The 55,037-nt window shown below is 62.4% G+C and carries 51 protein-coding genes, 1 tRNA gene and 3 pseudogenes (2 of these 55 only partly in view); 24 read left to right on the forward strand and 31 right to left on the reverse strand.

The annotated features are described in order from the left end of the window. On the reverse strand, window positions 1-1,112 hold the 5' portion of the coding sequence (locus AC1DLT_RS10370; protein ID WP_477486682.1) for an ATP-dependent helicase. 958 nt of this gene lie to the left of the window's left edge; only the first 1,112 of its 2,070 coding nucleotides appear in the window; it begins with the start codon at window positions 1,110-1,112; its stop codon lies off the left edge, out of view. A 321-nt stretch (window positions 1,113-1,433) separates the two neighbouring features. Here AC1DLT_RS10370 and AC1DLT_RS10375 point away from each other — a divergent pair, with 321 nt between their 5' ends. From AC1DLT_RS10375 to AC1DLT_RS10385, 3 genes are all read left to right on the forward strand, one after another. After that, window positions 1,434-2,447 (forward strand): iron ABC transporter substrate-binding protein, encoded by a 1,014-nt coding sequence (locus AC1DLT_RS10375; RefSeq protein ID WP_255759258.1) that lies wholly within the window; start codon window positions 1,434-1,436, stop codon window positions 2,445-2,447. A gap of 71 nt (window positions 2,448-2,518) precedes the next feature. Next, window positions 2,519-4,087 carry an ABC transporter permease gene (locus AC1DLT_RS10380; RefSeq protein ID WP_477486683.1) on the forward strand — a complete coding sequence of 523 codons (1,569 nt, stop codon included), beginning with the start codon at window positions 2,519-2,521 and terminating at the stop codon, window positions 4,085-4,087. Next, entirely contained in the window at window positions 4,084-5,133 is a 1,050-nt protein-coding gene (locus tag AC1DLT_RS10385; protein ID WP_477486684.1) for an ABC transporter ATP-binding protein, read from the forward strand. Before AC1DLT_RS10380 ends, AC1DLT_RS10385 begins: the two co-directional genes overlap by 4 nt. Window positions 5,134-5,199: 66 nt before the next feature. On the opposite strand, the gene AC1DLT_RS10390 is transcribed toward AC1DLT_RS10385, so the two are convergent. After that, window positions 5,200-6,003: an inositol monophosphatase family protein gene (locus AC1DLT_RS10390; protein WP_477486685.1), complete on the reverse strand. Its 804-nt coding sequence runs from the start codon at window positions 6,001-6,003 to the stop codon at window positions 5,200-5,202. A gap of 157 nt (window positions 6,004-6,160) precedes the next feature. On the opposite strand from AC1DLT_RS10390, the gene AC1DLT_RS10395 reads away from it, so the two are divergent. After that, window positions 6,161-6,334 (forward strand): DUF1328 domain-containing protein, encoded by a 174-nt coding sequence (locus AC1DLT_RS10395; RefSeq protein ID WP_038545141.1) that lies wholly within the window; start codon window positions 6,161-6,163, stop codon window positions 6,332-6,334. Window positions 6,335-6,566: 232 nt separating this feature from the next. Here AC1DLT_RS10395 and AC1DLT_RS10400 read toward each other — a convergent pair whose 3' ends face one another. From AC1DLT_RS10400 to cpdR1, 3 genes are all read right to left on the reverse strand, one after another. Next, the gene (locus AC1DLT_RS10400) at window positions 6,567-6,806 is read right to left on the reverse strand and encodes a hypothetical protein (protein ID WP_038545138.1); all 240 of its coding nucleotides are present in this window, start codon (window positions 6,804-6,806) and stop codon (window positions 6,567-6,569) included. A gap of 172 nt (window positions 6,807-6,978) precedes the next feature. Then, window positions 6,979-7,053 (reverse strand) — tRNA-Val (locus AC1DLT_RS10405). Window positions 7,054-7,170: 117 nt separating this feature from the next. Beyond that, on the reverse strand, window positions 7,171-7,533 hold the full coding sequence (gene cpdR1 / locus AC1DLT_RS10410; RefSeq protein ID WP_037077221.1) for a response regulator CpdR1: 363 nt from the start codon (window positions 7,531-7,533) through the stop codon (window positions 7,171-7,173). A gap of 184 nt (window positions 7,534-7,717) precedes the next feature. Here cpdR1 and AC1DLT_RS10415 point away from each other — a divergent pair, with 184 nt between their 5' ends. Next, a complete protein-coding gene (locus AC1DLT_RS10415) occupies window positions 7,718-8,605 on the forward strand; it encodes an N-formylglutamate amidohydrolase (RefSeq protein ID WP_247038363.1) in 888 nt (295 codons plus the stop codon). A gap of 352 nt (window positions 8,606-8,957) precedes the next feature. Beyond that, window positions 8,958-9,734 (forward strand): histidinol-phosphatase, encoded by a 777-nt coding sequence (gene hisN / locus AC1DLT_RS10420; protein WP_477486686.1) that lies wholly within the window; start codon window positions 8,958-8,960, stop codon window positions 9,732-9,734. Window positions 9,735-9,759: 25 nt separating this feature from the next. Here hisN and AC1DLT_RS10425 read toward each other — a convergent pair whose 3' ends face one another. After that, on the reverse strand, window positions 9,760-10,728 hold the full coding sequence (locus tag AC1DLT_RS10425) for an alpha/beta fold hydrolase (protein ID WP_477486917.1): 969 nt from the start codon (window positions 10,726-10,728) through the stop codon (window positions 9,760-9,762). 250 nt (window positions 10,729-10,978) lie between these two features. Here AC1DLT_RS10425 and AC1DLT_RS10430 point away from each other — a divergent pair, with 250 nt between their 5' ends. From AC1DLT_RS10430 to mazF, 4 genes are all read left to right on the forward strand, one after another. Beyond that, window positions 10,979-11,362 carry a YciI family protein gene (locus AC1DLT_RS10430; protein ID WP_247038366.1) on the forward strand — a complete coding sequence of 128 codons (384 nt, stop codon included), beginning with the start codon at window positions 10,979-10,981 and terminating at the stop codon, window positions 11,360-11,362. 352 nt (window positions 11,363-11,714) lie between these two features. Beyond that, the gene (locus tag AC1DLT_RS10435; protein ID WP_038545126.1) at window positions 11,715-12,197 is read left to right on the forward strand and encodes an Hsp20 family protein; all 483 of its coding nucleotides are present in this window, start codon (window positions 11,715-11,717) and stop codon (window positions 12,195-12,197) included. Between the two features lie 155 nt (window positions 12,198-12,352). Next, window positions 12,353-12,595: an AbrB/MazE/SpoVT family DNA-binding domain-containing protein gene (locus tag AC1DLT_RS10440; protein WP_151044059.1), complete on the forward strand. Its 243-nt coding sequence runs from the start codon at window positions 12,353-12,355 to the stop codon at window positions 12,593-12,595. Further along, complete coding sequence (gene mazF / locus AC1DLT_RS10445; protein ID WP_477486687.1) at window positions 12,592-12,930, forward strand: endoribonuclease MazF; 339 nt, start codon at window positions 12,592-12,594, stop codon at window positions 12,928-12,930. The genes AC1DLT_RS10440 and mazF overlap by 4 nt, the downstream gene beginning before the upstream one ends. A gap of 17 nt (window positions 12,931-12,947) precedes the next feature. Here the strand turns inward: mazF and AC1DLT_RS10450 are convergent, their stop codons facing one another. Then, window positions 12,948-13,949 carry a bile acid:sodium symporter family protein gene (locus AC1DLT_RS10450; protein WP_477486688.1) on the reverse strand — a complete coding sequence of 334 codons (1,002 nt, stop codon included), beginning with the start codon at window positions 13,947-13,949 and terminating at the stop codon, window positions 12,948-12,950. An 89-nt stretch (window positions 13,950-14,038) separates the two neighbouring features. Between AC1DLT_RS10450 and AC1DLT_RS10455 the strand changes: the two genes are divergently transcribed. Continuing rightward, complete coding sequence (locus AC1DLT_RS10455) at window positions 14,039-14,896, forward strand: LysR family transcriptional regulator (protein ID WP_477483065.1); 858 nt, start codon at window positions 14,039-14,041, stop codon at window positions 14,894-14,896. Window positions 14,897-14,905: 9 nt separating this feature from the next. On the opposite strand, the gene AC1DLT_RS10460 is transcribed toward AC1DLT_RS10455, so the two are convergent. After that, entirely contained in the window at window positions 14,906-15,958 is a 1,053-nt protein-coding gene (locus AC1DLT_RS10460; protein WP_477486689.1) for a threonine aldolase family protein, read from the reverse strand. 519 nt (window positions 15,959-16,477) lie between these two features. On the opposite strand from AC1DLT_RS10460, the gene gltB reads away from it, so the two are divergent. The 4 genes from gltB to AC1DLT_RS10480 are packed head-to-tail and all read left to right on the forward strand — an operon-like array spanning window position 16,478 to window position 23,360. Then, window positions 16,478-21,157 (forward strand): glutamate synthase large subunit, encoded by a 4,680-nt coding sequence (gene gltB, locus AC1DLT_RS10465; RefSeq protein WP_477486918.1) that lies wholly within the window; start codon window positions 16,478-16,480, stop codon window positions 21,155-21,157. Window positions 21,158-21,217: 60 nt separating this feature from the next. Beyond that, complete coding sequence (locus AC1DLT_RS10470; protein WP_247039558.1) at window positions 21,218-21,490, forward strand: antitoxin; 273 nt, start codon at window positions 21,218-21,220, stop codon at window positions 21,488-21,490. Continuing rightward, window positions 21,490-21,885, forward strand: a complete 396-nt coding sequence (locus AC1DLT_RS10475) for a PIN domain-containing protein (protein ID WP_477483068.1) — start codon at window positions 21,490-21,492, stop codon at window positions 21,883-21,885. Before AC1DLT_RS10470 ends, AC1DLT_RS10475 begins: the two co-directional genes overlap by 1 nt. A gap of 20 nt (window positions 21,886-21,905) precedes the next feature. Further along, window positions 21,906-23,360, forward strand: coding sequence for a glutamate synthase subunit beta (locus AC1DLT_RS10480; protein ID WP_477486690.1), 1,455 nt, complete (start codon window positions 21,906-21,908; stop codon window positions 23,358-23,360). 63 nt (window positions 23,361-23,423) lie between these two features. On the opposite strand, the gene AC1DLT_RS10485 is transcribed toward AC1DLT_RS10480, so the two are convergent. Next, window positions 23,424-24,602, reverse strand: a complete 1,179-nt coding sequence (locus AC1DLT_RS10485) for an SGNH/GDSL hydrolase family protein (protein ID WP_477486691.1) — start codon at window positions 24,600-24,602, stop codon at window positions 23,424-23,426. Between the two features lie 156 nt (window positions 24,603-24,758). After that, on the reverse strand, window positions 24,759-25,979 hold the full coding sequence (locus AC1DLT_RS10490; protein WP_477486692.1) for a lytic murein transglycosylase: 1,221 nt from the start codon (window positions 25,977-25,979) through the stop codon (window positions 24,759-24,761). A 201-nt stretch (window positions 25,980-26,180) separates the two neighbouring features. Here AC1DLT_RS10490 and galU point away from each other — a divergent pair, with 201 nt between their 5' ends. Both galU and AC1DLT_RS10500 read left to right on the forward strand, forming a co-directional pair. Then, window positions 26,181-27,068, forward strand: a complete 888-nt coding sequence (galU, locus tag AC1DLT_RS10495; RefSeq protein ID WP_038545092.1) for a UTP--glucose-1-phosphate uridylyltransferase GalU — start codon at window positions 26,181-26,183, stop codon at window positions 27,066-27,068. A gap of 93 nt (window positions 27,069-27,161) precedes the next feature. Beyond that, window positions 27,162-28,046: a Rossmann-fold NAD(P)-binding domain-containing protein gene (locus AC1DLT_RS10500; RefSeq protein WP_477486693.1), complete on the forward strand. Its 885-nt coding sequence runs from the start codon at window positions 27,162-27,164 to the stop codon at window positions 28,044-28,046. Here the strand turns inward: AC1DLT_RS10500 and AC1DLT_RS10505 are convergent. Continuing rightward, window positions 28,043-29,569 (reverse strand): outer membrane beta-barrel protein, encoded by a 1,527-nt coding sequence (locus AC1DLT_RS10505; protein ID WP_477486694.1) that lies wholly within the window; start codon window positions 29,567-29,569, stop codon window positions 28,043-28,045. The genes AC1DLT_RS10500 and AC1DLT_RS10505 overlap by 4 nt on opposite strands. 144 nt (window positions 29,570-29,713) lie before the next feature. Between AC1DLT_RS10505 and AC1DLT_RS10510 the strand changes: the two genes are divergently transcribed. Next, window positions 29,714-30,709 (forward strand): KpsF/GutQ family sugar-phosphate isomerase, encoded by a 996-nt coding sequence (locus tag AC1DLT_RS10510; protein WP_247039703.1) that lies wholly within the window; start codon window positions 29,714-29,716, stop codon window positions 30,707-30,709. A 38-nt stretch (window positions 30,710-30,747) separates the two neighbouring features. On the opposite strand, the gene AC1DLT_RS10515 is transcribed toward AC1DLT_RS10510, so the two are convergent. Both AC1DLT_RS10515 and AC1DLT_RS10520 read right to left on the reverse strand, forming a co-directional pair. Beyond that, window positions 30,748-31,206 (reverse strand): NfeD family protein, encoded by a 459-nt coding sequence (locus AC1DLT_RS10515; RefSeq protein WP_477486695.1) that lies wholly within the window; start codon window positions 31,204-31,206, stop codon window positions 30,748-30,750. A 3-nt stretch (window positions 31,207-31,209) separates the two neighbouring features. Beyond that, complete coding sequence (locus AC1DLT_RS10520) at window positions 31,210-32,247, reverse strand: SPFH domain-containing protein (RefSeq protein WP_477486696.1); 1,038 nt, start codon at window positions 32,245-32,247, stop codon at window positions 31,210-31,212. Window positions 32,248-32,440: 193 nt separating this feature from the next. Between AC1DLT_RS10520 and queC the strand changes: the two genes are divergently transcribed. Continuing rightward, window positions 32,441-33,151 (forward strand): 7-cyano-7-deazaguanine synthase QueC, encoded by a 711-nt coding sequence (gene queC, locus AC1DLT_RS10525; protein WP_477486697.1) that lies wholly within the window; start codon window positions 32,441-32,443, stop codon window positions 33,149-33,151. Between the two features lie 6 nt (window positions 33,152-33,157). Here queC and hemH read toward each other — a convergent pair whose 3' ends face one another. The 8 genes from hemH to AC1DLT_RS10565 form a co-directional block, all read right to left on the reverse strand. Next, window positions 33,158-34,192, reverse strand: coding sequence for a ferrochelatase (hemH, locus tag AC1DLT_RS10530; RefSeq protein WP_477486698.1), 1,035 nt, complete (start codon window positions 34,190-34,192; stop codon window positions 33,158-33,160). 174 nt (window positions 34,193-34,366) lie between these two features. Further along, window positions 34,367-36,385: a 5'-nucleotidase C-terminal domain-containing protein gene (locus tag AC1DLT_RS10535; protein WP_477486699.1), complete on the reverse strand. Its 2,019-nt coding sequence runs from the start codon at window positions 36,383-36,385 to the stop codon at window positions 34,367-34,369. Between the two features lie 213 nt (window positions 36,386-36,598). Next, a complete protein-coding gene (gene omp10, locus AC1DLT_RS10540) occupies window positions 36,599-36,958 on the reverse strand; it encodes an outer membrane lipoprotein Omp10 (RefSeq protein ID WP_037077168.1) in 360 nt (119 codons plus the stop codon). Between the two features lie 217 nt (window positions 36,959-37,175). Next, window positions 37,176-38,627 carry a homospermidine synthase gene (locus AC1DLT_RS10545; protein ID WP_477486700.1) on the reverse strand — a complete coding sequence of 484 codons (1,452 nt, stop codon included), beginning with the start codon at window positions 38,625-38,627 and terminating at the stop codon, window positions 37,176-37,178. Window positions 38,628-38,869: 242 nt separating this feature from the next. Next, the gene (locus AC1DLT_RS10550) at window positions 38,870-39,247 is read right to left on the reverse strand and encodes a nuclear transport factor 2 family protein (protein WP_477486701.1); all 378 of its coding nucleotides are present in this window, start codon (window positions 39,245-39,247) and stop codon (window positions 38,870-38,872) included. Beyond that, window positions 39,247-39,951: an aminotransferase class IV family protein gene (locus AC1DLT_RS10555; RefSeq protein ID WP_477486702.1), complete on the reverse strand. Its 705-nt coding sequence runs from the start codon at window positions 39,949-39,951 to the stop codon at window positions 39,247-39,249. Before AC1DLT_RS10555 ends, AC1DLT_RS10550 begins: the two co-directional genes overlap by 1 nt. Further along, complete coding sequence (locus AC1DLT_RS10560) at window positions 39,936-41,111, reverse strand: aminodeoxychorismate synthase component I (protein WP_477486703.1); 1,176 nt, start codon at window positions 41,109-41,111, stop codon at window positions 39,936-39,938. The genes AC1DLT_RS10555 and AC1DLT_RS10560 overlap by 16 nt, the downstream gene beginning before the upstream one ends. A 41-nt stretch (window positions 41,112-41,152) precedes the next feature. Continuing rightward, entirely contained in the window at window positions 41,153-43,009 is a 1,857-nt protein-coding gene (locus tag AC1DLT_RS10565) for a M3 family oligoendopeptidase (protein ID WP_477486704.1), read from the reverse strand. 151 nt (window positions 43,010-43,160) lie between these two features. On the opposite strand from AC1DLT_RS10565, the pseudogene AC1DLT_RS10570 reads away from it, so the two are divergent. From AC1DLT_RS10570 to AC1DLT_RS10580, 3 genes and pseudogenes are all read left to right on the forward strand, one after another. Beyond that, window positions 43,161-44,349, forward strand: a pseudogene (locus AC1DLT_RS10570) (sigma-54-dependent transcriptional regulator); the annotation flags it as partial. 197 nt (window positions 44,350-44,546) lie between these two features. Next, a pseudogene (locus AC1DLT_RS10575) lies at window positions 44,547-44,723 on the forward strand (helix-turn-helix domain-containing protein); the annotation flags it as partial. Window positions 44,724-44,911: 188 nt separating this feature from the next. Then, entirely contained in the window at window positions 44,912-46,828 is a 1,917-nt protein-coding gene (locus AC1DLT_RS10580; protein ID WP_477486705.1) for a peptidoglycan L,D-endopeptidase MepK, read from the forward strand. 88 nt (window positions 46,829-46,916) lie between these two features. Here AC1DLT_RS10580 and AC1DLT_RS10585 read toward each other — a convergent pair whose 3' ends face one another. The 3 genes from AC1DLT_RS10585 to AC1DLT_RS10595 all read right to left on the reverse strand — a co-directional run bounded on the left by AC1DLT_RS10585 (window position 46,917) and on the right by AC1DLT_RS10595 (window position 48,415). Then, a complete protein-coding gene (locus AC1DLT_RS10585; RefSeq protein ID WP_007752220.1) occupies window positions 46,917-47,189 on the reverse strand; it encodes a DUF2312 domain-containing protein in 273 nt (90 codons plus the stop codon). A gap of 86 nt (window positions 47,190-47,275) precedes the next feature. After that, window positions 47,276-47,599, reverse strand: a complete 324-nt coding sequence (locus AC1DLT_RS10590; RefSeq protein WP_477486706.1) for a DUF1244 domain-containing protein — start codon at window positions 47,597-47,599, stop codon at window positions 47,276-47,278. A 24-nt stretch (window positions 47,600-47,623) separates the two neighbouring features. Further along, entirely contained in the window at window positions 47,624-48,415 is a 792-nt protein-coding gene (locus tag AC1DLT_RS10595; protein WP_477486707.1) for an N-formylglutamate amidohydrolase, read from the reverse strand. Window positions 48,416-48,705: 290 nt separating this feature from the next. On the opposite strand from AC1DLT_RS10595, the pseudogene AC1DLT_RS10600 reads away from it, so the two are divergent. Both AC1DLT_RS10600 and pyk read left to right on the forward strand, forming a co-directional pair. Next, a pseudogene (locus AC1DLT_RS10600) lies at window positions 48,706-49,098 on the forward strand (DUF1036 domain-containing protein); the annotation flags it as partial. Then, a complete protein-coding gene (gene pyk / locus AC1DLT_RS10605; RefSeq protein WP_038545015.1) occupies window positions 49,098-50,537 on the forward strand; it encodes a pyruvate kinase in 1,440 nt (479 codons plus the stop codon). The pseudogene AC1DLT_RS10600 and the gene pyk, both read left to right, overlap by 1 nt. Before the next feature lie 71 nt (window positions 50,538-50,608). Here pyk and AC1DLT_RS10610 read toward each other — a convergent pair whose 3' ends face one another. From AC1DLT_RS10610 to AC1DLT_RS10640, 7 genes are all read right to left on the reverse strand, one after another. After that, window positions 50,609-51,343 carry a hypothetical protein gene (locus AC1DLT_RS10610; RefSeq protein ID WP_477486708.1) on the reverse strand — a complete coding sequence of 245 codons (735 nt, stop codon included), beginning with the start codon at window positions 51,341-51,343 and terminating at the stop codon, window positions 50,609-50,611. A 74-nt stretch (window positions 51,344-51,417) separates the two neighbouring features. Next, window positions 51,418-52,458 (reverse strand): alpha/beta fold hydrolase, encoded by a 1,041-nt coding sequence (locus AC1DLT_RS10615; protein WP_477486709.1) that lies wholly within the window; start codon window positions 52,456-52,458, stop codon window positions 51,418-51,420. A 19-nt stretch (window positions 52,459-52,477) separates the two neighbouring features. Further along, a complete protein-coding gene (locus AC1DLT_RS10620) occupies window positions 52,478-53,098 on the reverse strand; it encodes a tetratricopeptide repeat protein (RefSeq protein ID WP_038545008.1) in 621 nt (206 codons plus the stop codon). Window positions 53,099-53,198: 100 nt separating this feature from the next. After that, entirely contained in the window at window positions 53,199-53,324 is a 126-nt protein-coding gene (ykgO, locus tag AC1DLT_RS10625) for a type B 50S ribosomal protein L36 (protein WP_007607121.1), read from the reverse strand. Between the two features lie 123 nt (window positions 53,325-53,447). Then, window positions 53,448-54,527, reverse strand: a complete 1,080-nt coding sequence (locus tag AC1DLT_RS10630; RefSeq protein WP_477486710.1) for a 5-(carboxyamino)imidazole ribonucleotide synthase — start codon at window positions 54,525-54,527, stop codon at window positions 53,448-53,450. Then, on the reverse strand, window positions 54,524-55,021 hold the full coding sequence (purE, locus tag AC1DLT_RS10635) for a 5-(carboxyamino)imidazole ribonucleotide mutase (RefSeq protein WP_007757842.1): 498 nt from the start codon (window positions 55,019-55,021) through the stop codon (window positions 54,524-54,526). The genes AC1DLT_RS10630 and purE overlap by 4 nt, the downstream gene beginning before the upstream one ends. A 10-nt stretch (window positions 55,022-55,031) precedes the next feature. After that, window positions 55,032-55,037 carry the end of a YdcH family protein gene (locus AC1DLT_RS10640; RefSeq protein WP_037077103.1) on the reverse strand. Its footprint extends 198 nt past the window's final position, so only the last 6 of its 204 coding nucleotides appear in the window; its start codon lies off the right edge, out of view — the gene reads right to left on this strand; its stop codon occupies window positions 55,032-55,034.

Raw genomic sequence — 55,037 nt, forward strand, 5'->3', positions numbered from 1 at the left:
CTTTTCAGCGTCATGCCGGTCTCGCGGTTTTCGAGGATCTTTTCGACGATGTAATTGGCCTGTTCGGCCTCGTCCTTGACGGCAACGAGGCGGGGGCGCTCTTCCGACTGGCGCTCGGTCCAGAGGTTCTTGGTAAAGCGCTCGCGGGCGAGATCGATGACGCCGTTGGCGGCGGCCAGAATCGTATTGGTCGAGCGGTAATTGCGGTCGAGCGTGACGATGTTGGCCGGCGGATCGAACGTGTTCGGGAAATCGAGGATGTTGCGGATCGTGGCGGCGCGGAAGGAATAGATCGACTGCGCATCGTCGCCGACGACGGTGAGGCCGATACCGCCGGGTTTCATCGCCATCAGGATCGACGATTGCAGCCGGTTGGTGTCCTGGTATTCGTCGACGAGGACGTGGTCGAAACGGCCGCCGACATCCTCAGCAATCGCCGGCTCGCTCATCATCTGCGCCCAGTAGAGCAGGAGGTCATCGTAATCCAGCACGTTCTGGGCCTGCTTGGCCTCGACATAGGAGGCGAACAGTTCGCGCAGCTGCTTTTCCCAGGCGGAGCACCAGGGGAAATAGAGTTTCAGCACGTCGTCGAGCGGCGTTTCCGAATTCACCGCGCGGGAATAGATCTGCAGGCAGGTGCCCTTGGTCGGAAACCGGTTCTCTGTTTTCGAGAAGCCGAGTTCGTGACGCACGAGGTTCATCAGGTCGGCGGAATCTTCCCGGTCGTGGATGGTGAAGTCGTGGTCGAGGCCGATCTGGTCGGCGTGAAGGCGCAGCAGGCGGGCGCCGATGCCGTGGAAGGTGCCGGCCCAGGAGAGCGCGTCGGTCATGATGCCGGCATTGGCGCCCAGAACCTGCGCGCAGATGCGCTCGACGCGGCGGCCCATTTCCGAGGCCGCGCGGCGGGAAAAGGTCATCAACAGGATGCGGCGTGGATCGGCGCCCGAGACGATCAGATGCGCGACACGATGGGCGAGCGTGTTGGTCTTGCCAGAACCGGCGCCGGCGATGACCAGCAAAGGCCCGGCCGGGCCGCCTTTGGGCACGTCCGAGCCGTGCTCCACCGCGCGCCGCTGCGCGTCATTCAGCTTTTCCAGATAAGCAACAGCCATGCCCGTTCCCGATGTGTTCGAATTAGCCATAGCTGATTCGTGCGCCTGCGCGGAAATCCGCATCGCCGTGCATGCGGCAAGTCACCAACTTGCATGCGTGCCGGGACATTGCGATCATGTCGGCGGCGGTATTTCCGCCCAGATGCAATTGCGTTCCAAGGGCTGGTGCCGCGACCAATTCGCTTCCGGCCCTGTATCTGTTTGTATTTCAAACGTAAATCACGCTTTTGTTATGCGGCCTCTCGAAATAAACTTGACCACAAATCTCTGCTTTGGTTATGACGGCCTCGTCAAATTCCTGACTCTCTTGCGGAGGCGATCTTGAAAACTTCGTTCACCTTGGCTGCGGGCGTTGCCCTGGCTGTTTCTGTTCTCGCTCTTTCCTCGCCGGCTTCGGCGCAGGTCAAGGATAGCCTGACCATCTACAATGCCCAGCACGAGGGGCTGACCAAGGAATGGGCGCAGGCCTTCACGGAAGAGACCGGCATCGTCGTTACCATCCGCCAGGGCGGCGACCTCGAAATCGCCAACCAGATCGTTCAGGAAGGCGCCAATTCGCCGGCCGACGTGTTCCTCACCGAAAACTCGCCGGCCATGGCGCTGGTGGACGGCAAGGGCCTGTTCGCACCGATCGACAAGGCGACGCTCGACCAGGTTCTGCCGGGCTTCCATCCGGCCAACGGCAACTGGGTCGGCATCGCTGCCCGCTCGACGGTTTTTGCCTATGACAAGACCAAGCTGACGGAAGACAAGCTGCCGAAGTCGATGCTCGACCTTGCCAAGCCGGAATGGAAGGGCCGCTGGACGGCTTCTCCGTCGGGCGCCGACTTCCAGGCGATCGTCGGCGCGCTGCTGCAGCTCAAGGGCGAGGAAGCGACCGCCGCCTGGCTGAAGGGCATGAAGGAAAACGCGACCCCCATCCGCGGCAATTCGACCGCGATGAAGGCGGTCAATGCTGGCCAGTTCGAAGGCGCGCTGATCTATCACTACTACTATTTCGGCGACGTGGCGAAGACCGGCGAAAACACCAAGAACGTCGGCATGCATTATTTCAAAAACCAGGATCCGGGTGCTTTCGTGTCGATCTCAGGTGGCGGCATCCTCGCCTCCTCGAAACACAAGGAACAGGCCCAGGCCTTCCTGAAGTGGGTCACCGGCAAGGGCGGCCAAAAGGTCCTGCGCGACGGCACCTCCTTTGAATACGCCGTCGGCAAGGGCGAGGCTTCCAACAAGATGCTGACCCCGATCGCCGACCTGCAGGCCCCGAAGGTCGAGCCCTCGACCCTCAACAACGCCAAGGTCACCGACATGATGACCGCCGCCGGCCTGCTCTAAAAGCGGTCGATAACAGTTGCATGGAGACATCGCAGGGCGTACCTGCGATGTCTCGTATTTTCGGACCGTCAATGACTTCCACCACAGATACCCGGATCTCCATCGCGCCGCGACACCGCCTGCCGGCGGCATCGTTCTGGACGTTGACGATCGCGGTCGTGGTGGCTTTGCTGGCGCTCCTGCCGCTCGGCTTCGTGTTGTGGGCGGCGGCGGTGACCGGCTGGGAGATGGCCTCGCAGCTGATCTTCCGCTCGCGGGTCGGCGAGCTGCTGGCCAATACCGTCCTGCTCGTCGTCTTCACCATTCCGATCTGCGCCGTGCTTGGCGTTTCGCTCGCCTGGCTGACGGAACGCAGCGACCTGCCGGGCGCGCGTTTCTGGTCCTGGCTTTGCGTCACGCCGCTGGCCGTGCCGGCCTTCGTGCATTCCTATGCCTGGATCGGGCAGTGGCCCGGTTTCAACGGCCTTCCCGCCGGCGTGGCGATCTCGGTCGTCGCCTATTTTCCGTTTCTCTATCTTCCGCTTTCGGCCGCCTTCCGGCTGCTCGACCCGGCGCTTGAGGACCAGGCGGCGTCGCTGGGGCTTGCTCCTTTCGCCGTTTTCCGGCGTGTTGTGCTGCCGCAGCTGCGGCTTGCCCTTTGCGGCGGGGCGCTGCTGGTCGGCCTGCATCTGCTGGCCGAATACGGGTTGTTTGCGATGATCCGCTTCGACACGTTCACGACCGCGATCATCGACCAGTTCCAGTCCACCTATAACGGCGTTGCCGCCTACATGCTGGCGCTGGTGCTGGTGCTCTGCTGTTTCGTGCTGCTCGGCCTCGAAGCCTCGTTGCGCGGCCGCAGCCGGTATGCGCGGCTCGGGTCGGGCGTCGCTCGGCGGCCGAAGGTCGCAAGGCTCGGCAAGTGGAAATACGCGGCCTTGCTCGTGCCTGCGGTCACCGCCGCGTTTGCGCTCGGCATCCCGGTGCTGACCCTTGGTCGCTGGCTGATTGCCGGCGGTGCAGGTGTGTGGCGGATCGACGAGGTTGGGCTGGCGCTGTGGCAGACGCTGGTCATCTGCCTGATCGGCGGGATCGCCACGACCGCCGCCGCCGTGCCGATTGCCTGGCTTTCCGTGCGCCGGCCGACCCGTGCCAGCCGGTTCCTCGAAGGCTGCTATTATCTCGCGAGCTCGATGCCGGGCGTCGTCGTGGCGCTGGCGCTGGTGACGATCACCGTGCGGGCCATGCTGCCGCTCTACCAGAGCGTTGCCACCATCGTGCTTGCCTATGTGGTGATGTTTTTGCCGCGCGCGCTGGTGAGCTTGCGCGCCAGTATTGCGCAGGTGCCGGTCGAGATCGAACAGGCTGCGGCAAGCTTGGGGCGTTCGCCGGGCAATGCGCTGCTCGCGACGACGATCCGGCTTGCGGCACCGGGCGCTGCGGCGGGCGTCGCACTCTCCTCGCTGGGCATCATGAACGAGCTCACCGCCACCCAGATGCTGGCGCCGAACGGCACCCGCACGCTCGCCATGGCCTTCTGGGCGCTGACCGGCGAGATCGACTATGCCGGCGCTGCGCCCTATGCGGTGCTGATGGTCGCCTTTTCGCTGCCGCTCACCTTTCTTCTCCATCACCAATCGAAAAAGATCGCCGGGCGATGACGCTGCTTACCCTGACCTCCCTGCGCAAACAGTACGGCTCCGTGGCCGCCCTCGACGGCGTCGACCTGTCGGTGACAGCCGGCAGCCGCACGGCGATTGTCGGCCCGTCCGGCTGCGGCAAGACTACGCTGCTGCGCCTGGTTGCCGGCTTCGACGCTCCGGATGAGGGCCGCATTGTGTTCGATGGGCGGACGCTTGCCGACGGCTCGTCCCAGGTGCCGGCGCACAAGCGCGGCATCGGCATCGTGGCGCAGGACGGCTGCCTGTTCCCGCATCTGACGATCCGCCAGAATATCGGTTTCGGGCTCGATGCGGAGGCCTCGATCAAGAATGCGCGCATCGCGGAGTTGATGGACATGGTCGGGCTCGACCAGGCCATGCTCTCCCGCAAGCCGGACCAGCTCTCAGGCGGCCAGCAGCAGCGCGTGGCGCTTGCGAGGGCCTTGGCCCGCAAGCCGCGGCTGATGCTGCTCGACGAGCCCTTCTCGGCCCTGGATACGGGTCTGAGGGCGGCGACCCGCAAAGCGGTGACCGATGTGCTGACCGCGGCCGGCATCACCACGCTTCTGGTCACCCACGACCAAGGTGAGGCGCTCGCCTTTGCCGACCAGGTGGCCGTGATGCGTGCCGGCCGGTTCGCACAGGTGGGGAGCCCGCGCGAGGTCTATTCGCGGCCGGTCGATGCGGCGACAGCGGCGTTTCTCGGCGAGGCGATCGTTCTGCCGGCCGACATCGCCGGCGGACAGGCAAAAAGCCCGCTGGGCGTGCTGCCGGTCGACGACGTCGCCTATCGCGGCAAAGGCGAGATCATGCTGCGGCCCGAACAGGTTACCGTCATGCAGGATAGCAGCCCGGACGGCAGCAAGGGCGCCTCGGGGACGATCACCGACATCAATTTCTGTGGTCCGACCTCGGACGTGCGAATCAGGCTTGGCAGCGATCCGCAAGGTTTCTCCTTCCGGCTCGACATTCCGAGCCGCGAGGCGCTTGCCGCCGGGGATCGGGTGACGATCGGTGTGGCGGGAGCCGCCCACCTCTTCCGGTAAGCCGGCGTGCCACAACTACAGGCCGCCTGAAAAAGGATCTGTGACTTTCAGGATTCTACGGGGCCTTCATCGCCGAAGGTGTGCCGCGATCTCGTCGTGAATGGCAGGCGAGGAGAACAGGACCGCGTTTCCGGATAGATCAGGCGGAATGTTTTCAGAAACGCCTGCAAGGTGGCTGCGGGTTACACCAGCCTCCGTCGCGATAAGCCCCGCGGCGGCGACGTCCCACGGGAACAGCGTTTCCGTATGGGCATCCAGCCGTCCGGCTGCGACATAGGCGATATCCAGAACCGGCGCCGCGCCGCGCCGGATGTCCTGGCACATCGACAGAATTATCCGCACCCGTTCCAGCAGCGGACCGGGATCGCTTTTTTCATGCGGGAAACCGGTGCTGACGATCGAACGCGCCAGGCTATCCGGCGAGGACGCCCGGATCGGGCGGCCGTTCAGAAAGGCGCCCTGGCCCTTCGCCGCGGTGAATGTTTCGCCCAAAGCAGGCGCATGGACGCAACCCGCCAGAACGTCACCATCCATGGCGAAAGCGACCGAAATGCCGAAATAGGGATGTCCCCTTGCGTAATTCGCGGTTCCGTCGATCGGGTCGATAATCCACAAGGGACCTGAGTAATCGAAGCGGTGGCTGTCGGCGTCTTCTTCCGAGAGGATGCGGTGGAGGGGAAACTCGGCCTTGATCGCCGCCTGGATAATCTCGTCCGAGAGCAGGTCGGCGCCGGTCACCAGATCGCTTGGTCCCTTGAAGCGGACCTGGCTGCGGGATGCTTCCCACTGTTCGATCACTGCATTCCCAGCCGCGACGGCGGCTTTACTGGCAAGAGACAGCATCCGGTCGTATTCGGTGCTCAATATCATGTGTCGCAATCCAATTCACGTTTCGCGGATATCGCGCAGCGGGCAGGGGCATATTGGAGATACGCCGCTTCGCAGTCGAGGCTTACGAGTGGCACGTTTATGGAACCCTGGAACATTTCTTCGCGTTATCGGACCATCAACGTGAAGGAACAATTCCATGCTGAAATGGGCTCTCATCTTCCTCGTCATCTCGCTGATTTCCGGCTTCCTCGGCTTTTCCGGCATTTCCGCCGCGACGGCAGGGATCGCGAAAATCCTGTTCTTCATCTTCCTTGTCGTTTTCCTGATCTTCGTCGTGCTCGCCTTTGCGGCCGGCAATGCGATTCTCTGAATCTCCTGGCGTCCCGCGGGTGAAGCGCAAGGAATCGGGCCGCTGAAACAAAAAAGCCCCGCCGAAGGTCGGGCGGGGCAAATTGGGGAAAATCCGCATCAGTGACGCGGTGGGTCGCATTTGGCATATTCCATGTCGTGCTACGAGGCGGGTTGAGGCCGATTCGGTACGCTCGAGCGAAAAAAACAGACCGGTCTCGATGCGGCGAGACTGCTCTGCGCAGATGCGGAGGTCAGGGGCGCGACGGATGTTTCTGGGCGAACACGAGCAGCTTCCAGACTACCGGGCCAAGGACGGTATGCTCGTGATGGATTTGCGGGATGGCGGCGGCCTTGTGGACGACGATCTCGTCGCCGCAGGTCCGGCACCGGTAGATCCCGGCATTCGGCACTTTCTGTCCGGGCATCCAGTCCTTGTCGAAGGCCGGCGCGCCGGTCTGGACGAGATGCTCCAAATTCTTGAACTGCGCCATGCTATACTCCCCTTGATTTTGTAACACCATAACAGGCGCAAATGACCAAATCGCCAGCAAGGCTGGTGAAGAGTTTGGGGCGAAGATGTGCCGTTTTGGAACGAATTCGTTAAGGGAGGGGTCAGAAACGAAGAAATCCGCCGAAGCGGATTTCTCAACGTTTTGAACTGGATGGTGGGCGTGACAGGGATTGAACCTGTGACCCCTACGATGTCAACGTAGTGCTCTCCCGCTGAGCTACACGCCCATCCGTGGCGGCGCATAGACCATAGACTGGTCGGGCCGTCAACAGGTTTTTGCCAGGAAATGCGAAGGTTTTTTGAAGGCCTTGCAGATCAGGGCTTTTGCGGCCGGATTTCCGGTTTCAGGCCGCCAGAAGCTTGTTCACTTCGTCCACCAGATCGCGCAGGTGGAAGGGCTTCGACAGCACCTTGGCATCCTTCGGGGCCTTGGAATCGGAGTTCAGCGCGACGGCGGCAAAACCGGTGATGAACATCACCTTCAGGTCAGGATCGAGTTCGGTCGCCCGGCGGGCGAGTTCGATCCCGTCCATTTCCGGCATGACGATGTCGGTCAGGAGCAGCGAGAAGGGTTCTTCGCGCAGGCGATCGTAAGCGCTCGCGCCGTTGTCGAAGGACGCGACCTTGTAGCCCGCCTTTTCAAGCGCCTTCACCAGGAAACGACGCATGTCGTTATCGTCTTCGGCGAGAAGGATTTTCTGAATCATCTCCAGGACCGTTATCCAATGCAAATTTTTAGAGTTGTCGGTATCTCTTACACTGCCTACGCGCGGTAAACATCCGTTTAATGAGGGTGTAAGAGGATTTGGTAGGGTATAGATAGTATGGACTTCGCCTCGGGCAACTGGCAACATGAGTTCCTGAACAAGTTCGTGACATGGTAAAGGCAGGATGGATTGCAACGTAGGTGATTTTGGACATTTCGAAGTGAGGGAGCCCGCCACGCAGACTATCCCCTTCGTCTTCAATTCGCCTCATAGCGGCAGCTTCTACCCGCCTGAATTTCTCGCCGAGAGCGGCCTCGATTCGCTCGCCATCCGTCGCTCCGCAGACCATTATGTCGACGAGCTTTTCGCAGACGCGCCGGAACTCGGTGCGCCGCTGCTTCTTGCTCATTTCCCGCGCGCTTATCTCGACGTCAACCGCGAGCCCTACGAGCTCGATCCGCGGATGTTCGACGGGCCTTTGCCGCCTTTCGTCAATATCGGCTCTATGCGGGTCGCAGGCGGGCTGGGCACGATTCCGCGGATCGTCGCCGAAAACATGGAAATCTACCGCCGCCGGCTGCCGGTCGACGAGGCGATGTCCCGCATCGAAACGATCTACAAGCCTTACCACGCCTGCCTTCGCAAACTGATCGCCCGCACCCATGCCCGCTTCGGGCTTGCCATCCTGATCGACTGCCACTCGATGCCGGGCAATATCCGGCTTTCCGGTTCGGATGTGCGGCCCGACTTCATTATCGGCGACCGCTACGGCACCAGTGCGTCTGCCGAGCTCTCTCGGGCGGCGATGCAATTCCTCGACGGCATGGGTTTTTCGGCGGTGCGCAACAAACCTTATGCCGGTGGCTTCATTACCGAACATTACGGACGGCCAGTGCGTGGCCTGCACGCGCTGCAGATCGAGATCAACCGCGCGCTCTACGTGGACGAGATGACGCTTGCTCGACGGCCGGAATTCCCGGTGATCGCAGCCGCACTTTCGACCTTCATGCGGCAGATGGCGGACTTCGTCGTCGACTTCGCAGGCGGCGACAGCGCGCTCGCAGCCGAATAGCTTCCCTTAAAAGTTTTCCACAGGTTTGGTCTACCGCCTGCCGGGGCGACTGGCTCGCCAGCTCGATTGCGGGCAAAAAAAACCGCGCTTGTGGGCGCGGCTAAGTCTAGGGAGGAAACACCCAAGGAGGGTATTTACAGTCAAAGACTGCGCATTGAAGCTATGAGTGCGCTGCACAAATGTCAAGCATCTTTTTTGACTGATTAAATATGCGCCATTTTTGGGCGGTTTGGTGAGTTTTTCGGCGCCGGTCGATTGTTTTTTGATTTTCTGCCCAGGACCACGCGAATCCGGTTTTCAGTTTCAGGCGAGTATCCTAGAAGAGATCACCTCTTCCTCAGCGGATCTCCCCATGCTCCCCGATCGCGACTTCTTCGATGCGCTTGCCGCCGCCGCCAAGGCCGAGACCCTGCCACGCTTTCGAACCGGCCTTTCGGTGGTCAACAAGCTGCTGGGCGGGTTCGACCCGGTGACCGAAGGCGACCGCGCCGCTGAGAACGCGATCCGGGCGCTGATCAGCGAGAAGTTTCCCGAGCACGGCATTCTCGGCGAGGAGCATGGCAATGTCGGCCTCGACCGCGAACATGTCTGGGTGATCGATCCGATCGACGGTACGCGCGCCTTCATTTCCGGCTTGCCGGTCTGGGGCACGCTGATTGGCTTTCAGTCGAAGGGCCGCGCCGTCATGGGCCTGATGGACCAGCCTTTTATCGGCGAGCGTTATTTCGCCGACGGGACGCGCGCCTGGTATTCTGGCCCGGATGGCGAGCGCCAGATCTCGGTGCGCGACTGCGGCAGCCTTGCCGATGCCACCCTGTTCACCACGTCGCCGCATATCTTTGCCGGCGACGATCTGGCGAGATACCGTTCGGTCGAGGAAAAGGTGCAGCTGTTCCGTTACGGCTGCGATTGCTACGCCTATGTGCTGCTCGCCTCCGGCCATGTGGATATCGTGGTCGAGAACAACCTGAAGCCTTATGACGTCGGCGCGCTGATCCCGATCATCGAGCAGGCGGGCGGCATCATCACCACCTGGGACGGCGGGCGCCCGGAAAACGGCGGCAATATTCTTGCAGCAGGCAGCAAGGCTGTGCATGCGGAAGCGATGAAGCTGCTTTCCGGCAAATAGGTTGGCAGACAGACAGACCCGCGGATCAAGCAGCGGTTTCGGAAAGCCCGAAGCTGCCATCCTGGCCGGGCATGAAGGCCTCGATCGCCGCGAGCGCCTGGGCGCGATAGATATCCTTGTCGTGAAACACTTCGTGGCGCCCGCCGTTGATGGTGATGAGTTGGCCGGCGCGGAAATTGCGCGACAGTTCCTCCTGCGCCGCATAGGGGACGATGGCGTCGAGAACGGGAGCGAGGATCAGGGTCGGAATGGTGATCCTGGTCAGATGCGATTGAGAAGATACGCGGCGAGCGGCCTTGAACGTCTCGTGCAGCCAGCGGGCGGTCGGCGGGCCGATCGTCAGCTCCGGATGGGCGGCGCCGATCTCCATGTTGCGGGCGAAACGCTTGCGGTCGGAGGTCAGTGGGTTGCCTTCGAAGGCGCGGTTGCTGCGGTCCGCACCCATCGAGACGCGGCCGAAACCGGTCCAGCTCGCAATCCCGGCAAGCGTGCGGATGAAGCCTTCCGGAACACCCTGACCTGAGAGCGCGATATAGGGGGCTGCAACCGCCATCCGGTTGATGCGGTTCGAAAGCCGCGGGGCGGCCGAGAGCGCGATCAGGGCACCGGTCGAATGGGCAACAAGGAAGAAGGGCAGGCGGGCATCGGGCAGCACGATATGTTCGAGGAAGATCTCGAGATCCCGCTCGTAATCGGAAAAGCGGCGGACATGGCCCTTGCGCGGATTTTTCGTCAGCCGTTGCGATCCGCCCTGGCCGCGCAGGTCGAACGTCGCGACCCAGAGGTCCATGGCGTTGAGATCCCGGATCGTTTCGAAGTATTTTTCGATGGACTCGTTGCGGCCCTGCACGAGCACGATGGTGCCGATCGCCGGCGATACTTCCGAGCGAAACAGGCCGTAGCGCAACCTTGTGCCGCGATGGCCGGTGAAATAGCCGGCCGTGTAATTGGACGGAGCCGGATTGCCGGGCGTCGGATGGAGAATGTCGTCGATGGAATCTGCCGCTTCGCTCATGCCGTCCAGCGTCAGCCAGCGGCGGCGGGACGTCAAGGAAAAAGCGCTGCCGGCGACAGCCGATGGCGTGACCGACGATATCGTAGAAGTCAGGGGCTTGCACGCTGCCGGTCAAACATGTGTATTCAACCGCATTTACAGATTTCCGGATGTCCGTCGGTCTGCCCGAGCATGGGAGTGTGCGAGGAGGCGGGTTGGCGTCAGTCGGCGCATAAGAGGGAGACGAGCAATGTATTACGCAATTCTTGCCTATCACCAGGAGGGGGTGGTCCAATCCTGGACCGAGGAGGAGGACCAGGCGCTGATGACCGAGCTGCTGGAGGTCAACGACCGTCTGGTTGCGCAGAAATCCCTGGGGCCGGCCGCGCGGCTCGGCCCAACGGAGCAGGCCGTGACATTGCGGGGCAAGGGCGAGGGCATGGTCATCGACGGACCGTTTGCCGAGACCAAGGAACAATTGCTCGGCCTCTATGTGGTGGACTTTCCGACGATCGAGGGAGCCATTGCGGCGGCACGGGATCTGCGGCGGGCCAATCCGACGGCGGTCTACGAAATCAGGCCGATCCTGCTTTATCTGCCGGGCGCATCGCTGGAGTCTCGGGCCGAGGACTGAAGGCGTTTTCAGCAGGAAAAAAGAAGCCGGAATCGCGGGGCTAGGGATACCCCAAGCGATTCCGGCAATTGATGACCGAAGCGAAGGGACGAATGGAGCTTCGGTCGAGAGAGACAGTCTGCCTTCCACTGTCTTTTCTATCAAAACGATCCTGAACCGGCCCGAAACGTGCCGTTCATGTCAGGTTCACGCGCAAAACTGCGCCGCAAACCGGGCTCTTGAAGCCGCGGAAATCAATCCCCATCTGAACTCTGCGGGCGCCAAACGGGTCCGCTGAACGGGACCGCATCGCCAATCAAGGGATGCGCAAACCCAGATGAAAACCGCAACGTCGCTTCCCAAGGAGGACTCCATGCGTCACGTCGATTTCTCGCCCCTTTATCGTTCCACCGTCGGTTTCGACCGTCTTTTCAACCTGCTCGACAATCGCGGGCCGGCAGATCAGACGCCGAGCTATCCGCCCTACAACATCGAGCGCACCGGCGATAACACCTATCGCATCACCATGGCCGTTGCCGGTTTCGATGAAAAGGAACTGAGCCTCGAAGCCCATGCGAACGTGCTGACCGTGAAGGGTGAAAAGAGCGAAGACGAAACCGCTGCCGAACAGAGCGAATACCTCTATCGCGGCATCGCCAAGCGCGCGTTCGAGCGCCGCTTCCAGCTCGCCGATCATGTCGAAGTGCAGTCCGCTTCGCTGAAGAACGGCCTGCTCCATATCGATCTCCTCCGGAACATTCCGGAAGCCATGAAGCCCCGTCGCATCGCGATTGCCGCAGACGCAGTCGCTCCGAAGACGATCGAGGCTCAGGTCACCCCGCAGCAGGTCAACTAACCCGCTGCCGGGCACCCGGCCGATATATTCGAGCAAGCCCAATGCGGCCCTTCCTCTTGGGGGAAGGGCCATTTTTCGCTTGGGGAGTTATTTGACCACCCGGCTCTAGAGGTCTATTGTATCGACAATGTATCAACTTGGAGTTGGAGCGACCAATGCGCGTGACAGTCAAAAAATGGGGTAACAGCGCCTCAGTGCGCATTCCCGCCGCCGTCATGGAGGCTGCGCAGCTGCAGATCGACACGGTCGTTGATGTGTCTGAGGAAAACGGGCGGATCATTATTGAGCCGGTGCGGGACGCGGAGCTTGATCTCGACCAGCTCATTGCGGGGATGACACCCGACAATCTGCATGAGGAAATCGATTTTGGAGGGCCTGTCGGCAAGGAAGCCCTATGACGGCTGCTTCCTATGTTCCAGAGGCCGGCGATACTGTCTGGCTGGAATTTTCTCCACAGGCGGGACATGAACAAGCCGGGCGCCGCCCTGCCGTCGTGTTGAGTCCCCAAAGCTACAATCGCTTCGGCTTGATGCTGTGTTGCCCGATGACCACCAAACGGAAGGGATATCCTTTCGAGGTGGCGATCGGCGACGACGGAGACAGCACGGTCCTTGCCGACCAAGTGAAGAGCCTCGACTGGAAGGCGCGCAATGCGCAGCGGAAAGGCCGGGTTTCCACCCGTGAGCTTTCCCAGATCAGGGCCAGAGCAGGTGCGCTGATCGGCAAGCCCTGATCAGCACCGCCGGCCCCTCAAGCCGCAGCCGGCGCCGCGACCGCATCCTTCTTCGCCTTCAGGCGGTTCGCATATTTCTGGGCGATAACGGCGCAGGCCATCAGCTGGATCTGGTGGAAGAGCATCAGCGGCAGGACGATGGCGCCGATCGAGGAGGACTGGCCGGAGAAGATGGCATTGGCCATCGGCACGCCGCTTGCGAGCGATTTCTTCGAGCCGCAGAAGGTGATGGTGATTTCGTCCTCCTTGTTGAAGCCGAGCGCGCGGCTGCCGAACATGGTGATGCAGATGACGACTGCCAGCAGCGCCATGTCGACGAGGATGACGACGCCGATATCGAGCGCGGAGAAGGTGTGCCACAGGCCTTCCATGACCGCTTCCGAGAAAGCGAGGTAGACGACCATCAGGATCGAGCCGCGGTCGACGGGGGCGAGCATCTTCTTCTTCGAGCGGATCCAGTTGCCGATCCAGGGCTGCAGGATCTGGCCGACGACGAAGGGGGCGAGAAGCTGCAGCAGGATGCTTTCGAGCGCATCCCAGGAGAAACCGGCATCACCGGTGGTCGAAAGCAGGATGCCGGCGAGAAGCGGCGTCAGGAACATGCCGAAGATGTTGGAGCCGGAAGCGGCGCAGATCGCCGCCGGCACGTTGCCGCCGGCCATGGAGGTAAACGCGATCGAGGACTGCACGGTCGAAGGGAGCACGCAAAGGAAGAGGATGCCGGCATAAAGCGGTGCCGCCAGGATATTTTCCGGAATAAATCCGATCATCAGCCCGAGAATCGGGAAGATCGCGAATGTCGTCAGCAGGATCGTCAGGTGCAGGCGCCAGTGCAGGACGCCGGCCACCACTACGTCGCGCGACAGGCGCGCACCATGCAGGAAGAACAACAGGCCAATGGCGATGTCGGTCGCGACGTTGAACCAGTCGGCATAAATGCCATGGATCGGCAGGACCGAGGCGAGGATGACGGTGCAGACGAGAAGGACCGTGAAGCGGTCCGGCAGAAAACGGCTCATGGGCGAGGTTCCTCGGATTTGAGGATTTACCCTTCACTTATCATGAAGCAGAATTCAAACACTAACAGTTATCACGGTAACGGATAGCCATGCTGAACCTTCATCACCTGAATAGTTTCGTCATGCTGCAGCAGACCGGCAGTTTCACGGAAGCGGCGGCCCGGCTGGGCGTCGGCCAGTCGACCGTCACCCAGCATATCCAACGGCTGGAAAAATCGCTCGGCCGTCAGTTGGTGTTTCGCGATACCCATCAGGTGAGGCTGACGGCGGAGGGCGAGGCACTCGTCGGCTATGCGCGCGGCATGCTGGATCTGAACGGCAAGGTCGCCTCGCTGTTCGGCGAAAGCCGGTTGCGTGGGCGGTTGCGGCTCGGAGTTTCGGAAGACGTGGTGGCGAGCCGGCTGACGTCGATCCTCGAAGATTTCATCCGGCTTTATCCGCTGGTCGATCTGGAACTGACCGTGGCGCTTTCCGCGGTGCTCTACCAGATGCAGGACATTGGCGATCTCGATCTGGTGCTCGCCAAGCGGCATATCGGCGAGACGCATGGGCGGCTGCTTTATCGCGAACCGCTGGTCTGGCTGGCACGCGATCCGGACCATGTCCTGTCGCGTGGCGATGCGTTGCCGCTGATCGCGTTTCCGCCGCCGAGCATTACAAGGCGCGTCGCCCAGGAAGCGCTCGACCGGGAAAAGATGGCCTGGCGGATCGTCTGCACCTGCGGCAGCTTGAGCGGGCTGACGGCGGCGGCGCGGGCCGGCATGGGCGTGCTTGTCCAGCCGCGCAGCATGGCGCCGGCGGGGCTCAAGGAAATCGCCGCGGACCGGCTGCCGGTGCTGGAAGACGTGGAGTTCGTGCTGGTCCCACGGCGCGGCGCCGATGCCGCGCTCATGGAAGCGCTGTCGAGCCTGATCGTGGCGCAGATCGCGCCGCAGCGTCAGGTGTAGGTTGAGGCTTCAACCCGCTTTGCAGATCGCCAAAAACTGGTCGATGTCCTCTTCGGTGGTGGCGAACGAGGTCACGAGGCGGATCAGGGTCTCGTCGTCCTTTACCGGCTCCGGCATGTTGTTCGGCACCGGCCAGCCGTAGAATTTTGCGCCCCTGGCTTCGGCGGCCTCTGCCGACGCCTTGTTGAGGACGGCGAAAACCTCGTTGGAGGTCGTGTCCCAGGCAAGCCTTGTGCTGTTCAGCGAGCCGATGCCGGCGCGCAGGCGGTCGGCCATGCTGTTGGCATGGCTTGCCATGTTGAGCCAGAGCCCATCCTGCAGGTAGGCGTCGAACTGGGCCGAGATGAAGCGGGTCTTGGAAAAGAGCTGGGCGGCGCGCTTGCGGATGAAGGCGAAGTCCCTGGCGAGTTCCGGATTGAAGAACACGATCGCTTCGGCACACCAGCAGCCGTTCTTGGTGCCGCCGAAGGAGAGGATGTCGATGCCGCGCTTCCATGTCATTTCGGCGGGGGAGACGTCGAGCGAGACCAGCGCGTTGGCGAAACGGGCGCCGTCCATATGCACCGGCAGGCCGCTCGCCTTGGCAATCGCGGTGATCGCGTCGATCTCGCCGAGCGTATAGATGGTGCCGGTCTCGGTCGCCTGGGTGAGGGTGACGGCGGCGGCGCGGCCGTGATGCAGCGAATCCTGCGGAAAGCCGGCGATGCGGGCGCTGAGCTTCTCCGGATCCATCTTGCCGTCTTCACCTTCGACGGGGACCATGCGCATGCCGGAAAAGAAGTCGGGTGCGCCGCACTCATCCTCGATCACATGCGCTTCCGTATGAGAGAAGGCGACGCCGCCCACCCGCGCGATGCTGGCGAGCGACAGCGAATTGGCAGCCGTACCAGTAGAGACGAAATAGACCGAGACGTCCCGCTCGAAAATCTCGTTGAAACGGGCTTCGACCGCCTTGTCGAGATCGCTGTTGCCATAGGCGGCGGCAAACCGGGTCGACTCCTTGGAGAGGCGTTCATTGATCGAAGGATGGGCGCCGGCCCAATTGTCGGAAGCGAAAAACATTCTGAAAAATACCCTGGAAGTTTTGTCTCGGAAGCTTGGGGAGATTAATCTTTTTGAACCGGTAATCAATCGGCGAGGGCGGTCGAGCGGCCAAAACGGTTAGGTCAGCACCCGCCACGCTTTAAAACGCCCTCGATTGTAATTAAATTTCCACATCTACGCCATTCGGCGTAATCTTCTGTCGCAAAAGGCGGGAGATTTTTAATGACCGCTCTTGTCGCGGGTTAACTTCTATGGCATAGATTTTGGAAATTAGGACAGAAGTACTGTCCTAATTTCGGGAAATGAAGCGTTATTTTGCGTGTCTTTCCCGCTGACGTTCGCGCCGATCCGGGTTATGTTGCGCTGCGAAGCTGCAACCGCACCGGAGCGGCGCCATCGCATGAAGCACGGGATGGAGCCTCGGCCTGTCATCCCCAAGAGACAATTGAGAGCCACTTTGCCCGCTGCCGAAGGCGGCCAACAGGAGGAATGACGATGACGAAGACCATCTCCGAGATATCCGGCGCTGAAGCCCCGATGTCGGCCGAGACGACAGTTCGCGTTCCATTTGTCGCCGGCGGTTTGCCGATGGCCCAGGGCCTCTATCACCCGCGCAACGAGCACGATGCCTGCGGCGTCGGCTTCATCGCCCATATGAAGGGCAAGAAGTCGCACCAGATTGTCAAGGACGGCCTGTTCATCCTCGAAAACCTGACGCATCGCGGTGCCGTCGGCGCTGATCCGCTGATGGGCGATGGTGCCGGCATTCTGGTGCAGATCCCCGACCGTTTTTTCCGCGAGGAGATGGCAAAGCAGGGTGTCACCCTGCCGAAGGCCGGCGAATATGCCGTCGGCCACATCTTCATGCCGCGCAAGGCGGATGAAATCGAGCACTATAAGAAGGTAATCCAGGACGTCGTCGCGGAGGAGGGGCAGCAGTTCCTCGGTTTCCGCGATGTGCCGGTCGATAACTCGTCACTCTCCAAGGCGCCTGACATCGCCGCCACCGAACCGCATCACGTCCAGGTCTTCATCGGTGCCGGCAAGGACGCCGCGACCAACCATGATTTCGAGCGCAAGCTGTTCCTGATCCGCAAGGTGATCTCCAACCGCATCTATGACGCGTTCGGCGGCGTCGACATGGGTTTCTATCCGGTGTCGCTGTCGTCCTCGACGATCGTCTACAAGGGCATGTTCCTCGCCTATCAGGTCGGTGCCTATTACAAGGATCTTGCCGACCCTCGGTTCGAGACGGCGGTGGCGCTTGTCCACCAGCGCTTCTCGACCAACACATTCCCGTCCTGGAAGCTCGCGCATCCCTACCGCATGGTCGCCCATAACGGCGAAATCAACACGCTGCGCGGCAACGTCAACTGGATGGCGGCGCGCCAGGCGTCGGTCTCCTCGCCGCTGTTCGGTGAGGACATTTCCAAGCTCTGGCCGATCTCCTACGAAGGCCAGTCGGACACGGCCTGTTTCGACAACGCGCTCGAGTTCCTCGTGCGCGGCGGGTATTCGCTTGCCCATGCGGTCATGATGCTGATCCCGGAAGCCTGGGCCGGCAACCAGTCGATGTCGAAGGAGCGTAAGGCCTTCTACGAATACCATGCCGCCCTGATGGAGCCGTGGGACGGTCCGGCCGCCGTTGCCTTCACCGACGGTCGCCAAATCGGCGCGACGCTCGACCGCAACGGTCTGCGTCCGGCCCGCTACATGGTCACCGACGACGACCGGATCATCATGGCGTCCGAAGCGGGCGTGCTGCCGGTGCCGGAAGAGAACATCGTCAAGAAGTGGCGCCTGCAGCCCGGCAAGATGCTGCTGATCGACATGGAAAAGGGCCAGATCATCTCCGACGAGGAGCTGAAGTCCGAACTTGCGACCAAGCATCCTTACGGCAAGTGGCTGGACAAGACCCAGCTCATCCTCGAAGACCTGAAGCCGGTGGAGCCGCGGGCGCTGCGTCGCGACGTGTCGCTGCTCGACCGTCAGCAGGCCTTCGGCTACACCTCGGAAGACACCAAGATCCTGATGTCGCCAATGGCGACGACGGGGCAGGAAGCCATCGGCTCGATGGGTACCGACACGCCGATTTCGGCCATGTCGGAAAAGTCGAAGCTGCTCTACACCTATTTCAAGCAGAACTTTGCGCAGGTCACCAACCCGCCGATCGACCCGATCCGCGAGGAGCTCGTCATGAGCCTCGTGTCTTTCATCGGCCCGCGTCCGAACATTCTCGACCACGAGGGGGCTGCGAACGCCAAGCGCCTGGAAGTGCGCCAACCGATCCTGACCAATGGTGACCTCGAGAAGATCCGCTCGATCGGCCACACCGAAGACCGGTTCGACACCAAGACGCTCGATTTTACCTATGATATCGAGCGTGGCGCCGAAGGCATGCCGGAAATGCTCGACCGTCTCTGCGAACGCGCGGAAGCAGCGGTCAAGGGCGGCTATAACATCATCGTGCTCTCCGACCGCCAGATCGGCCCGGACCGCATCGCGATCCCGGCACTGCTGGCGACGGCTGCCGTGCACCATCACCTGATCCGCAAGGGGCTCAGAACCTCGGTCGGTCTCGTCGTTGAATCCGGTGAGCCGCGCGAAATCCATCACTTCTGCTGTCTCGCCGGTTATGGCGCAGAAGCCATCAACCCCTATTTGGCCTTCGACACGCTGACCGACATGCACATGCGCGGCGAATTCCCCAAGGAAGTGGATTCCTCGGAAATCGTCTATCGCTATATCAAGGCGGTCGGTAAGGGCATCCTCAAGGTCATGTCCAAGATGGGCATCTCGACCTACCAGTCCTATTGCGGTGCGCAGATCTTCGATGCCATCGGCCTGTCTTCGGGTCTGGTCGAGAAGTATTTCTTCGGCACGGCTTCGAACATCGAAGGCGTCGGTCTGGAAGAGATCGCTGAGGAAACGGTTTCCCGGCACCACGCCGCGTTCGGCAAGGACCCGGTCCTGGCCTCGACGCTCGATATCGGCGGCGAATATGCCTACCGCATGCGCGGCGAAAGCCATGCCTGGACGCCGGATGTGGTCGCAACGCTGCAGCACGCGGTGCGCGGCAACAGCCAGGAGCGGTACCGCGAATTCGCCGAGATGGTGAACGAGACGGCAGTGCGGATGAACACGATCCGCGGCCTCTTCAAGATCAAGTCTGCCGAAGCGATCGGCCGCAAGCCTGTCTCGATCGACGAGGTGGAGCCGGCCGTCGATATCGTCAAGCGGTTCTCGACCGGCGCCATGTCGTTCGGCTCGATCAGCCGTGAGGCGCATACGACGCTCGCCATCGCCATGAACCGGATCGGCGGCAAGTCGAACACCGGCGAGGGCGGCGAGGAAAGCGACCGCTACATGCCGCTGCCGGACGGTTCTCAGAACCCCGAACGCTCGGCGATCAAGCAGGTCGCGTCCGGCCGCTTCGGCGTGACGACCGAATACCTGGTCAATGCCGACATGCTACAGATCAAGGTGGCGCAGGGCGCAAAGCCCGGCGAAGGCGGCCAGCTGCCCGGCCACAAGGTCGACGCGACGGTTGCCAAGACCCGGCATTCGACGCCGGGCGTCGGCCTCATCTCGCCGCCTCCGCACCACGACATCTATTCGATCGAAGATCTGGCGCAGCTGATCTACGACTTGAAGAACGTCAACTCGACTGCCGACATTTCCGTCAAGCTCGTCTCGGAAGTGGGCGTCGGCACGGTTGCCGCAGGTGTGGCCAAGGCGCGTGCTGACCATATCACGGTTGCCGGTTTCGACGGCGGCACCGGCGCATCGCCGCTGACCTCGCTGAAGCATGCGGGTTCCCCTTGGGAAATCGGCCTTGCCGAAACCCAGCAGACGCTGGTGCTGAACGGTCTTCGCTCGCGCATCGCCCTGCAGGTCGACGGTGGCCTGAAGACCGGCCGCGACGTCATCATCGGCGCGCTGCTGGGTGCCGACGAATTCGGCTTTGCGACCGCTCCGGTCATCGCCGCCGGCTGCATCATGATGCGCAAGTGCCACCTGAACACCTGTCCGGTGGGTGTGGCGACGCAGGATCCGGTTCTGCGCAAGCGCTTCAAGGGCACGCCGGAGCATGTCATCAACTATTTCTTCTTCGTCGCCGAAGAAGTGCGCGAGATCCTGGCGTCTCTGGGCTTTACCCGCTTCGACGAGATTATCGGCATGGTCGAGCTTCTGGAAAAGGACGAGATGATCGCCCACTGGAAGTCCAAGGGCCTCGATTTCTCGAAGATCTTCCACAAGGTGGAGGCTCCGAAGGAGGCGACCTACTGGACGCAGCGCCAGAAGCATCCGATAGACGACATTCTTGACCGCAAGCTGATCGAGAAGTCGCAGGCTGCCCTTGAGAACAAGGAGCCGGTGGTCTTTGAAGTGCCGATCAAAAACGTCGACCGTTCCGTCGGTGCCATGCTTTCGGGTGCGCTTGCCAAGCGCTGGCGCCACAAGGGCCTCAAGGACGACACGATCCATGTGACGCTGCGCGGCACGGCCGGACAGTCGTTCGGTGCGTTCCTTGCGCACGGCATCACGTTCGATCTGGTCGGTGACGGCAACGACTATGTCGGCAAGGGCCTGTCGGGCGGCCGCATCATCGTGCGCCCGCCGGAGAACTCCAGGATCGTCGCGGAGAACTCGATCATCGTCGGCAACACCGTGCTTTACGGCGCGATCACCGGCGAGTGCTATTTCCGCGGCGTTGCCGGCGAGCGTTTCGCCGTTCGCAATTCCGGCGCGATCGCGGTGGTCGAGGGCGTGGGTGACCACGGCTGCGAATACATGACCGGCGGCATCGTCGTCGTGCTCGGCGAGACGGGCCGCAACTTCGCGGCGGGCATGTCCGGCGGCGTCGCCTACGTGCTCGACGAGACCGGCGATTTCGCCAAGCGCTGCAACATGGCGATGGTCGAACTCGAACCGGTTCCGGAAGAGGACGACATGCTGGAGAAGCTGCACCATCACGGTGGCGACCTCATGCACAAGGGACGCGTCGACGTTTCCGAGGACATGACGCGCCACGACGAGGAACGCCTCTACCAGCTGATCTCCAACCACCTGCACTACACGGGCTCCAACCGCGCCAAGGAAATCCTCGACCGCTGGAGCGAATACCGCCCGAAATTCCGCAAGGTCATGCCGGTCGAATACCGCCGTGCTCTGGTGGAGATGGAGCGGATGCGGATGGGCGTCGCTGCGGAGTAACTTCACCGGGCATCATTGCTGTGATATGCTGGCGGCATATGACGACGATGGAGTATGGAGATGAACGAACACATAAGGGAGTCTCGTGAGGATGGTGGCGTTACCGTCAGCATCTTCAAAAATGGTCGCAGCCGTGCAGTACGCATACCGAAGGAATTCGATCTGGATGGGGACAAGGTCGTGATGGTGAAGCAGCCAGATGGATCGATCCTCATTCGAACGGCGGTAACTGCCGGGCTGATCGACTATCTCAGGCAAGCTGAAGCTTGGACTGGGGAAGATTTTATCGCGAGTGACGACGATCTGGCGCCGCTTCATGAGATCGACCTTTGATGCGCTTCATGCTCGATACCAACATCGTTTCGGCCATCGTCCGTGATCCTCGCGGCAAGGTGTTCGAGCGGTTGGCTGAAGTGGGAGAACAGAACGTCTTCATCAGCATCATCACCCATGGTGAGGTCTGGTATGGCGTCAAGAAGAACGGCTCTGAGGAATTGGCGCGTAAGGTCGCCGCAGTCACGCGGAGGTTTTATGTCGCTCCGCTCAACCTGCCGGTAGACCAGCGCTATGCCGACATCCGGCAGGCATTGAGACAGGGCAAGAATATCGGTCCAAACGACCTCTGGATTGCTGCTCATGCCCTTGCATTGGATGCGGTCTTGGTGACGAACAACGAGAGTGAGTTTTCCCGGGTGCCGGGATTGAAGATTGAGAACTGGCTGCGGTAGCGGCGAAGTAGAGGTAGAACATGGGCAAGGTAACGGGTTTCCTGGAGATCGACCGGCAGGTGGGCAAGTATCAGCCGGCCTCCGACCGCATCCGCCATTTCCGCGAATTCACCATCCCGATGTCGGATGCGGAGGTCACCAAGCAGGCGGCGCGCTGCATGGACTGTGGCATTCCCTATTGCCACGGTCCGACCGGCTGTCCGGTTCACAACCAGATCCCGGACTGGAACGACCTCGTCTACAACAACAAGTGGGAGGAGGCGATCCGCAACCTCCATTCCACCAACAACTTCCCGGAATTCACCGGCCGCGTCTGCCCCGCCCCTTGCGAGGAAGCCTGCACGCTGAACCTCGAGGATGCGCCGGTCGCGATCAAGACGGTCGAGCAGGCCATCGCCGATAAGGCCTATGAGCTCGGCTTCATCGCGCCGCAGCCCGCAACCGTTCATACCGGCAGACGAGTGGCGATCATCGGTTCCGGCCCCGCCGGCATGGCGGCTGCCCAGCAGCTTGGTCGCGCCGGCCATGAGGTGCATGTCTACGAGCGCGAGTCCAAGGCCGGCGGCCTGCTGCGCTACGGCATTCCGGACTTCAAGATGGAGAAGAACTTCATCGACCGTCGCGTCGAGCAAATCACCGGCGAAGGCGTGACCTTCCATTACGGTGCCAATATCGGCGTCGACATTCCCGTCGAGAAGCTGATCGCCGAACACGATGCCGTTCTTTATTGCGGCGGTTCGGAAACCCCGCGGCCGGCCGGCATTCCAGGCGTCGAGCTGCATGGTGTCTATGACGCGATGCCTTACCTCGTGCAGCAGAACCGTCGCCTCGGCCGCGAGAACATCGAGAGCGTCGCCTGGGCGGCGGATCCGATCCTGGCAGGCGCCAAGCATGTGGTCGTCGTCGGCGGCGGCGATACCGCGTCCGATTGCGTCGGCACGGCCTTCCGCCAGGGTGCCGTCAAGGTGACCCAGCTCGACATCCGCCCGCAGCCGCCGGAAAAGGAAGACAAGCTCGCCGTCTGGCCGTTCTGGGCCACCAAGATGCGCACCTCGTCCAGCCAGGCCGAAGGTGCGGTGCGCGAATTCCAAGTGGCGACGCTCGAATTCGTCGGCGAAGACGGCCAGCTCATCGGCGTGCGCTGCTGCGAAGTCGACGAAAGCCGCAAGCCGATTGCCGGCACGGATTTCATCATCAAGGCGGATCTCGCCTTCATCGCCATCGGCTTTTCAGGCCCTCTGACGGACGGTGTTCTGAACGAGCTCGAAGGCAAGCTGACGCTGAATGTCGACCGCCGCGGCTCGACCAATGTCGTCGCCAACGACAAGGACTACAAGACTTCAGTCGACAAGTTCTGGACCGCCGGCGACGTGCGCCGTGGCCAGTCGCTGGTCGTCTGGGCGATCCGCGAAGGCCGCCAGGCAGCACGGGCGATCGACGAGGCGCTGATGGGAAGCTCGGTTCTGCCGCGGTAAGCGGGAGCGGAATTCAATAACGTGGGAGCGATCTTGCTCCCACGCCAACGATGACAACTGCTGCTACTGGGCCACTTTCACCTTGTAATCATCAACCCGTCCGGCCGGTGCGGGGGCCAGTTCGCCGCGCCTGACCAGTTTGTCGCGCGGCGTTTCGACGAGGACCGGCGGGAGCGGGGCTGCGCCGAGAAGATCCTTGCCGCCGTCGAGTTCGGGGTCGGAGAGGCTGATCGGATGGGTCGGGACCGCTTGGCCGGGCGAGGCGGGAAGGGCTGAAAGTGCCGGCAGGTTCGAACCGTCGAGCTTGACGACATCGGGACTTGCCATTTCGCCGAGATGCCGGCGGGCCAGTTTTTCCACGTAGAAGGCGAGCTTCTGTTTGCCGGCCTTGGTGAAGGTGATGCCGTCGGAACCGCGCAGGCGCACCTGCTGGCCGTTGACGTCTGAGCCGGTGATGACGAACTTGCCGTCCTCGTCGACGAAACCTTCCCAGATGTCGACGAATTCGCCGCCGGCCTTTTCAACCTGGTTGCGATAGATGGCGTTGAGCGTCACGGCGTCTGCGGTTGCGGTCGGCGACTGGAAGGAGGGCAGGCCGACCCAGAGAAGCGGCAGCTTGCGGGAAGTGACGATGCCAACCAGCCGGGTCACCCGCCGCTCGTATTCCTTGAACCAGGCGTCGCTGCGGAACTTTTCCTTGGTGCTGCCGATCGTCATCTGCTGGCGGTCGTTGGCGCCGAGCATGACGACGACGACGGCCGGCTTCACCTCGTCGAGCATGGCGGGGAGTTCGCCCGGCCAATCGAAGTGATCCTCGCGGACGAGACCGGAGGAGCCGTCGCTGCGCTCGGTGATCGCGACGCCGGGAGCGGTCGCGAACGCCGTTTCCAGTTCGCTGCCGATGCCGCCGGCCATGAAGTCGCCGACCACCAGAACCTGTTTGGCATTGTCGATTTTGGCAACCGGTTCCGGCGCCGCCGGCACCATTGGCTGCACCGGGCGGGGAGCGGCCGCCCGTCCTGTGCTGCGGCGCGGACGCGGCCTCATATCGATGATCGAGCCATCCCGGTCGTAACGGCGTCGGCTATAAGGAGGAGGTTGCTCATAGCGGTCGTCGCGCTCGTAACGCGGGCCGCCGAACAGGTAATCGAAGAGGTTGCGGCGCGGGAGAGGCTCCTGGGCGGCGGCCGGCCGCGGCGCGACCGGCAGGGCGAGCAGCACCGCGAGGAGGAGGAGAGCCAAGCGTGCCCATCCTCTGCTCCGCAGGGGCTCGTTCAGCCCGGCCCCGTTGCAGCCGGCCTCGTTTTGCCCGGATTTATGCAAAGCCTTCATGTCTCCGCCGTCCCGCACGCTTGCGGGAGATTCCTTGTAAACGATGTGGCGCGAAGCACCTTCTTGTCAACGCAAAGCTTCGAGAAGCGACTTCGACGGCTCGCCGCTCTGCTGCATGCCGAGGCGTTTCTGGATTGCCGAGATCGCAGCCTTCGAGCCGGAGCCGAAATTGCCGTCGACTTCGCCCTCGTAATAACCGAGTTGCTTCATGCGGTTCTGCAGTTCGAACTTCTGCTTGATGTCGAGCGTGCCGTCGGGACGCGGCCAGCTCTGCTGGACGCCGCCGAAGCCGGCGATCTCGTCGGCGAGCAGGCCGACGGCCAGCGCATAGCTGTCGGCGGCGTTGTATTTCTTGACGGTGAAGAAATTGCCGAGCATCAGGAAGGCCGGTCCACTCTCGCCGGCCATCATCTTCAGCGTCGCCCTGTCGGCGCCGCGCGGGAAACTTTTGCCGTTCGGGCGGGCAAAACCGAGCTTCGCCCATTCGCCGAGCGCCTTGGTCTGGCCTTCGTAGCGGGTGCCATTGGCCGGAAGCACGGTTTCATAACCCCAGGTCTTTCCGCTCTGCCAGCCGTTCTTGGCGAGCAGGTTGGCGGACGTGGCGAGCGCATCCGGGACCGAATGCCAGATGTCGCGCTTGCCGTTGCCGTCCGCGTCGACCGCGTAGAGCAGGTAACTGGTCGGGATGAACTGAGTATGGCCCATGGCGCCGGCCCAGGAGCCGGTCAGCTGCTTGGGGGTGATATCGCCCGACTGCAGGATCTTGAGCGCGGCGATCAGCTGGGTGCGGGCGAACTTGGTACGCTTGGGATCGCCCCAGGCAAGTGTGGCGAGCGCCTGCGGCACGTGGTGCAGGCGCTCGGGTTTTTCGAGCGCAGCGCCGTAGTTGGATTCCATCGACCAGATGGCGAGCAGGATGTTCTTGTCGACGCCGAAATGGCGTTCCAGCGCGGCAAGCGTCGAGCCATGCTTGGCCGCCATCTCGCGGCCGATCTTGACCGTATAGGGGTTCACGCGGCTGTCGAGGTAATCCCAGATCCTGGACGTGAATTCGGGCTGATAGTTCGCCTTCTCAAGCACGTCCTGATCGGGTTCGCTGACACCGGCGAACGCTTTCTCATAGGTGGAACGGGTGATTCCGCTCTTGGCGGCGGTATCGTAGAATTTTACGATCCACGCCTTGAAACCGGCGTCTGCCTGGGCATCTATCGGCATGGCCGCCATGGCAAGCCCGGCGATCAGGGAGAAGGCAAACCCTCGAAAGAGGTTGGTGCGAAGGGTCTTCATCGGCAGTCGGGTCCAGTCTTCTTTTTACCAAGCCTTGCGGCAAGAGTGGCATGCGGCTTAACGATGTAATAACAGGATTGGGTCAACAAATTCTTTACCATAGAAACCGGACCCACGGCAGTCTTTGCGAAACGGTAGCAATTCGTCATTAGATGCCGAGATTTGAATATTCGCACAATGACGTGCTTTCAGGAGGCGTGAGTGGCACAGCAACAAAAGATCCGTAAGGCAGTGTTTCCGGTAGCAGGTCTGGGCACGCGCTTCCTGCCCGCGACCAAGGCAGTGCCGAAGGAAATGCTGACCGTGGTCGACAAGCCGGTCATCCAGTACGTCGTGGATGAGGCGGCCGAAGCCGGGATCGAACACTTCGTTTTCGTGACGGGCCGCGGCAAGGGGGTTATCGAAGACTATTTCGACATCCAGTACGAGCTGGAGCAGATGCTGCGCGAGCGCAACAAGAATGCCGAGCTGACCCTGCTCGCCGGCCTTCTGCCGGTTGCCGGCACCGCCAGCTTCACGCGCCAGCAGGTGCCGCTCGGGCTTGGCCATGCGGTCTGGTGCGCCCGCGACATCGTCGGCAACGAGCCTTTCGCGGTCCTGCTTCCGGACATGATCATGGCCGGTGGCAAGGGCTGCTTGAAGGGCATGGTCGATCTTTATGCCGAAAGCGGCGGCAACGTCGTCGCGGTGCAGGAATGCGATCCGGACCAGGCCCATAAATACGGCATCGTCGGCATCGGCGCGCCGGTTGGCGAAGGTTTCAAGATCACCCAGATGGTCGAAAAGCCCGCCAAAGGCACGGCACCGTCCAACCTCTACATCAACGGCCGCTACATCCTGCAGCCGGAGATCTTCAAGATCCTGGAAACCCAGGAACGCGGCGCCGGCAACGAGATCCAGCTCACCGACGGCATGCTGACGCTCGCCAAGGCTCAGGAATTCGCCGCCTATCCGTTCAAGGGCGACACGTTCGACTGCGGCGCCAAGGACGGCTTCATCCTGGCAAACCTCGCCTTCGCCCTGCAGCGCGCCGATATCCGTCCTGCAATCGAAGGACCGATGAAGGCGCTGCTCGCCTCGCTGAAGTAAATCTTTCCGACCGGCGATTTGCCGGTCCGGACGTCACGCAAACCCCTCATGGTCCTGCTATGAGGGGTTTTGTTTTTCACGGTGCCGGGTGCCATGGCTGTCTCTGCGGGTCTCGATTTTCTGGAATTCCACGATTTTTCGGCGGATGCCATAGCGGCGATCCTCGAACGCGCCGGCGTGCTTGCCGAAGCGTGGCGGGAGCGGCGGATGCCGAAAAGCCTCGAGGGCCGTCGAGCCGCCTTGATCGTCGATGACGGCGGCTGGCGTAATACGACAGCTTTCGATCTCGGCATCCAGTCGATGGGCGGCATTTGCACACATGCGCCGGCGAGCCTCGGCGGGCGGGAAACGATCGCCGACCTGGCAGGTTACCTTGACAACTGGTTCGACACGATCGTCGTCCGCACGCCGGAACTCGCGTCGCTCCGGGAGCTTGCGGCACATGCCCAGGCACCGGTCATCAATGCCCGGACGCGATCGAACCATCCTTGCGAGACGCTCGGAGACCTTGCCTATATTGGTGCCAAAAGAGGCGGTATCGAGGGGCTGAAGATCGTCGGCGTGGCGCCGGACGCCAATATTCTGCGGTCCTGGATCGAGGCGTCGATCTCGCTGCCGATCGAGGTGGTGCAGGTCTATCCGGACGGTTGGCACGTGGGCGACCCGGCACTGCTCAATGACAATTTCCGGCGGAGCACGGATATGCGGGAGCTTGAGGATGCCGATGTCATCTTCACGGATAGCTGGCCGGGCGGGGTCGCTGAAAGTACGCTTGCGGATTACCGGATCTCGGCGGCGGTTCTCGATCTCTGCCGTCCCGATGCGATCTTCATCCCCTGTCCGCCGGTGGCGCGCGGACAGGAAGTCACAGCGGATGCGATGACGCACGCGGCCTGCCAGAGCACGCCGGCGAAAGCCTTCCTGCTGCATGCGCAGAATGCGCTGATGGAATGGATGACCGGTCGAACGAAAGCTTAACGCTTCAAGGTGAGGCCGACGCCGGCGCGGACGATCTTGTCGTTGGTGCCGCCGCCGCCCGCCTGTTCGTATTCGACGTCGCCGGTCAGGTCGAGGTAACGGTTGATTGCCCAGGTGAGGCCGGCGCCGCCGATCCAGACGGTTTCGTCGCTCGGTCCGCCGCTCGGGAAGTCGCGCAGCGTCGAACTGCCGGTCAGCCGGGCGATGAGGTTGTCGCGCATCTCGTGGGTCAAGGCTGCCGTCGCCCGGTATTCCACCCAGCCGCTCTGACCGGGCGTGGTCGAATCCTGCACCGTGGTGCGCAGGCCGAGATCGACATTGGTGCCGCGCTGCGGCGACCAGGTGGCGCTGCCGCTGAAGGTGACCGCGCCGACCGATTTCAGGCGGTCGTCCTCGTAATCGACGACCTCGTAGCCGGTGCCGATTTCGCCGCGCAGCTTTTCGCCAAGATCGAATTCGACGCCGGTGCGTGCAGCGTAGCTCTGCGACGAACGGGCATAACCGGAATTGTCGCGCCTGAGGTCATAGAACGTGTGGCCGGTCGCCACTTCCACATAGGGGACGAGCGCCGGCGACAGTTCGTAGCCAAGCCGCAGTCGGCCGTCGATGCCAGTCCGGTTGCGATCCTTCATGCTGACGATCGTGCCGTCGGAGAGCTTCGCATCCGTATAGGAGGCGCGGGAAAGGTCGATCGCGGCCGTGCCGCGGATCTTGCCGAAGTCGCGCTGGACGGAGGCGCCGCCGGTGAATTCATGGACACCCGACTGGGTCGATGCGCCGCCGAGCGCGTTCGGATCGTAGTCGTTCTCGCGGGAGAACTTATAGCCGCCGGTGACATGGGCGACCGTATCGTTGGAGAGATCGAGCCGCAGGTCGGCATTGATGTTCGCTTCCGGCTGCTCGCCTTGGCTGCTGCTGCCGAGATTGCGCTCCAGCGTGCCTTCGCCGGTGATCGTCAACGAATGGCGCGACCAGTCGGAGGTCAGCGTGCCGCGGATCGCCGTCGACAGATAATCGCGGCGGATCTTGGTGCCGCTCGAGCGGCGGATCTCGGTGTCGATACCCTGGTTGATCGAAGGACGGAGCAGGAAACTGCCCATCCGGATGCCGGTCGGATCACCCGGTTCGCGGGGCTGTTCCTGGGTCTCGACCGGCTCGGCGCCACGGTCGAGCGGCTCTTCGTGGGGCTGGTTCAGGTCGTCCTCATAGGGAGGCTCCTGGGTTGCCGTACGGTTGCGGCCGGGCGTGGTGCCGGTCGCGACATTCGGGTCGTCCTGGTTCTGATCGGCGGCGGCGTTGGCGGACGGCTGCGCCGAGGTATTGCCTCTCAAGGCCGCGCCGGAAGCGGGATTCGACGCGGGCGAACTGGTGTCTGTGACCGATGGAAGAGAGCCGCTCTGCGGCGGAAACACGTTGCGGGTCTGGGCGGCTGCGGGCGAGACAAGCGCCGAACAGGCCAGCAGAAGGCCGAGTGCCGTCCGGCGCCTCTGGCGCGTCCCGCCTGTCGTTGTGGTGATCTTCATAGGCCTGCCCGGGCAATCGCAAATGCTTACCCAAACGTAAAGCCATGTGGTTAACGTTTGGTTGCGACGCCATGACTGCCGCCAACTTAATGGCCCGTGCCGAAGCCGATAGACTTGATAGGTGAAAAGCGTTAAGCCTTGCCCATGATCAAGAGAGCTTTGCAACTGGTCGAGAACGACCTTGTCGATTCCGCCTTGAGGACAATTTCCTTCGGGAAACAAGGGCTTAATGCGCTGGAGCTGGCGCTTCAGAACGGCCTTGGCGAAGCCTTCCGCAAGGCTGCGGAACTGATCGGCGACATCGACGGCAGGGTCGTCGTGACCGGCATCGGCAAGAGCGGACATATCGGCCGCAAGATCGCCGCCAGCCTCGCCTCGACGGGCACGCCTTCCTTCTTCGTGCATCCCGTCGAAGCCAATCATGGCGATCTCGGCATGATCGGGTCGGGGGACGTGGTGCTGGCTCTGTCCTGGAGCGGCGAGACCGCCGAGCTGCAGGGCATCGTTTCCTTCACCCGCCGCTTCTCCATTCCGCTGATCGCCATGACGTCAGGCGAGGTTTCGACGCTGGCCCGCGAGGCCGATGTCGTCCTGCTGTTGCCCAAGGAACAGGAAGCCTGCCCGCACGGCCTGGCGCCGACCACGTCGACGCTGATGCAGCTTGCGATGGGCGATGCACTTGCCGTGGCGCTGCTCGAAGCGCGCGGTTTTTCGGCAACCGATTTCCGCGTCTATCATCCGGGCGGCAAGCTCGGGGCGATGCTCAGCCATGTCGGCGATCTGATGCATACCGGCGATCGCATGCCTTTGGTCAAAAAGGGCGTCCTCATGCTGGAGGCGATCCAGGAGCTGTCGCGCAAGCGCTTCGGCTGCGTCGGCATAGTCGACGAGGATGGCAGCCTCTGCGGCTTCATCAGCGATGGCGATATTTCCCGGCACCTTCATCTCGACCTGCGCGAGACGCGGGTCGATGAGGTGATGACGCGCAATCCGAAGACCATTAGCAAGGAAACGCTCGCCACGAAGGCCATGGCGATGCTCAACAAGCACAGCATCGGCGCGCTGCTCGTCGTCGACGAAGAGCGTAAGCCGATCGGCATCGTTCACTTTCATGATCTGCTGCGCGTCGGCGTGGCTTGATATCGAGCTAGGCTCCAAGCCGCTTCCGTCCGGCGAAACTAGGCCGCTTCGACCTTCAGGTCTCGGCCGCTTGCCGCCACGACCTTCACCTGCGTGCCGGCCGGCAGATCCGGTCCCATCACCGACCACCATGTATCGTCGAGCCGGATGCGGCCGCGCCCCTCGGCGATCGGTTCGTGCAGCGTTGCAGTGCGGCCGACCAGGCTTTCGCCACGCCGGTTGAGGTTGGGTTCATCGGTCGCCTGGTTGCGGCTGGAATAGAAACGGCGGCCGGCCAGCGCGAAGGCGCCTGAGAGCACTGCAAACAGCAGAAGTTGTACATGCCAGCTCCAGAAGGCCATATCCCAGAGCGCTAGAGACAGCGCGCCGATGACAATCGCGGCCGCGCCGATCCAGATCAGGAACACGCCTGGTGCCGCGAGTTCGGCACACAACAGGACGACACCTAAAATCCACCAGCTCCAGGGACCGAGATTGACCACAGCATCATGCAGCATGGCTCAGGTCTCTGAAGACGTCGGGTTGAACGGATTGAGGACTGGCGTGGTGCGCGGACCGGGCTGGGGCCGCGGGCCGGCCGGTGGGCGCGGCGGTGCGGCATGCCCTGAACCATCGCCGAAAACCTCCTTGGCAATGGCACCGATACCGCCCAGCGAACCGATGATCGACGAAGCCTCCAGCGGCATCAGCACGATCTTCGAATTCGGCGCCCTGCCGATTGCCACCAGCGCTTCGGTATATTTCTGCGCCACGAAATAGTTGATCGCCTGCACGTCGCCGGCGGCGATCGCCTGGGAGACGGCCTGTGTGGCCCGCGCTTCGGCTTCCGCCAGACGCTCGCGGGCTTCTGCCTCGCGGAAGGCTGCTTCGCGCTTGCCTTCCGCTTCCAGAACGGCCGCCTGCTTGGCGCCCTCGGCGCGCAGGATCTGGGCGCTGCGCGAGCCTTCGGCTTCGAGGATCTGGGCGCGCTTCTCGCGCTCGGCCTTCATCTGCCGTCCCATCGATTCGACGAGGTCGGCGGGCGGCTGGATGTCCTTGATCTCGACGCGGGTGACCTTGATGCCCCAGGGACCCACGGCTTCGTCGACGACGCGCAGCAGCCGCTCGTTGATGACTTCACGGTTGGAGAGCAGTTCATCGAGATCCATCGAACCCATGACCGAGCGGATATTGGTCATGGTGAGGTTCTGGATGGCATTTTCGAGATTGGAAATCTGGTAGGCGGCCTGGGCCGGATTGAGGACCTGGTAGAAGGACACGGCATCTGCGGAGACGCTGGCATTGTCCTTGGTGATGACCTCCTGGGTCGGGATGCTGAGGACCTGCTCCATGACGTTCATGCGCACGCCGATGCGCTCGATGAAAGGTGTCAGCAGGTTGAGGCCCGGGTCCAGCGTGCGGGTGTAGCGGCCGAAGCGCTCCACGGTGTAGCGATAACCCTGCGGCACGGTCTTGATCCCGGCAAACAGGACCAGAATGATCAGCACCACCACGCCGATCACGACGATATCGAAGCCACCCAGGCCGCCCAAGTTCATGACATTCCTCCATTGCAGGCGGTAAGCCCGCCAGGTCACACGTGATGAGTTAGCACGTTCTTTGCAGGGAAGAAATGACAGCTCGACGCCGTCGATGTCGCCCCAGGTTATTCACAAGGACGCACCGGCGGTCTAGAGAGCGGGTTCGAACACCCGGTCGCAGCCTACCCGGTCAAAACAAGGATGAATGACCATGAAAACCATCGTCGTCTGCTCCGGCGGACTGGATTCCGTTTCGCTCGCCCACAGGATTGCCGCAGAGCAGGAGCTGTTGGGGCTGATTTCCTTCGACTATGGCCAGCGGCACCGCAAGGAACTCGATTTTGCAGCCGCCTGCGCCGCGCGGCTCGGCGTCTTCCACGAGATCATCGACATGCGTGGGATCGGCAGCCGGCTGACCGGCTCCGCCTTGACCGACGATCTCGATGTGCCGGACGGACATTATGCCGAGGAGACGATGCGGGTGACCGTGGTGCCGAACCGCAATGCGATCATGCTGTCGGTCGCCTTCGGAGTGGCTGCGGCGCGAAACGCCGATGCGGTGGCGATCGCCGTGCATGGCGGCGACCATTTTATCTATCCCGACTGCCGGCCAGGTTTCATCGATGCGTTCCAGGCGATGCAGGATCATGCCCTGGACGGTTACGCGTCGGTCCGGCTGCTTGCGCCTTACGTCAACGGATCGAAGGCGGATATCGTCACCGATGGCGCCCGGCACGGAACGCCGTTTGCCGAAACCTGGTCCTGCTACAAGGGCGGTACCCTGCATTGCGGCCGCTGCGGCACCTGCGTCGAACGGCGCGAAGCTTTTAACATCGCCGGCATCGAAGACCCGACGGAGTATGAAGATCCTGATTTCTGGAGGACTGCAACGGAAGGATTCACGGCGACCGAAGTGCGGTAAGCCGGCCTACACCCAGCCCTGAAGTTCGCGGCGGACGACCTTTTCCAGCACCGTCATGCCGCCGGGGCTGTCGTTCAGACAGGGGACATGGGCGAACTTTTCGCCGCCATTGTGGCGGAAGATCTCGCCCGCTTCTTCGGCGATTTCCTCAAGCGTTTCCAGACAGTCGGAGACGAAACCGGGATTCATAATAGCGATGCGCCTGATGCCGTCCTGAGCGAGCTTTTCGACCGTCTTGTCGGTATAGGGCTGCAGCCATTCCTCCGGCCCGAAACGGGACTGGAAGGTGATCATGAAGTTCCTGTCCGTGAAGCCGAGGGCCTCCTTCAGGAGCCGGGCGGTCTTCTGGCAATGACAGTAATAGGGGTCGCCTGCCTTGAAATAAGATTGCGGGATACCGTGGAAGGACGCAATCAGCATTTCCGGCTCCCAGTCGAGCGCCGCGTATTTCGCCCTGACGGAATCCGCCAGCGCCTCGATATAGGCCGGTTCGTCGTGATAGGGCGGCACGGTGCGCAAGGCCGGCTGCCAGCGCAGCTTCATCAGGTGCTCGAAGGCCTTGTCGTTGACGGTTGCGGTGGTCGAGGCGGCATATTGCGGATAGAGCGGGAAGAGGACGATCTTCTCGCAGCCCTTTTCCTTCAGCGCGTCGATGCGTTCGGCGATCGACGGTTTTCCATAACGCATCGCCCAGTCGACGACGACATTCGGCAGATCCTTCAGCCGTTCGGCCATCAGTTCGCCCTGGCTGCGGGTATAGGTGCGCAGGTAGCTCTCGTTAAAATCCTTGTTCCAGATCGCCTCATAGGCCTTGCCGACCTTCTGCGGCCGCTTGTTGAGCACGATGCCGTAGAGGATCGGGTACCAGTAGAACCGCGACCACTCGATCACCCGCTTGTCGGACAGAAACTCGGCGAGATAGCGCCGCATCGACCAATAGTCCGTGCCGTCCGGGGTGCCGAGATTGATGAGCAATACGCCGACTTTGCCGAAACTCACCTTCGGATGATCGGAGGGCATATGGGCGGAATGGGAGGTCATGCGGATACTTTCGATCAAGTCTTGCACGGGCGGCGACGCACTCGTTTGTTTCGCAAATTACTTAGAAACAAAAATCGGCCCGGGAAAGCCCGGGCCGATCATGGGATCGGGACAAATCGTCCCAATGTGTTGCCAGAAGTCGCCGGCCCGAACCTTGATCCGGGTCAAGCGATGTCACTTCGCCGGCAGTTCCAGCTCGGCACCGACCTGGATGACGTTTGGATGGCGCAGCGAGTTGAGCTTGGCGATCTCGGTCCACTTCTCACCATTGCCATAGGTGGCTTCGGCGATCTTCCAGAGCGAGTCACCCTTGGCGACGGTGTATTTGGTGGGGCCGGCCGGCTTCGGTGCGGCGGGAGCCGCTGCCGGAGCAGGTTTCGCCGGAGCTGCAGCCATGGTGTTCGGTGCAGGAGCTGCAGGTGCTGCTGGAGCAGGGTTCGCCGGTGCGGCCGGAGCGGCTGCAGTGGGGGCCGGAGCAGGGGCGGCAGGAGCCGGGGTAGCGGGAGCGGCAGCCGTCGGAGCCGGAGCAGCTGCCGGCGGGGCGGCAGGCGCGGGCTTGGCCGGCGGGGTGTAGCTGGCCGGGGTCAAGTCGGTGACGCGGCCGTCCGTGTAGGGCTTGTAGGGATTGTGGGCGGCAACAAATTCCGCCGTCACGTCGGCGAGGTCCGGACCGTAGTCATAGGCGTTCTTGCCGCCGGTCTTGAAGATGGCGTAGCCATCGCCGCCTGCGCGCATGAAATTGTTGGTGGCAACGCCGTAGGTCTTGGCCGGGTCGATTGGTACGAACTTGTCGCCTTCCTTGACCTGCACGTCGCTGACCTTGGCTCCGGCCGGCTTCGACTTGTCGAAGGAATATTTGAGACCCGCGACCTGCGGGAAGCGGCCTGCGCCGTCATCGATCTGGCTGACGCCGTTTTCGAGTGCCTTGACGACATCGGCACCGGTGAGCTGGAAGGTCGCGAGCGTGTTCTGGAAGGGCAGGACGCTGACGACCTCACCCTGGGTGACTTCGCCGGCATCGATCGAAGCGCGCAAGCCGCCGCCGTTCTGGATGGCGATGGTGATGCCCTGGCCCTTGGTGCGGTCAAGTATGGCGTCGGCGACGAGGTTGCCCATCGAGCATTCCTTGGCGCGGCAAACGCGGCGGTCGCCATCAATGACCGCGTCGGACGCGCCGACGACCTTCTTCTTCATGTCCTCGATCGGCTTCTTCAGCTCGGCAACGCGAGCCAGGAAGGCCGGATCGGGCGTGATCGACTTATCCATGAGGATCGGCTCGCCCTCGGCGCTTTTTACGACACCGCTGTCGTCGAAGACGATTTTGATGTCGCCGAGATATTTCGAATACTGGAAAGCCTGGACCACCGGGACCTTGTAGCCGCCCGGATTGTCCGACCAGGTCGGGTAGGGGCCTTCGGCGCCCTTGGCCACGTTCGAGAGCAGTGTGTGGGTGTGGCCGCCGACGACGACGTCGACATCCGGGATCTTGGCGATGATGGCGAGGTCGCGCGGGTAACCGACATGGGTCAACGCGATGATCTTGTCGACGCCTTGAGCCTTCAGGCCCTGAACGGCTTCGGTGATCTTGGCGACGTCGTCGGCAATGGTGATGTTCGGGCCGGGATTGGCGATTTCGGCGGTGTCGTTGGTGACGGCGCCGACGATGCCGATCTTCTGGCTGCCAACGGTCAGCACCAGCGACGGCTTGATGCGGTTGCCGATCTTGGCGGCGGCGCTCGGAACGACGTTGGCGGTGACGACCGGAAACTGGATCTTGTCGAGGAAGGTGGCAAGCACGTCGTCGCTGTCGTCGAATTCATGGTTGCCGACGGTCATCGCGTCGAACTTCATGGCGTTCAGCGCTTCGGCTTCGGCCGCACCCTTATAGGTCGTGTAGAAGAGCGAACCCTGGAAGTTGTCGCCGGCGTTGAGGAGGATGACGTTCTTGTTCTGAGCCTTCAGCGCGTCGCGCGTCTGGTTGATCGCGGTCAGCAGCCGGGCCGCGCCGCCGAAGCAGACGCCCTTGCCTTCATCCTCGGCCGAGCAGGTGGAATCCGTCGCATTGATGGATTCAAGACGCGAATGGAAGTCGTTGATGTGCAGGATATTGAGTTCGAAATCGGCAAATGCCGCGCCGCTCGAAAGAGCCATGACCGACGCAGTCAGCAGCCCGAACCCCAATGTCTTCTTCATCTGATCTCTCCTCTTTCTTAATTCGGCCGGCTGCGCCGCCCTTTTTATCTGTTCTAGTTTTTCAATGTGACAACCATTCCGGCGGGCATGTTTTCATCAACCGATGGTGGGTTCAAGGGAAATGTGACAGTAGGGTATTCTGAAATGAGCGCGCGCAAAACGCGAAAACCCCGCCGGAGCGGGGTTGCGATGTGCGGTCGAGGATGCGTCGCCTCAGCTGCGGCGGGCGAGCGAGAACTGGGCGCCGCTATCCTGCGTGCAGTTGAGCTGGTTGATGCTGACCAGCGAGCAGTTGACGCGCGACTGGGTCTTGCGCACCAGCGAGGTCATGTTGATCTCGACCAGCGTCGGCGAGAGGCTGGTATAGGTGCCCGAGGCGAGCAGCGTGTTGCTGTCGCTGGAGCGGGTGTTGAACGTGCCTGCCTGGAACGAGGAAACGATGCCGTTCGGATCGACCCAGCTGCCTTCGACCCCCTGCGGCTGCACGGCCGCCATCTGTTGCGGCGGAGGGGACGAAACGCAGGCGGTCAAGCTGGCTGCGGCGATGAGCGCAAAGCTCACTTTAAATTTCATGATCAGTCTCCCGCGATTCGGTCCGGCTTCGGTTGGCAAACCTTGCCGCCATCGCCCTATGTAACGCAAGATGTGGCCTTGAAAAGGCAAGAGCTTTCAACATGCAAAAAACCGCCTGCGGTGAGGCAGGCGGTTTCCATTGTGTTTTATCGGATCAACGAACCCGTTCGCGAAGTCAGCGAACCCATTCGCGAGACTAGCGAACCCATTCGCGAGATTAGCGAACCAGGATGTTCTTGAACTGCCACGGATCCTTGGTGTCGATCTCTTCCGGGAAGAGGCCCGGGCGGCCGTCGAGCGGGGTCCAGTCGGTATAGTGGCCTTCGACCGGGCCGAGATAGGGCAATTGCACTTCGAGGCAGCGCTTGTAGTCGATCTCGTCGGCCTCGACGATGCCGGCGGTCGGGTTTTCGAGCGCCCAGACCATGCCGGAGAGAACGGCGGAGGTTACCTGCAGGCCGGTGGCATTCTGGTAGGGCGCGATGCGGCGGGTTTCCTCGAGCGACAGGCGCGAACCGAACCAATAGGCGTTCTTCTCGTGGCCGTAGAGCAGCACGCCGAGTTCGTCGATGCCGTCCTCAAGCTCGTCCTCGTCGAGAACGTGGTGGACAGGCTGCGGGGTGCCGCCATTGCCGAACATCTCATGCAGCGACAGAACCGCGTCATTGGCCGGATGGTAGGCATAGTGACAGGTCGGACGGAAGGTCACTTCGCCGTCCTTGTCGCGCACCGTGAAATAGTCGGCGATCGAGATCGACTCGTTGTGGGTGACGAGGAAGCCATACTGCGGTCCGGGCGTCGGGCACCAGGAACGGACGCGGGTGTTGGCGCCCGGCTGTTCGAGATAGATGGCGGCCTTGTTGCCCTTCTTGTGCTTCTTGCCGTTCTTCGGCATCCACTCCTCATGCGTGCCCCAGCCGAGTTCGGCCGGCTGCATGCCTTCGGAGATGAAGCCTTCTACCGACCAGGTGTTCCAGAACACGTTGAGCGGCTTCGGGTGCTTGGTGCGCTGGGTGTCGCGTTCGGCGATGTGGACGCCCTTGACGCCAAGCTTCTTCATCAGCTTTGCCCAGCCTTCGCGGTCGTGCTGATCCGGCTCGTCGAACTTCAGGCCGGTGTCGTTGGCGAGGTTGACCAGCGCCTGCTTGACGAACCAGGAGACCATGCCCGGGTTGGCGCCGCAGGTGGAAACGGCGGTCGCGCCGCCGGGGTTCTTCTTCTTTTCATGCCGAACGGTTTCGCGCAGCGCATAGTTGGTGCGCTCGGCATTCTTCATGTTCTTGTCGAAATAGAAGCCGAGCCAGGGCTCGACGACCGTGTCGATGTAGAGGACGTCGAGCTTGCGGCAGAGTTTCATCAGGTCGAGCGAACCGGTGTCGACCGAGAGGTTGACGCAGAAGCCCTGGCCTTCGCCAGCTGTCAGAAGCGGCTTCAGCAGGTCCTTGTAGTTGTCCTTGGTCACATATTCCTTGATGTGACGGACGCCGTGCTTCTTCAGGATCTCCATGTCGGAGGGTTCGTCGCGCGGGTCGATGACGACCATCCGGCTCTTGTCGAACTTGAAATGGCGTTCGATCAGCGGCAGCGTGCCACGGCCGATCGAGCCGAAACCGATCATCACGATCGGACCGGTGATTTCGCCATAAACCGGATAGGTAGTCTCTGACATGTCTTTCTCCTTGATCGCGGCCTTCTCGGGCCGCTGCCCCGCTTATTCGGCAGTGGAATGGAAATTTAAAGGCTGCACTCGGGCAATTCGCGGCGCTCTAGATCATAAAACTCCGTCACAATAAAGAGCCTGTCGATTTTCGGCAGATGAATCGAGGAGGTTATTCGATTGCGGCGGGGGGCTGCGGATTTCAGTAGAGCTGCCGGGCTCGGCGCGAGCCTTGTATTCGGTCTGGGCCAAGGTCAGGGCTTTGATGCCGTGCCCTGGTGAAAGACCATGCGCCATTTGCCGTCGGGATCGAGGCGCCAGATGGAGCTGCGGTTGGTAAAGAGCCTGCTGCCGTCGTCCTTGACGCGGGTGCCGCGATAGGTCGCGAGCGCGATCGTGTCGCTCAGCATCGTGGCGCTGAAATCCGAGATCGAACTGTTGTCCGGGCCGGTCTCGGCGGTGAGGTGGGTGACGATATCGTCGAACGTGTAGGCGAGGCCGGAGCGGCCGAATTCCCGGAATTCCGGCGCCAGCAGTTCGCGCAGTTTTTCCTCGGAATTGCGAACCTCTCGAGTCTGCAGCGCGGTTTCAAGCGCAAGCAGATGATCCGCGAGGGGGTTGGGGGTGGCCATTACCGGCCTGCCCGGGCCATTTTCGCGGCGCGCGCGGCAGGGCGAGGGGCTTCCGACGGCTTTTCCGATCTCTCCGCCTGGGCGACAAGTTCGGCAGCGATCAGGCCGCGCAGAGAATTGCCGACGAAGAAGCGGCGGTTTTCGAGATCGGCGAGGCGCAGGACCTGGCTTTTCGCTCTTCCTTCGCGGATCAGGTCGGCGCGCAGGATGCCCGGCAGGAGGCCGCTCGACAGTGCGGGGGTCAGCAGCGAGCCGTCCGACTGTTCGACGAAGACGTTGGTGATCGTGCCTTCGCAGACCTCGCCGCGCTCGTTGAGGAGCAGAACCTCGTCCGCCTCTTCCGGTGTAAATTCGGCGCGGGCGGCCTCGTAGAGTTCCCGCCGGGAGGTCTTGTGGCGATAGGTCGGATCATCCGAGGGAAGCGTCGTCCTGGCGACCCGGATCCGCCAGAGCGTATCGGCGGGCAGGGGCGTGAACGGCGTGGTGGTGATTTCGATCTTGCCGCGATAGGTCATGACCAGCCGGACGCGGAGCGGCGTCTCGCTGGCGGCTGTGGCCGCTTGAAGCTGTTTCAGCGTATCCGCCGGCGGCTGGCGGAAGCCCAACGCATCAGCCGAGCGGCTGAGCCGGCGCAGATGCTGCTCCACCCGGAGCAAGCCGTTGCCCGGTTCCCAGCGCATTGTTTCGATCAGCGAGAAATCCATTGGTCGCCCACCGCAAAGCGTGCCTTCAGAAGGCACTCGTCATATTCGGCTTCCGCCTTCGAGTCGAAAACGATGCCGCCGCCGACATTGAAGACGGCTTTTTCGTCGTTGAAAAGCGTGATCGTGCGGATGGCCACCGAAAATCGCATCGGGCCGGACGGATCGCACCAGCCGATGGCGCCGCAATAGACGTCACGCGGTTCCCTTTCGAGATCGGCGAGGATGCGCATGGCCCACATTTTCGGCGCTCCGGTGATCGAACCGCAGGGGAAGAGAGCGGCAAGGATCTCGGGGAAACCGATCTCGGGCAGCAGCTTTGCCCGCACGTGGCTCACCATCTGATGGACGGTCGGATAGGTTTCGATGTCAAACAACCTCGGAACCGACAGCGTGCCGACCTCGCTGATTATCGAAATATCATTGCGCAGCAGATCGACGATCATCCGGTTCTCGGCCAGCGTCTTCTCGTCGGCGAGCATGTCCGCGATGATCGATTCGTCTTCCTCTGCGGTCGCGCCACGCGGGGCGGTGCCCTTCATCGGATGGGTTTCGATGAAACGATCCGCATCGACCGAAAAGAACAGTTCGGGCGAACGCGACAGGATGACGGGGCCGCCGAGGTCGACGAATGCGCCGTAGCGCACCGGCTGGCGGGCGACGAGGGACCAGAAAGCGGCAAGCGGATCGCCGTGCCAGCGTGCCGCGACCGGCATGGTCAGGTTCGCCTGGTAACAGTCGCCGTTGCGCAGGTGCTGGTGAAGCCGGTCGAACCGTTCCTGATAGGTCGCAAAATCCCAGCCGGCATGCGGTTCGCTGAGGAAGGAGCCCTGCGAAGAACCATCGTCCACGATCGTGCCGGGCGGTCCGGCGAGCGGATGTTCGTTACCCGAGGGTTTGTCGAATATGCCCATGGCGATCAGCGGCGTCGGCCGGTTGTCGACGATCAGCGGCCGGAGCTTGTCCTCGAAGACGTAGCCTGTCTCATAGGAAATATAACCCGCCAGCCACTGACCGGCGAGGCGCGCCTCTTCCAGGCGCCGAAGTGCGGGCAGCACCTCGGCGGCGGTCCGGGCGATGACGATTTCCTTCGGCCGGTCGAAGACGAGGCTCCGGCCGGCGGGGTCGTCGCGAAAGAGCGCGAAGGGCGCTTTCTCATTCATGGCAGTGTATTATGGGCATGGGCGTGCATTAAGGGAATGCCTCAAGCCTTGTCCAGAGCCTCCAGCTCGTCGATCAGGCCTTCGATCATCGACAAGCCCCTGGACCAGAAGGATGGATCGGTGGCGTCGAGGCCGAATGGCTTCAGCAGTTCCGAGTGATGCTTGGTGCCGCCGGCCTTCAGAAGCTCGAAATATTTCTGCTGGAAGCCCGGAGCGGCTTGATTGTAGACTGCATAAAGCGAGTTCACCAGGCAATCGCCGAAGGCATAGGCATAAACATAGAAGGGCGAGTGGATGAAGTGGGGGATATAGGTCCACCAGCTTTCATAACCCTCCGAGATCCTGATCGCCGGTCCCAGGCTCTCGCCCTGGACGGAAAGCCACAGTTCGCCGATCTGCTCGGCGGTCAGCTCGCCTTCCTTGCGGGCGGTGTGGACCTTGCGCTCGAACTGGTAAAAGGCGATCTGGCGCACGACCGTGTTGATCATGTCCTCGACCTTCTGGGCGAGCATGGCCTTGCGCTCGCGTTTGTCCGTGGTCTTTTCGAGGAGCGCGCGGAAGGTCAGCATTTCGCCGAAGACGGAAGCGGTTTCGGCAAGCGTCAGCGGCGTCTGGCACATCAGGGCACCCTGATCGCCGGCGAGAACCTGGTGCACGCCGTGGCCGAGCTCGTGGGCCAAGGTCATCACGTCACGCGGCTTGCCCATGTAGTTGACGAGCACGTAAGGGTGGGCAGACGGCACGGTCGGGTGCGCGAAGGCGCCCGGCGCCTTGCCGGGACGAACCGGTGCGTCGATCCATTCCTCCTCGAAGAAGCGGCCGGCGATCTCTGCCATTTCGGGTGCGAAGCCGCGATAGGCGTCGAGCACGGTATCCTTCGCCTCCGTCCAGGAAATCAGCGCGTTCGGGGTTTCCGGCAGCGGTGCGTTGCGGTCCCAGAAATTCAGTTGGTCGACGCCGAGCCACTTCGCCTTCATCGCGTAGTAGCGATGCGAGAGGCGCGGATAGGCCTGCTTCACGGCTTCAGCCAGCGCATCGACGACTTCGCGTTCGACACGGTTGGCGAGATGACGACTGTCGGCGATGTCCTCGAAGCCGCGCCAGCGGTCGGAGATTTCCTTGTCCTTGGCGAGCGTATTGGTGATCAGCGTGAAGACGCGCAGGTTGTCGCCGAACGTTTTCGACAGGGCTGCGGCTGCCTTGGCGCGGGTCTCCGGTTGAGGCTCCTGCAGCATGTTGAGGGCGACTTCGAGCGGCAACTGTTCGTCGTCGACCGCGAAGCGAAGCTCGGCCATGGTCTCGTCGAAGAGACGGTTGAAGGCGGCGGCAGAGGTCATCGACTTTTCGAGGAAGAGCTGTTCCAGCTTGTCTTCGAGCTGGAAGGGCTTGTCCTTCCTGAGGTCGACCAGCCACGGGCGGTAGTGGCCGGCGGCCGGGTCGCGGTCCATGCAGGCGTCCATCACCGCGTCGTCGATGCGGTTGAGTTCCAGCGCGAAGAACAGCAGGTGCGCGGAGAGGTCGGTCAGCTTCGCCTGCACGTCGCCGTAGAATTTGCCGTTGGCAGGGCTCGACGTGTCGGAAAAATAGGTGAGGCCTGCGAAGGAGCCGATCTTGCCGAGCAGATCGTCGAGCGCCTCATATTCCTTGAGCGCCTCGCCGATGCCGCCGGCGCCGGTCTTGGTCGCCGCTTCGGTAAGCTTGCCCTTCCACTTTTCCTCGAAGGCGATCGACAGTTTCTGGGCTTTCTCCATGTCGGAGGTAAAAGCCGGGGCATCCTTGGCGGCATAGAGATCCGAAAGCTTCCAGATCGGCAGGAGGCCGAGCGCCGGGTCGGAGGCGGCAGCGCCTGCGGCGGTTGCGGCCAGAATTTCGGGGAGGGCGGGGGCGGACATTCTCATCGCTTTTTTCCTTCTCAACCTGTTGCGTCTGTTTTCCTTGCCGGCCGTTAAAATGCAAGCTTTTCTCAAAAGGGGATGTTCAAGGCTTTCTGACACAACCAGCGGCATAACAGCCTAAAAGGGCCATGATGACCATTGCTGGGAGCCGAGCATGATTGCGCAAATCCTCGTTGTCGATGACGATCCTATTCAGCGTCGCCTGTTGAAAAATGCGGTGGAACGTTACGGCCATGTCGCCCATCTCGCCGAAAACGGCTTGGTGGCGCTGGAGTTCCTGAAGCGCACCGCGACCGACATCAATGTCATCGTGCTCGACCTGATGATGCCGGAAATGGATGGTCTCACCTTCCTCGCGGCGATCCGTGAACTCGGCGTCGAAACGCCCGTCATCGTCCAGACGGGACAGGGCAGCATCGAATACGTGGTGCAGGCCATGCGCGCCGGTGCCTTCGATTTCGTCGTCAAGCCGGTATCGCCGGAACGGATCGGCGCCTCGATCTCCAATGCGCTGAAGCTCGACCAGAAGGAATCGAAGGCCCGCGTCGGCCGCCGCCATCGCGCCGGCGCCGTCGGTTTCGGCGATATCATCTCGGCAAGCCCCGACATGCTGCGGGTCATCGACCTCGCCCAGCGCGCCGCCCATTCCAACATCCCGGTGGTGCTGGAAGGTGAATCCGGCGTCGGCAAGGAAATGATCGCACGGGCTATCCAGTCGAACAGCGACCGGGCCGGCAAGCCGTTCATCACCGTCAACTGCGGCGCCATTCCGCACAATCTCGTGGAAAGCATTCTGTTCGGCCACGAGAAGGGCGCTTTCACCGGCGCTTCTGAAAAACATACCGGCAAATTCGTCGAAGCCGATGGCGGCACGCTTTTCCTCGACGAGATCGGCGATTTGCCGCTCGACGTGCAGGTGAAGCTGTTGCGCGCCGTGCAGCAGGGCGAAGTCGAGACCGTCGGTGCCTCGAAGGTCCAGAAGGTCAACGTCCGGCTCATCTCGGCCACCAACAAGGACCTGATCGAGGAGGTCCGGGCCGGCCGCTTCCGCGAAGACCTCTACTACCGACTCAACGTCTTCCCGATCACCATTCCGGCGTTGCGGCGCCGCAAGGAAGACATTCCGCATCTCGCCCGCGTCTTTGCCGAGCGGTTCTCGACCGAGCAGAAGCTCAACAGGACGCTGTCGGTCGGCGCCGGCGCGTTGGCACTTCTGACGGCCTACGACTGGCCGGGCAATATCCGCCAGCTCGAAAACGCCGTGTTCCGGGCGGTGGTGCTTGCCGAGGGCGACGAACTTACCGAAGACGATTTTCCACAGATCGCCGCGCAGATCCCGGAATTCCGGCAGGCGGAACTGGCGGCGACCGCCGTCATGCCCACGCCGGGTGTTTTGTCCGACCACGCCATGCGCGAGGCGCTCGCCGATTCGCCGGTATTTGCCAATAACGATAAGGGGCGGGTCGGCAGGCCCGATGCGAAGGCGATGCTCGCCGCCGCTTATCCCCAGGAAAACGTCATCGTCAGTACCGACGACACGGGCGAAGTGAGGAAGCTTGCGGATGTCGAGGAGGAGCTGATCCGCTTCGCGCTGAAGTTCTATCGCGGCCAGATGAGCCAGGTTGCCCGCAAGCTCGGCATCGGACGCTCGACGCTTTATCGTAAACTCAAGGATTACGGCATCGATCCTGATGATCCCCTGAAGGAAGCCGCGTAATTACTAATGTATTAGCGAGTGTTAACCTTCGCGCAAGGATGTCCTGTCAACGTCTGTCAATCTCTGATTAGTCAATTGTTGACTATACGGGAGAAGCTTGTACATGTGTGGCACATTTGCCATCGTGTCACCGCAATTGACAGTCATTTGAGGCAACGTGGGACGTTGTCGACAGGACGGGGATCGTTTTGCCGGATCAGTATGCAAAAGAAACGCCTTCGGGTGAGAAGGGGCGCGGCTGCAAAGTCGGGCTTTTTGCCGGCCTCACCAAATGCGTTACGGCCGTCGCCCTGTTGGTGCTGATGGCTCTGCCCGTGCTTTCGGTCTCCGCAAGTGATGCCGCTGCACAGGAAAAAAGCCTCAAGCTCTATTTCGTCCATACCGGCGAAAAGGCCGTCATCACCTTCAAGCGCAATGGCAAGTTCGATCCCAAGGGCCTCGCCCAGATCAACCAGTTCCTGCGCGACTGGCGCCGCAACGAGCCGGCCAGGATGGACCCGCGGCTCTTCGATCTCGTCTGGGAAGTCTATCGCCGTTCCGGCGCTTCCGATTATATCCATGTGGTTTCGGCCTATCGTTCTCCCACCACCAACAACATGCTGCGCACCCGTTCGCGCTACACCGGTGTCGCCAAGAACAGCCAGCACATGCTCGGCAAGGCCATGGACTTCTACATTCCGGGCGTGAAGCTTTCGACGCTGCGCGGGCTCGCCATGCAGATGCAGGTCGGCGGCGTCGGCTATTATCCGACTTCGGGTTCGCCCTTCGTGCATCTCGATGTCGGCGGCGTGCGCGCCTGGCCTCGGATGACGCGCCAGGAACTGGTGCAGATATTCCCGAACGGCAATACGATCCATCTTCCCGCCGACGGCAAGCCGCTTCCCGGCTACGAAGCGGCGATGGCGGATTACAAGCGGCGCGTCGGTTCCGATTCGATCCAGATCGCCAGCACCGCCGGTGCCGGCATCCGCGGCGACGGCTCGGAACGGAAGCGGCAGCCGAACCTGCTGGCCTTCCTGTTCGGCGGCGGTGGTGCCGACGAGGAGGAGGACAACGCGGAAAACACGGCTCCGGCCGTGGCGAAGCGTGGGGCTCCGGCTGCCAAGCCCGCTGCAGACGACGACGAGGGCGAGGCGCCCGTCGCGGTTGCCTCGGCTTCGCCTTTGACAGGCCAGACGCAGGCTCAAGCCCAGGCTCCGGCACAGGCGCAGACGATTGCAGCGCCCGTACCGCTTTCGCGCCCCGCTTTCCGTTCGGATGCGGGCGGGCTTGCGACGGCGCTCTATTCTCCGGCGCGTAATCCGGCCCAGGAAGCGCTCGCCCTGCAGGCGTCGGCTCCCGCCCAGCCCGGCGGCGAAACCTTCGCCGATCTTTCCGCCTACACTATTCCGGTCCCGACGCTGCTCGGACCGCGTGGCTTCAAGGGTGACGCGGAAAGCGGCGTGATGACCGCATCCGTTGGCCCGATGCGCGCTCAAGAGGATGCCGCGTCCGTACCGCTTCCCGGCCAGCGTCCGAACATTGCCGCTGCGGCGCCCGCTGCCAAGGCGGAGGAACAGCAGGAGCTGACGCCGGCCCTCGTTGCGGCGCTTGCCCAGAGCGTCGAGCCGCGTCCGGCGGCAGTGCCGCCCGCGCCGGTTGCCTCGGCCCAGCCGGCTCCGACTCAACCAGCACCGACCCAGCCAGCACCGGCCCAGCCTGCTGCGGCAATGGCGGCGGCTCCGATGCCGGTCCAGAAGCCCGTCGAAACGGCGTCGGTTTCTCCGAAAGTGATCCATTCCAACAAGGGTGCGCAGTTCGGCGATGGTTTCGATACGCCGCGCAGCCCGGTCTCCGCTTCGACAAGCGCGCTTCCGATCCCTGCAAAGGGCGGCCGTACGTCCGCGCCGCAGGGTGCAAGCGGCGGCGCGCTGACCGGCGACGTGCTGGCGAAATGGGCTCTCAGCAACAATCGTGCCGGCGCCGCCGCCTCGATGAAGGCACCGCGCGTCGTCAGCCGTACCCTCAACAACGAATATTCGGCAGGTTATTCCGGCGGCGGCTTCAGGCCGGTTGCCGCCACGGTAGCGATCGACCCGAACCGTTTCAGCGGCCCGAACAACTGATCGCCGGACTGATCGAAGACCATAAAAAACCCGCCGAAATGGCGGGTTTTTTCATGCTTGGTGCCTGGCCTGCATGTCTTGCGAAAGATCAGGCGGCATCCTGGTCGGCGGGGGCTTCGATCATGCCGAGTGCCTGGAGATAGGTATCGAGGATCAGATCCTCTTCCATGCGCTCCTGATCGTCCTTCTTGCGAAGGGCGATGACCTTCTTCATGATCTTGGTGTCGTAGCCCATGCCCTTGGCTTCGCCGTAGACATCCTTGATGTCGTCGGCGATGGTCTTCTTTTCTTCTTCCAGTCGTTCGATACGCTCGATAAATGCGCGAAGCTGGTCGCGGGCGACGCCATGAGCATCAGACATCGGGGCCTCCTGATCGTGTAGATTTCAATGAATGGTCGTCAACTGCCGAAAAGCCGCCGCAAGGTCAAGCGCAATCGGCAAATCGATCAGCCATGGACGGGCTTGTTCACGTCGAATGCGGCTTTTTGTGCATCCGAGGCCTCCGCCTGGTGCAAATTTTTCCAATCCTCGTAGGGCATGCCATAGACAATCTCGCGGGAGGCGTCCTTGGAGAGGTCGATGCCGGCATCGTTGGCGGCATCGCGATACCAGTTCGACAGGCAGTTGCGGCAGAAGCCGGCGAGGTTCATCAGGTCGATGTTCTGCACGTCGGTGCGCTCGCGCAGGTGCTGGACGAGACGGCGGAAAGCGGCGGCCTCGAATTCGGTCTGCTGTTCTCTGGTCAATTCTATTGGCGTGAGTTCGCTCATGGCGCATCTCCGGGTGTCGTCGCGTCAGACCGGATAGGGGCCGGTGCGCGAGGGAAAGATCCTGTATTCATGCAATGTGGGGTCGGTGTTGAGCCTCTTGAAGACCGGCGCCAGCCTTTCCGCCCAGGCGGTGATGCCGGTCTCGTCGCCGATCAGGTCCTGGCGGACCTCGAGAAGCGCGTGTGGAATTCCCGACACCATGCAGTGCCGGTACATGGTGTCACCTTTAAGCGCACCGTCATAGGGTTCGTTGTCGCCGACGACGATGTCTCCGGGTTCGCCAAGCAGGTGCAGGAGAGGCTTCACGGCGCGATCGTCGCTGTCCCAGAGCACGGCCGCGTGCCAGGGGCGGGCGACGCCCTTCCAGAACGGGGTGAAGGAATGCAGCGACAGGACGAGCGGCGCGCGGCCGGAGGCGCCTGCCTTGGCGATGGTGCGCTCGACGGCCCGGTGATAGGGCCGGTGATAGGTATCGAGGCGGAAATCCCATTCTTCCTGCGTGATCGGATGATTACCGGGGATGATCGCCCCGTCAGAAATCTTCATGATCAGGGTCGGATCGTCCTCGCCGCGGTTCGGATCGATCAGCAGGCGGGAAAAACAGCCGAGCACGGCCGGCACGTTCAACATCGCCGCCAGCTGGCGGGTCAGCCCCTCGACACCGATGTCGAAGGCGATATGGCGGTGGAAGGCGCTCTCCGGAAGACCGAGGCTGCCATGGGAAGTGGGCAGGCGGTTCATCGCATGGTCGGCGAGCAGCACCATGCCGCTGTCATAATCGCCTTCTATGATCTCGAAAGGAATGAAGTCCTGCATCGCCGTCGAAAATGAAGTGGTTGCGAAAGGTGGGTCGAGAGACGGGTGTTGATGACATGGGGAAAGTCGCGACGCAAGCCGTGCTGGCATCGCGATCAGCATGGGTTGAGGCCGTGAGACGGACTAATCGATTAGAGTTACGTTGACTTTCCGACTCCGCCGCGCGAAGAAAGTGCTTCACGAATAACCATGGAGTCCTGACGGAAACCGTGTCGAAAAAATCCCCAAAAGCTTATCTTCGCTCCCTCGTTTCCGCTCCGGCGCTTGCCGCCATGGTCGCCTCCGGTATTCCGCTTTTCGCGGCGACTGCCGCGCATGCGGATTTCCGCGTTTGCAACGCCACGCAGAACCTCGTTGGCGTGGCGATTGGCTACCGCGCCACCGAAGGCTGGACCACGGAAGGCTGGTGGCAGGTTCCGGCCTCCACCTGCGCAACGCTGATCGAAGGCGAACTGCAGTCGCGCTACTATTATCTTTATGCCGAGGATGCAGCTCGAGGAGGCCGATGGACCGGCAATGTGAACATGTGCGTCGCGGAGAACGAGTTCAAGATCGTCGGCGTCAACGATTGTTTTGCCCGTGGCTTCCAGCGCATGGGCTTCAAGGAATATGACACGGGCCGTCAGGGAAGTTGGATGGTCCAGCTTTCGGATACGCCTGGCACACAAGAAGGCCACAACTGATGAGGCGCAACCGCAAAGTAAAGATCCTCGCCACCCTCGGACCCGCTTCGTCCGAAGAGGAGATGATCCAGAAGCTGCACGAAGCGGGGGCCGATCTCTTCCGCATCAACATGAGCCATGCGAGCCACGACCTGATGCGCACGCTGATCAAGCGCATCCGATCCGTCGAAGAGCGCAGCGGCCGGCCGATCGGCATTCTCGCCGACCTTCAGGGGCCGAAGCTGCGCGTCGGCAAATTTGCGGCCGGTAAGGTAACGCTGACCCCCGGCCAGACCTTCACGCTCGACAGCCGTGACGAACCCGGCGACGAGACCCGCGTGTTCCTGCCGCATCCGGAAATTCTCGAATCTGTGAAAGTGGGCCATCGCCTGCTGATCGACGACGGCAAGCTGGCGCTGAAGGCCGAGAAGTCCGACGGCAAGAGCATCGTCTGCAAGGTCGTCGCCGGCACCAGCATTTCCGACCGCAAGGGCGTCAGCCTGCCCGATACCCTGCTCGGCGTCGGCGCGCTGACCGAAAAGGATCGCATCGACCTCGATGCGGTTCTGGCGACCGACGATGTCGACTGGGTGGCGCTTTCCTTCGTCCAGCGTCCCGACGACCTTGCCGAAGTGCGCAAGATCGCCCGCGGCCGTGTCGGCATCATGTCGAAGATCGAAAAGCCCCAGGCGCTGGAGCGCATCGACGAAATCATCGAGCTTTCCGATGCGGTGATGGTGGCGCGCGGCGATCTCGGCGTGGAAATGCCGATCGAAGCCGTTCCGGGCATCCAGAAGCAGCTGACCCGCTTGTGTCGGCGCGCCGGCAAGCCGGTCGTCGTCGCCACTCAGATGCTGGAATCGATGATCACCGCCCCGGTTCCGACCCGCGCCGAAGTGTCGGACGTGTCGATCGCCGTTTTCGAAGGCGCCGATGCGATCATGCTTTCCGCCGAATCGGCTTCCGGCCAGTATCCGGTCGAGGCGGTCTCGATGATGGCGTCGATCGCCAGCACGGTCGAGCAGGATCCGCTCTATCCGAGCATCATCTATGCCCAGCGTGCGACACCGGAAGCGACCGGCGCCGACGCCATTTCGCTGGCCGCCCGCCAGATCGCCGAAACCTTGAAGCTGGCGGCTATCGTCACCTACACCTCGTCGGGCACGACCGGCCTGCGCGCATCCCGCGAACGCCCGCAGGTGCCGATCATCGCGCTGTCGCCGATCGTCCAGACGGCACGGCGGCTTTCGGTCGGCTGGGGCATGCATTGCGTCGTCACCAGCGACGCGACCGATCTCGACGACATGGTCAACCGTGCCTGCCGGATCGTCGTGTCGGAAGGTTTCGGCAAGCCCGGCGACCGGATCATCATCTCGGCCGGCGTGCCGCTCGGCACGCCCGGAGCCACCAACATGCTGCGCATCGCCTATATCGGCTCGGACGGCCAGAGCGGCATCTGAGGCGCTAGGCCCGGACAAACGAAAACCGCCGGAGTGATCCCCGGCGGTTTTTTATTGCGCACTTCCATTGGTCAGATGGAGATGCCGACCGTTGGCAGCGCGGAGATGGTGCCGGTCAGCGTGTCGACCGAGGCGTCGAGGCTTCCGGTGCCGGGGACAGTGGCCGTGCTGTTCTGTTCGCGCAGCCTACGGGCGGCCTCCTCCAGAAGCGCCTTGATCTGCCGGGCCACCGTGCTGAATTCCATCGCGGTCTTGATGTCGTCGAGCGACAGTTTTGGCGCCTCCCGCGGCGTTTCGTCCATCTCGTCGAGATAGGCCTGCTCGGCGTACGATACCGGCTCGTCGCCCTCCGCCGACGCGTCGTCCGTCGTATCTGCGGCCGCAGCCTCCTCGCTCGCATCGAGCATAGGATCGGCCGTCTCTGCTCCGGACGGAGCATTGGCGGGAACGGAGGATGGGGTGCCGCTGCCGGCTCCGGTCAGGGCCTCGGTGAATTCGCGGGCAGCGCCGGCGACCATGACGCCGAGTTGGGCCGCCTGCTTGGCGACCACTTCCGGATCGAACCCCCAGCGCCGCATGAACTCGAGTTGCTGCTTGGCGTCGTCGAGCTTCTGTTTGGCGCGGGCCTTTGCCTGCTCTTCCGCCTCGTCCGTCGCCTTGTTCAGCGACGTCAGGCCATGGACGAGGCGATCGTAAGGCGCGTCCTTGGTGCTGGACGGATCGGACGATGCCGGTGCGGCGTTTGTCGCGCTATCCGGCTTCGCGGACCGTGCGGAATAGTCCCTGCCAATGCTGCCGATTTCCATCTCGTCTCTCCGATTCCGTTTACTCGGACGTTGGGACGGGCAGCTTGCTTGTGGCTGGCTTATCGGAGCCGGGCTCAGGTTTTTTCGATCGAGAGATCCATTTCAGGGGCCGAGTCCTCCGCTGCCGGCGCGATCCGTGCTTCCGCGATGCGGGCCGCGGCCTTCAGGTCGCGGGGGAGACCGGAAAGCTTTTCGATCGCGGCAATCACCACGTCGGTTGCCACGTAGTCGGGCTTATGACCGAGATTGCGGATCGAGACGAGTTCGGATCCGGCGATATCATCGGCAAGGCCCCGCGAGTGGATTTCCTCCGCAACGATCGCGTCGCTGTCGCCGGTAATGATCACCGTCGGCGCGGTGATCTCGCTGTATCTCGGCGCGACACGCGTCACGTAGCCGTTGAGATTGGCGACGTCGATGGCGTTGCTGCGGAACACTTTCGGACGCAGGACCAGATACGGCGCGCCGTCGCGAAGATAGGTCTCGGGGGAGGGGTTGGGGTGAAAGACCGAGCGCGTGGCGGTCTTCATCACCATGAGGCCTGCCGGCAGGGCGAGTAGATGGCTGAACAGCCGGCCGATGACCGGGCGGGCGGTGAGATTGTAGTACCAGTCGATCCGACCGGGCCAGGGATGGGTGGCAGGCGCCAGGAACAGCAGGCCGGCAGTCTTTTCCGGATGATAAAGGGCGAAGCTCGCGGCGATCGCACCGCCGAAGGAATGGCCCGATATGATCGCCTTGTCGATGCCGCGCTTTTCCATCAGCCTTGCGATCGCCGCCGCCTGGCCGTCCGGGAAACCGTTTTCAGGACCTCCGCGTTCGGAATAACCATGGCCCGGCCGGTCGACGAAGAGCATTTCGGCGCGGCCTTCGAGCGCCCCTCGGAAGGCCGCCTCCTGATCGCGGAAATTGCCGCTGGCGCCATGGATGAAGACGATCGCCGGCAAGTCGGCGCCTGCCGGTTTCGGCATATGCAGCGAGTTCATGGAAAAGCCGCCGACATCGATCAGTTCACCGGTGTTCGGGAACGCGATCTCGATCGCCTTCGCCTTCCAGGCGGTGAAGCAGAAAGCGGTGGCAACAATGCCGGCGATGGCAAGGGGCAAGATCATCATCGACGGGCTGCCGTAGGGCTCAGGTCCGGTTGCCGGCGAGCTTTTCGGAAAGCTTGGTGACCACTTCCTGGGCATCGCGGTCGGCGGGGTAGATGGCCAGATAATCCTGCCATGCCTTCAGCGCAAGCTCGTCCTTGCCAGCTTCCGTCAGGATACCGGCCATGCCGGCAAGCGCTCCGAAATGGCGCGGCTCGCGCTTCAGCACCTCGGCGATGTCGGCCATGGATTTGCGGGCGTCGCCCATCGTGTAATGCAATGTGGCGCGGCGGTTCCAGCCCTCGGCGAAGGCGGGATCGAGGACCGTCACCTGATCGAGGAAATCAAGTGCCGCGGCATTGCGCTTTTCCTTGATGGCGGTTGCAGACCACTGCATCAGCAGGTTGACGGTGGCGCTGCCCGAATCGTTCAAGTCGGCAATGATCTGGCTGGCGATACCGCGTGCCTTTTCCGGATTGCGTTCGCGCTTCAGGGCATCGAACAAAGCATCCACGGGCCGGCCCGGTTTCTGGGCGACGGCCGGAACGACGGGAGCGGCGGCAGGCGGGGCTGCGGGCGGCTTGGGTGTCGCGGTCTGAGCAAGAGCGGACGAAGCGGCAAGGCTCGCGGCGAGAATCAGGGTACTGAAACGAAAATAGCGCATGCGAATAACGTAATCCGCCTGCGCCGAAGGTCAAACCCGATTTGTCGTGTTACCGACAATTTGATCGGCTGCGGTCAAAGACCGGAACCGAACGCCGATATCAGCCCTGACGAGCCTTGAAGCGCGGGTTCATCTTGTTGATGATGTAAACGCGGCCCTTGCGGCGAACCAGACGGTTATCGCGGTGACGAGCCTTCAGCGCCTTAAGCGAGTTCTTGATCTTCATTTTCCTGGTCCAGCAGTCTGTGGGCGCGAAGCCGCATGTCTATCAATCAAAAGCGCGCCGCCAAGATTCTTCGAGGGGCGCGCTCTCAGTTGGGCGTGCAGATAACCCGAGCCAATCTGCATGTCAACCTTGTGACGACGTTTTCGGGCCCTTCAATTCGGTTACATGGCCCATTTTCCGGCCCGGTCGGGATTCCGTCTTGCCGTAGAGATGGACCAGAACCTCATCGCGGGAGAGCCAGGCGGGTACGTCCAGAATGTCGTCGCCGATGAGGTTGGTCATCACGCAGTCGGAATGGCGGACGGGGTTGCCGAGGGCCAGGCCTGCGACAGCACGGATATGCTGCTCGAACTGCGACACGACGCAGGCGGCTTCGGTCCAGTGGCCGGAATTGTGGACGCGCGGGGCGATCTCGTTGGCGATCAGCGTGCCATCCGCCATCACGAAGAACTCCATGCCGATGACGCCCACATAATCCAGCGCCGCGAGCAGCTTCTCGGCCGATTCGCGGGCGGTCTTCGCCGTCGCTTCGGTGATCGTGGCGGGCAGGGTGGAGGTGTGGAGAATGCCGTTGCGGTGGACGTTTTCGGCTGGATCGTAGCAGGCGACCGTGCCGTCCTTGGCGCGGGCGGCGATGATCGACACTTCGCGTTCGAAGGGCACGAAACTTTCCAGAATCAGTGGCACGCCGCCGAGCGCCTCATAGGCGCCGGCGGGTTTGTCCTCGGCGGAGCGGAAGACGCGCTGGCCCTTGCCGTCATAACCCATCCGGCGGGTCTTCAGGACGCCTTGGCCGCCGAAATCGGCGAGCGCCTTTTCGAGGTCGGACTGGCTGTCGACGGCATGGAATCGGGCGGTCTCGATGCCGCAGGAATTGAGAAAGCGCTTTTCGGTCAGCCGGTCCTGGGAGACGTCGAGCGCCTTGGCCGGCGGATAGACCGGCACCGAGCGCTGCAGCACCTCGGCGGCGGTGACCGGCACGTTCTCAAATTCGTAGGTGACGACGTCGCAGCGGCTGGCGAGTTCGGCGAGCGCTGCCGGATCGTCATAGGCGGCAGTGATCTGGGCGTTGGCGACCTGGGCTGCCGGGCAGTCGGCCTGCGGTTCGAGCACGATCGTGCGGAAGTTCAGCCGGGCCGCGGCCATGGCCAGCATGCGGCCGAGCTGGCCGCCGCCGATGATGCCGATCGTGTGGACAGTCATGGAGCCTCGTCGATTGGGTAGTCGGCAACCGCCGCACTCTGGCGGGCGCGCCATTCGTCGAGCCGGTCGGCGATCTCATCGTCGTTGAGCGCGAGAACCGCGGCTGCCAGCAGGGCGGCGTTAATGGCGCCGGCCCGGCCGATGGCAAGAGTACCGACCGGAATGCCTGCCGGCATCTGGACGATCGACAGCAGGCTGTCCTGGCCGGACAGCGCCTTCGACTGAACCGGCACGCCGAAAACCGGCAGCGGCGTCATGGCGGCGGTCATGCCGGGCAGGTGTGCCGCACCGCCGGCACCGGCGATGATGACCTGGAACCCTTCGGCGCGGGCGCCCTTAGCGAACTGCATCATCCGCTCCGGCGTGCGGTGCGCCGAGATGATACGGGCCTCGTAGCCGATATCGAGCGCTTCCAGCGTATCGGCGGCGTTCTTCATGGTTTCCCAGTCGGACTGGCTACCCATGATGATGGCGACGGCAGGTCTTTCAGACATGGCGGGACCCTTACGC

The organism is Neorhizobium sp. 05N33 (assembly GCF_056397445.1).

What these genes read in the sequence shown, in the direction of transcription:
- AC1DLT_RS10470 (WP_247039558.1), top strand. Translation starts at nt 21,218, where the DNA reads ATGAACGAACACATAAGGGAGTCTCGTGAGGATGGTGGCGTTACCGTC.
- omp10 (WP_037077168.1), bottom strand. Translation starts at nt 36,958, where the DNA reads ATGAAATTTAAAGTGAGCTTTGCGCTCATCGCCGCAGCCAGCTTGACC.
- cpdR1 (WP_037077221.1), bottom strand. Translation starts at nt 7,533, where the DNA reads ATGATTCAGAAAATCCTTCTCGCCGAAGACGATAACGACATGCGTCGT.
- AC1DLT_RS10535 (WP_477486699.1), bottom strand. Translation starts at nt 36,385, where the DNA reads ATGAAGAAGACATTGGGGTTCGGGCTGCTGACTGCGTCGGTCATGGCT.
- AC1DLT_RS10480 (WP_477486690.1), top strand. Translation starts at nt 21,906, where the DNA reads ATGGGCAAGGTAACGGGTTTCCTGGAGATCGACCGGCAGGTGGGCAAG.
- AC1DLT_RS10430 (WP_247038366.1), top strand. Translation starts at nt 10,979, where the DNA reads ATGTATTACGCAATTCTTGCCTATCACCAGGAGGGGGTGGTCCAATCC.
- AC1DLT_RS10490 (WP_477486692.1), bottom strand. Translation starts at nt 25,979, where the DNA reads ATGAAGACCCTTCGCACCAACCTCTTTCGAGGGTTTGCCTTCTCCCTG.
- AC1DLT_RS10610 (WP_477486708.1), bottom strand. Translation starts at nt 51,343, where the DNA reads ATGGAAATCGGCAGCATTGGCAGGGACTATTCCGCACGGTCCGCGAAG.
- AC1DLT_RS10390 (WP_477486685.1), bottom strand. Translation starts at nt 6,003, where the DNA reads ATGATATTGAGCACCGAATACGACCGGATGCTGTCTCTTGCCAGTAAA.
- AC1DLT_RS10590 (WP_477486706.1), bottom strand. Translation starts at nt 47,599, where the DNA reads ATGAGCGAACTCACGCCAATAGAATTGACCAGAGAACAGCAGACCGAA.
- AC1DLT_RS10510 (WP_247039703.1), top strand. Translation starts at nt 29,714, where the DNA reads ATGATCAAGAGAGCTTTGCAACTGGTCGAGAACGACCTTGTCGATTCC.
- AC1DLT_RS10505 (WP_477486694.1), bottom strand. Translation starts at nt 29,569, where the DNA reads ATGAAGATCACCACAACGACAGGCGGGACGCGCCAGAGGCGCCGGACG.
- hemH (WP_477486698.1), bottom strand. Translation starts at nt 34,192, where the DNA reads ATGACCTCCCATTCCGCCCATATGCCCTCCGATCATCCGAAGGTGAGT.
- gltB (WP_477486918.1), top strand. Translation starts at nt 16,478, where the DNA reads ATGTCGGCCGAGACGACAGTTCGCGTTCCATTTGTCGCCGGCGGTTTG.
- AC1DLT_RS10475 (WP_477483068.1), top strand. Translation starts at nt 21,490, where the DNA reads ATGCGCTTCATGCTCGATACCAACATCGTTTCGGCCATCGTCCGTGAT.
- AC1DLT_RS10435 (WP_038545126.1), top strand. Translation starts at nt 11,715, where the DNA reads ATGCGTCACGTCGATTTCTCGCCCCTTTATCGTTCCACCGTCGGTTTC.
- AC1DLT_RS10620 (WP_038545008.1), bottom strand. Translation starts at nt 53,098, where the DNA reads ATGCGCTATTTTCGTTTCAGTACCCTGATTCTCGCCGCGAGCCTTGCC.
- purE (WP_007757842.1), bottom strand. Translation starts at nt 55,021, where the DNA reads ATGTCTGAAAGACCTGCCGTCGCCATCATCATGGGTAGCCAGTCCGAC.
- AC1DLT_RS10455 (WP_477483065.1), top strand. Translation starts at nt 14,039, where the DNA reads ATGCTGAACCTTCATCACCTGAATAGTTTCGTCATGCTGCAGCAGACC.
- AC1DLT_RS10550 (WP_477486701.1), bottom strand. Translation starts at nt 39,247, where the DNA reads ATGGCCACCCCCAACCCCCTCGCGGATCATCTGCTTGCGCTTGAAACC.
- AC1DLT_RS10595 (WP_477486707.1), bottom strand. Translation starts at nt 48,415, where the DNA reads ATGCAGGACTTCATTCCTTTCGAGATCATAGAAGGCGATTATGACAGC.
- AC1DLT_RS10615 (WP_477486709.1), bottom strand. Translation starts at nt 52,458, where the DNA reads ATGATGATCTTGCCCCTTGCCATCGCCGGCATTGTTGCCACCGCTTTC.
- AC1DLT_RS10515 (WP_477486695.1), bottom strand. Translation starts at nt 31,206, where the DNA reads ATGCTGCATGATGCTGTGGTCAATCTCGGTCCCTGGAGCTGGTGGATT.
- AC1DLT_RS10415 (WP_247038363.1), top strand. Translation starts at nt 7,718, where the DNA reads ATGGATTGCAACGTAGGTGATTTTGGACATTTCGAAGTGAGGGAGCCC.
- AC1DLT_RS10585 (WP_007752220.1), bottom strand. Translation starts at nt 47,189, where the DNA reads ATGTCTGATGCTCATGGCGTCGCCCGCGACCAGCTTCGCGCATTTATC.
- AC1DLT_RS10450 (WP_477486688.1), bottom strand. Translation starts at nt 13,949, where the DNA reads ATGAGCCGTTTTCTGCCGGACCGCTTCACGGTCCTTCTCGTCTGCACC.
- mazF (WP_477486687.1), top strand. Translation starts at nt 12,592, where the DNA reads ATGACGGCTGCTTCCTATGTTCCAGAGGCCGGCGATACTGTCTGGCTG.
- pyk (WP_038545015.1), top strand. Translation starts at nt 49,098, where the DNA reads ATGAGGCGCAACCGCAAAGTAAAGATCCTCGCCACCCTCGGACCCGCT.
- AC1DLT_RS10385 (WP_477486684.1), top strand. Translation starts at nt 4,084, where the DNA reads ATGACGCTGCTTACCCTGACCTCCCTGCGCAAACAGTACGGCTCCGTG.
- AC1DLT_RS10460 (WP_477486689.1), bottom strand. Translation starts at nt 15,958, where the DNA reads ATGTTTTTCGCTTCCGACAATTGGGCCGGCGCCCATCCTTCGATCAAT.
- AC1DLT_RS10500 (WP_477486693.1), top strand. Translation starts at nt 27,162, where the DNA reads ATGGCTGTCTCTGCGGGTCTCGATTTTCTGGAATTCCACGATTTTTCG.
- AC1DLT_RS10545 (WP_477486700.1), bottom strand. Translation starts at nt 38,627, where the DNA reads ATGTCAGAGACTACCTATCCGGTTTATGGCGAAATCACCGGTCCGATC.
- queC (WP_477486697.1), top strand. Translation starts at nt 32,441, where the DNA reads ATGAAAACCATCGTCGTCTGCTCCGGCGGACTGGATTCCGTTTCGCTC.
- hisN (WP_477486686.1), top strand. Translation starts at nt 8,958, where the DNA reads ATGCTCCCCGATCGCGACTTCTTCGATGCGCTTGCCGCCGCCGCCAAG.
- AC1DLT_RS10395 (WP_038545141.1), top strand. Translation starts at nt 6,161, where the DNA reads ATGCTGAAATGGGCTCTCATCTTCCTCGTCATCTCGCTGATTTCCGGC.
- AC1DLT_RS10440 (WP_151044059.1), top strand. Translation starts at nt 12,353, where the DNA reads ATGCGCGTGACAGTCAAAAAATGGGGTAACAGCGCCTCAGTGCGCATT.
- AC1DLT_RS10400 (WP_038545138.1), bottom strand. Translation starts at nt 6,806, where the DNA reads ATGGCGCAGTTCAAGAATTTGGAGCATCTCGTCCAGACCGGCGCGCCG.
- AC1DLT_RS10565 (WP_477486704.1), bottom strand. Translation starts at nt 43,009, where the DNA reads ATGAGAATGTCCGCCCCCGCCCTCCCCGAAATTCTGGCCGCAACCGCC.
- AC1DLT_RS10560 (WP_477486703.1), bottom strand. Translation starts at nt 41,111, where the DNA reads ATGAATGAGAAAGCGCCCTTCGCGCTCTTTCGCGACGACCCCGCCGGC.
- ykgO (WP_007607121.1), bottom strand. Translation starts at nt 53,324, where the DNA reads ATGAAGATCAAGAACTCGCTTAAGGCGCTGAAGGCTCGTCACCGCGAT.
- AC1DLT_RS10630 (WP_477486710.1), bottom strand. Translation starts at nt 54,527, where the DNA reads ATGACTGTCCACACGATCGGCATCATCGGCGGCGGCCAGCTCGGCCGC.
- AC1DLT_RS10380 (WP_477486683.1), top strand. Translation starts at nt 2,519, where the DNA reads ATGACTTCCACCACAGATACCCGGATCTCCATCGCGCCGCGACACCGC.
- AC1DLT_RS10555 (WP_477486702.1), bottom strand. Translation starts at nt 39,951, where the DNA reads ATGGATTTCTCGCTGATCGAAACAATGCGCTGGGAACCGGGCAACGGC.
- AC1DLT_RS10520 (WP_477486696.1), bottom strand. Translation starts at nt 32,247, where the DNA reads ATGAACTTGGGCGGCCTGGGTGGCTTCGATATCGTCGTGATCGGCGTG.